Origin of the sequence: Arthrobacter sulfonylureivorans, from assembly GCF_047607445.1 — a bacterium.
GTDB lineage: Bacteria > Actinomycetota > Actinomycetes > Actinomycetales > Micrococcaceae > Crystallibacter > Crystallibacter sulfonylureivorans_A.
Genome location: NZ_JBLKRT010000003.1, coordinates 57672 through 114688 on the forward strand (window position 1 = coordinate 57672; position 57017 = coordinate 114688).

The following is a 57017-nucleotide window of genomic DNA, read 5'->3' on the forward strand; positions in this document are numbered from 1 at the left end:
GTGCCGCAGCGTAGACGGGCCGAAGTGAACGAACAAATCGCACTGAGCGTACAAAATGTCTACAAGGTCTTCGGCAAGCGACCGGCCGAAGCAGTCAAGCGCCTGAAGGCCGGAAAGACTCGGGATGAGGTCTCCGCACTGGGGACCGCCGCAGTGATCGACGCGTCATTCGACGTCCGCGCCGGCGAAATCTTCGTCGTGATGGGGCTCTCCGGCTCCGGTAAGTCGACGTTGATCCGAACCCTCAACGGGCTGCAGCCGCAGACCGCGGGCAAGGTGGTGGTGGGCGGCACGGATATCTCGACCATCTCCGATGCGGAGCTGCGGAAAGTCCGCCAGCAAAAGATCTCGATGGTCTTCCAGCACTTCGCGCTGATGCCGCACCGCACCGTGGCGGACAACGCAGCTTATGCCCTCGAAGTCCAGGGCATGGCCAAGCCAGAGCGGCTGGCGCGTGCCGAGAAAGTCCTGAAGCTGGTGGGGCTGGAGGGCTGGGGCGACAAGTTCCCGGCGGAACTCTCCGGTGGCATGCAGCAGCGCGTCGGTCTGGCCCGGGCGCTGTGCGCCGAAACGGACATCCTGCTCATGGATGAGGCCTTCTCAGCCCTGGACCCGCTGATCCGGCGCGAGATGCAGGAGCAGTTGGTCGCGCTGCAGGCGGATCTGGGCAAGACCATTGTCTTCATCACCCACGACCTGAACGAGGCCATGTTCCTCGGCGACCGGATCGCCGTGATGCGGGACGGCAGGATTGTCCAGATCGGCACACCCGACGAGATCCTGACGCACCCGGCGAATGACTACGTGGCGCAGTTCGTCCAGGATGTGGACCGTACCCGCGTCCTGACCGCAGCATCCGTGATGGAGCCGGCCCGCGCCGTCGTCAATCTCTCCGGCGGTCCGCGGAACGCGCTGCGCACCATGCGCGACCTGCAGACGTCCGCAGCCTTCGTGGTGGACCGGCGCCGCACCTTCTTCGGCACGGTGCGCGACCGCGACGTGATGCATCTGGTCGAATCACGGGCACCTGACCTGGCCGCCGCCGTGCGCAACGGCAACGGGCCGGTCCGTGCCGAAACCCCGCTCTCGGAGCTTTTCGGCCTGGCCGTGGAGAGTCCCATCCCGCTGCCCGTGGTCGACGACGAGGGCCGGCTGGTGGGGGCGATACCCCGGGTGACGCTGCTGGCCGCGCTGGGCAATGTGCCGTCCAGCACCACGGACATCCCCATCGTTGAAAGCGCGCCCGCGCCGATTCCCGAACAGGAAGTCACGCGGACGCTGAACAAGACCTCGATGGGCATCAAGACGTCGGCCGAAGGGGGAACCCGCTAATGGATCTCGAATTCCGCATCCCGCTGGGCGACTGGGTCGACGTCGGCCTTGACTGGCTGCTGGCGACGTTTGCCGCAGTCTTCGCCTTCATCCGCACCATCTTCCTGGCCGCGTACGACAGCCTTGAGTGGGTTCTCACCACGCCACCGTCCTGGGTGATCATCCTGGTGTTCGCTGCCATCGCTTACGCCGCCAAGGGCTGGAAGCTGGCGCTGGGCACCGCCGTCGGCTTCCTGCTGATCGTCGGCGTGAACCAGTGGGACAACGCGATGGAATCGTTCGCGCTGGTCATCGTGGCCACGGTGGTGGCGATCCTGCTCAGCGTCCCAGCCGGAATCCTCGCCGCCAGCTCCTCCACCGCCTCGGCCATCATCCGGCCAATCCTGGACTTCATGCAGACCATGCCCGCCATGGTGTACCTGATTCCCGCCCTGGTCATGTTCCGGGTGGGAGTGGTGCCGGGCATCATCGCGACCATCATCTTCTCGATGGCACCCGGCGTGCGGTTCACCGAGCTGGGTATCCGCGGCGTGGACAAGGAAGTGGTGGAGGCAGGCTACGCCTTCGGCTCCAGCCCGGGCAGCATCCTGCGCAAGATCCAGCTGCCGCTGGCCATGCCCACGATCATGGCCGGCATCAACCAGGTGATCATGCTGGCGCTGTCGATGGTGGTCATCGCCGGGATGGTCGGCGCCGGCGGATTGGGCGGCGAAGTGGTCGCCAGCCTGAACCGGATCGACGCCGGCCTCGGTTTCGAAGCCGGACTGGCGGTGGTCATCCTGGCCATCTTCCTGGACCGGGTGACCGCGAGTGTGGGCAAAACCTCGGAGCCCGGGGGACGCCAGCGCGCCGGCCGCCCGGCCAAGCAAAGCCTGCAGAACGCCTGACCCGCGCGTCTCCTAGACCAATCAACGTGCCCTCGGTGGGCATTACGAAAGGAACAAAATGAAGCACTACAGCAAGCTTGCGGCCCTGGCCGCCGTTGCGGCACTCGGACTGACTGCCTGTGGCAGCGGCGGCGAGACCGATGGCCAGGCAGCCAGCGGGGTGGACAACGGGGATCAGCAGGACGTCACCATCGCGGTTTTCAATGGCTGGGATGAAGGCATCGCCGCGTCGGAACTGTGGAAGGCCATCCTGGAGGAGAAGGGCTACAAGGTCACGCTGGAGTACGCCGACCCGGCACCGGTTTTCTCCGGCCTGTCCACCGGCGACTACGACCTGACGCTGGACACCTGGCTGCCGGTCACGCACGCCAGCTATCTGGAGGAGTACGGCGATAAGATCACCGAGCTGGGCCAGTGGAACGACGAAGCCAAGCTGACCATCGCGGTGAACGAGGACGCTCCGGTGGATTCGCTGAAGGACCTTGCGGCCAATGCCGACCAGTTCGACAACCGCCTGGTGGGCATCGAGCCCGGCGCCGGCCTGACCGAGGCCACCACCAAGAACGTCATCCCCACCTATGGCCTGGAGAAGATGGAGTACTTGACCTCATCTACCCCGGCGATGCTCTCCGAGCTGAAGTCGGCCACTGCCGCCGGCGAGAACATTGCCGTGACGCTGTGGCGCCCGCACTGGGCCTACGACGCCTTCCCGCTCAAGGACCTTGAAGATCCCGAAGGAACCCTGGGTGACGCCGAGGGCATCTACGCCTACTCCAGCAACAGCTTCGCCGAGGACTTCCCGACGCTGGCCGGTTGGCTGAAGGACTTCAAGATGGACTCCGAGACCCTGTACTCGCTGGAGAACGCCATGTTCAACGAGGCAGACACCGACGACTACGGCCCCGTGGTGGAAAAGTGGATCGGCGAAAACCAGGAGTACGTGGACAGCCTGACCGCGCAGTAGGGCGTCTCCGCCAGCATTAACCACATGGCGCCGCCGGGACCCGTCCAGCACGGGATCCGGCGGCGCCTGTTGTTGCCCGGTGCACTGAAATAACGACGACGGTGCCTTGGGGGCCGCGAACCGCCAAGGCGATTCCGCCTAGGCGCGCCGGGTGGTGATGCTCATGTCGCGCAGGATCACGGAGAGTTGGTCCATGAAAAGGCCCAGCTGCGCGTTCTGCCTGTCGTTGATCAGCAAGGCAAAGATATTGCGGGCCAGCCGGATTTCCGGAACATCCAACACCACAATCCCGTCCGGTCCGTTGTGCATGGCCAGCTCCGGTACCAGCGCGGCCCCTAGTCCGGCACCGGCCATGGCCAGACTGGCGTTGAAGTCATCGCAGTACGCCACCACCCGGGGATGAAGGTTACAACTGGCAAAGAGCCGCTCGATCACGGTGGCGTCGGCCGTGCCCGGGTGGTGCATGATCCACGGCATCTCGGCCAGCTGAGAGGCTGTCACCGACGCACCGGGGCGGATGCCCCACGATTCGGGCAGCACCACGCGGAAATTGTCGTCGCCGATCCACTGCCGGCTCACGGTGTTGGGCCAGGCTAAACCGCCCTGGCCCACTTGGAAGACCAGGGCGACGTCGAGTTCACCGCCGGCGCGCAGCCCCTGGATCGTCTGTCCGGGCTCGGCGACAGATACTTTGAGATTGATCCCCAATCCCGGCCATTCGGGCGCCTGCAGCAGGCGCGGGAGCACATACGTGGCGAGGCTGGGGAAGATGCCCAGCCGGACTTCCTGAGTGCTGGTGTCCTGGCTGCGGGCGGTGGCAGCCAGCAGGGCATCAATGTCCGTCAGCACCTTGGCCGCGTGCCGGGACATCACCAGTGCTGTTTCGGTCGGCTGGACGCTGCGGGCAGACCGCTCAAACAGCTTGGCACCCGTTTCGCGCTCCAGCGCGGACATCTGCTGCGAAACCGCCGAGGCGGTGTAGCCCAGGTTGGCGGCTGCCGCCGCGAATGAGCCGCGCCGAGTGACCTCAAGCAGGGTACGCAGGTGCACCGTGTTGACCATCAGCTCTCCTGTTGCATATCGGGGATTGAGCCAAGCCTACCTTGGGCTGATGCCGCGCCGGCGGCCCCCGAAAGATGGTCGGAGGTCCGGGCAGATCCGGGTGCCTTTGATCGTTGACCGGAGGAATGTGCCGGCACCTAGAGTTGTTCTATTAATGGGGAGCAGGAGGGTCCGCAGGAGGAGGGCCCTTTTGGCTGGAACGGCCCCGGAGCCGCGGCTACAACCCCAGCCACCAGCCACCGGCCACCAGGTGCCGGGCGTGCCGGAAGTGTCTGACCGGCCGGCTATCCTCCAATCACCCCTCGAGCGGTGAGGGCGGACACCATCAGGACCAGGGACCACAACATCTAGTGCTGGCCGCACTACGAGCGACACGCCGAGAAAGCTGCGACACGATACTTTCCCAAGCTGTGGGCGGGGAATCCACAGGCTGTGGACGGCGGCCCGGGAAGGCCGGAATATCAACTGTTTAACCACCGAAAGATATCCCCACGGGCTGTGGACGAAGCCGGGAAAGGAATGACATACTTGTAATACATCATCTTGGGGTTCCGATTGGCCGAGTCCACTAGATGTAGTATTGGAGCAGCTGTTGGGCAGCGAGTCCGGGTCCTTCCAGGGGAGGCCGCGCAGCCAAGGAAACAGCAGAAACGTCGTACCGATCAATAGGGGAGAAGGACCATGACTGTAACGGTTTACACCAAGCCAGCATGCGTGCAGTGCAACGCCACGTACCGGGCTCTGGACAAGAAGGGCATCGCTTACCAAAGCGTTGACCTGTCCCAGGATCCGGAAGCGCTGGAGCGTGTCCGTTCCCTTGGTTACATGCAGGCTCCTGTGGTCGTCACCGAGCAGGACCACTGGTCAGGCTTCCGCCCCGACAAGATCGAGGAACTGGCCCAAGCCGCCGCTTCCGTGGCCTGACCCGGACCGAGCGAACCAGAACCGCACGTCATGACCGAGCTGCTGATGAGTGAGGACGCAAGGAAGCAGCAGGCAGATCCGGCGGCCGGCGGGATAGCCGACACGGACCTGATCTACTTCTCGTCCGCCTCCGGCTACACCGACCGCTTCATGCAGAAGCTGGGACTGCCGGCGGCACGGATCCCGCTGCGCACTCAGCAGGAGACGCTGCAAGCGCTCCGGCCGTTCGTGCTGGTGCTGCCCACGTACGGCGGGGAATCCGGCAAGAACTCCATTCCGCCGCAGGTGATTAAATTCCTCAACCTGGAGGAGAACCGGCGCCTGCTGCGCGGAGTGATCGGTGCCGGCAACACGAATTTCGGCACAACCTACTGCTTGGCGGCGGAGAAAATCGCCGCCAAGTGCCAGGTGCCCCTTCTCTATCGATTCGAACTCATGGGCACGTCCGAGGACGTAGACCGGGTCAAGCAAGGATTGGAACTCTTTTGGAAACGACAGTTGCAAACGCGCCCGTAGCCGACGCCAAGGCAGAGCTGCCGGCCGCCTTCAAAGGGCTGGGCTACCACGAGCTCAATGCCATGCTTAACCTCTACGGGCCGGACGGCAAGATCCAGTTCGAAGCCGACCGCGAGGCTGCACACCAGTACTTCCTGCAGCACGTTAACAACAACACGGTCTTCTTCCACGACCTGGAAGAGAAGCTCGACTACCTGATCAAGAACGAGTACTACGAGCGCGAAACGCTTGACCAGTACACGATGAACTTCATCCGCTCGCTCTACGACCGGGCCTACAAGAAGAAGTTCCGCTTCGAAACCTTCCTGGGCGCGTTCAAGTTCTACACCTCCTACACGCTGAAGACGTTTGACGGCAAGCGTTTCCTGGAGCGCTACGAAGACCGTGTCTGCATGGTGGCGCTGCACCTGGCCCGGGGCAACGAAGCCATGGCCACCCAGCTGGTGGACGAGATCATCGACGGCCGCTTCCAGCCGGCCACCCCGACGTTCCTCAACGCGGGCAAGGCCCAGCGCGGCGAGCTGGTCTCCTGCTTCCTGCTGCGCATCGAAGACAATATGGAGTCCATTGCCCGCGGCATCAACTCCGCCCTGCAGCTGTCCAAGCGCGGCGGCGGCGTGGCGCTGTCGCTGACGAACATCCGCGAGCACGGCGCGCCGATCAAGCAGATCGAAAACCAGTCCTCCGGCGTCATCCCGGTCATGAAGCTGCTCGAAGACAGCTTCTCCTACGCCAACCAGCTCGGTGCCCGCCAGGGTGCCGGCGCGGTGTACCTGCACGCCCACCACCCGGACATCTACCGCTTCCTGGACACCAAGCGCGAGAACGCGGACGAGAAGATCCGGATCAAGACGCTCTCGCTCGGCGTGGTGGTCCCGGACATCACCTTCGAACTGGCCAAGAAGAACGAGGACATGTATCTGTTCTCCCCGTACGACGTCGAGCGCGTCTACGGTGTGCCGTTCTCGGACATCTCCGTCACGGAGAAGTACTACGAGATGGTCGACGACAGCCGGATCAAGAAGACCAAGATCAGCTCCCGCGAGTTCTTCCAGACGCTGGCCGAGATCCAGTTCGAATCGGGCTACCCGTACATCATGTTTGAGGACACGGTGAACCGGGCCAACCCGATCGACGGCAAGGTCATCATGTCCAACCTGTGCTCGGAGATCCTGCAGGTTTCCTCGCCGTCGCTGTACAACGAGGACCTGACCTACTCCGAGATCGGCAAGGACATCTCCTGCAACCTCGGGTCGATGAACATCGCCAAGACCATGGACTCGCCCGACTTCGGCACCTCCATCGAGACCGCCATTCGGGCGCTGACCGCCGTGTCGGACATGTCCTACATCAACTCGGTGCCCTCGATCGCCGAAGGCAACCTGCAGTCGCACGCCATCGGCCTGGGCCAGATGAACCTGCACGGCTACCTGGCCCGCGAGCGGGTCCACTACGGTTCCGAAGAGGGCCTGGACTTCACCAACATCTACTTCTACACGGTGCTGTTCCACGCCCTGCGGGCTTCGAACAAGCTGGCGATCGAACACCGCCAGACCTTCGGTGGCTTCGAGAAGTCCAAGTACGCCTCGGGCGAGTTCTTCGACAAGTACACCGATCAGGAATGGCTGCCGAAGACCGAGCGGGTCAAGGAGCTGTTCGCCAACGTGGACATCCCCAGCCAGGAAGACTGGCGGGAGCTGAAGGCTTCGGTGATGGAGCACGGCATCTACAACCAGAACCTGCAGGCCGTCCCGCCGACCGGCTCGATCTCCTACATCAACAACTCCACCTCCTCGATCCACCCGGTGGCGTCCAAGATCGAAATCCGCAAGGAAGGCAAGCTGGGCCGCGTGTACTACCCGGCCCCGTACCTGACCAACGACAACCTGGAGTACTACCAGGACGCGTACGAGATCGGCTACGAGAAGATCATCGACACCTACGCGGCCGCTACCCAGCACGTGGACCAGGGCCTGTCGCTGACGCTGTTCTTCAAGGACACCGCCACCACCCGCGACATCAACAAGGCGCAAATCTACGCGTGGCGCAAGGGCATTAAGACCATCTACTACATCCGCCTCCGCCAGCTCGCGCTGGAAGGAACCGAAGTGGAAGGCTGCGTCAGCTGCATGCTGTAGCAGTCCCCAACAACTGAAAAGTACGACGGCGGGTGCCCGCCCGCCGTCGTACCTGCACCGACGAGGCGCCGGCAATCCGGTCCGCGCGGGCGACCGCCGGCCGCACTGCGGCCGGCATTCGGGCACCATGAACAACACAGACTTTGGGAAGAAGGGGACGCGATGTCAGCCGAGAAGGTCAAGCTTCTGCACCACGTGGATGCGATCAACTGGAACCGGATCGAGGACGAGAAGGACGTTGAGGTCTGGAACCGGCTCTGCAACAACTTCTGGCTGCCCGAGAAGGTCCCGCTGTCCAACGACGTGCAGTCGTGGAACACGCTGACCCCGGACGAGCAGACGCTGACCATGCGCGTCTTCACCGGCTTGACCCTCCTGGACACCATCCAGGGCACCGTGGGCGCGGTCAGCCTGATCCCGGACGCGCTGACCCCGCACGAGGAAGCCGTCTACACGAACATCGCGTTCATGGAATCGGTGCACGCCAAGAGCTACTCGTCGATCTTCTCCACCCTGTGCTCCACCAAGGAGATTGACGAAGCCTTCCGCTGGTCCACCGAGAATGAGAATCTGCAGAAGAAGGCGCAGATCATCATGGACTACTACCAGGGCGACGATCCGCTCAAGCGCAAGGTTGCGTCCACGCTGCTGGAGTCCTTCCTGTTCTACTCCGGCTTCTACCTGCCGATGTACTGGTCTTCGCGCGCCAAGTTGACGAACACCGCGGACCTGATCCGGCTGATCATCCGCGACGAGGCCGTGCACGGCTACTACATCGGCTACAAGTTCCAGCGCAACCTGGAGAAGGTCAGCGAAGAGCGCCGCACAGAGCTGAAGGACTACACCTTCGAACTGCTCTATGAACTCTACGAGAACGAAGTCCAGTACACCCACGACCTGTACGACTCCGTTGGCCTGGCCGAGGACGTCAAGAAGTTCCTGAACTACAACGCCAACAAGGCGCTGATGAACCTCGGCTACGAGGCCATGTTCCCGTCCACCGTCACGGACGTGAACCCGGCCATCCTCTCCGCCCTGAGCCCCAACGCCGACGAGAACCACGACTTCTTCTCCGGCTCCGGCTCCTCCTACGTGATCGGCAAGGCCGTCAACACCGAAGACGAGGACTGGGACTTCTAAGTCGTCGGTCGTCGGTGCCGCGTCGTTGTCGTCGGTCGTGACTAGCCTCAGCCTTCGTCTCCTCCCGGCGGTCTAGAGCCGTCGGGAGGTCCGGCAGTCGTCGGGGCGGCAGCGGCGACGTCAGCGCGCGGCGCCGTCGACGAAGAACGGCATTAACCCCCTTTCGGCCACCCGTCCGCTTCAGCGGCGGGCGGGGAGGATCGTCGTCGTGACGGCCACGGCCTGCGGCGTGCGGGGGACGGAACTGAAGCCGAAGTGCACGGGCGGATCCACTGGCGTGAGGGGCCCGAGGCCGGAGCCGTTCCAGCTCGCCGCGGCGCGCTCGACGCGACGGATGGAGCGCACGCCATAGTACTCCCGACGTCCGCTTCCGGCGGATCCGGCGGTGGCCACCCCCGGGAGCAGGATGCCCGCCGCGCGGTTCACGGCTGTCAGCCACGCCGGGTGGACGGCGATCCGGACGGGGATCAGTTGCAGCATCCGGCCCAGCGCTGTTACGGGGCCCAGATCAGCGCGCAGTTCCAGCGGGCCGCCAGCTACGCGGAGGAGCAGGGCGGCGGTCCCGGGTTCGTTCCCCGGTTCCGCGCTCCGTTCCCCGGCGCGGCTCAGACTGGCGTCGAGCGGCGCGACCACCACGTCATCGAAGTGGTAGGTCGCGGACACATAGTCGGCGACCGCCTCGTCGGGGGCCAGCAGCGTCCGCAGCCCGCCGCGGTCCTCGGTCATGACGTCCGTAAAGGCGCCGAGCGGCGAGTCCATCCAATGCCCAACCACCAGCCGGCGACCCGCGCTGGTGCCCAGGCCCGCGATGAACCCTGTAAAGCGTTCCATCCGGCTACCGTACGGCTCCGGCCGGCTCTCCGCACGTCGTTGCGCAAAATCGAGATCGCCGCTGACGAAACATATCCAACGGCCGAGAAACCGACTCACCCATCGTGCTGCGCCAGCACCACCAGTTATCCCGAGCGACCGAAAGGCGGTCTCTGCGAGGCCGGGGTGGCGGTTTCCACCGGACTAAGACAGCCTTCTAGGCCAAGCTGCGGATGAGGGTCTGCACGCGGTTCTTGATGTCGTCACGGACCCGGCGGACCATATCGATGCCCTGGCCCGCCGGGTCGTCGAGGACCCAGTCCTCGTAACGCTTGCCGGGGAAGTAGGGGCAGGTGTCGCCGCAGCCCATGGTGATGACGACGTCGGATTCCTGGACGGCGCCGGTGGTGAGGATTTTGGGTACGGCCTGGCTGATGTCGATGCCTTCCTCGGCCATGGCCTGCACGGCGACAGGGTTGATCTGGTTGCCGGGTTCGGAGCCTGCCGAGAGGACGGTAATGTGGTCGCCGGCCAGGTGCTGCAGATAACCGGCGGCCATTTGCGAGCGTCCCGCGTTGTGCACGCAGACGAAGAGGACGGTGGGTTTGCTGGTCATCGGGTCTGTCCTTCGATGGTGGTGAATTCGGCCGCTGCCCGTTCGGCGCGGGGGTATAAGAGGTGGATCAGCCCGGTTGCGAGGGCGCCGCCGATCAGCTGCATGGCGATGAACGGCAGGACCGAGGTCGGAGCGATTCCGGCGAAAGTGTCGGAGAACATGCGCGCCACCGTTACGGCGGGGTTGGCGAAGCTGGTGGAACTGGTGAACCAGTAAGCGGCGGTGATGTAGCCGCCAACAGCCACGGCAACCATGTCCTTGCGTCCGGACCGGGCGGCGCCGAAGATCACCAGCAGCAGCCCGGCCGTCGCGACGACTTCGGCCAGCCACAGCCCGGACCCGGTGCGCTCCTTGGCAGCGATGGTGACGGCGGGCAGTTCAAACATCAGGTTCGCCAAGACACTGCCCGCGATGCCGCCGGCCATTTGGGCTGCAATGAGGGCCGCGGCCTCGCGCCAGCCGATGACGCCGAGCCATCGTTCAACCAAGGTCACCACAGGGTTGAAGGCCGCGGAAACCGGTTGTAGGGCGATGATCAGGGCGACCAGGACCGCCCCGGTGGCCAAGGAGTTTTCCAACAGCTGCAAACCGACGTCGTCCGGAGACAGGCGGGTGGCCGCGATGCCCGAGCCCACCACCGTGGCTACCAGCAGTGCAGTCCCGACCAGTTCAGCCAGTGCCCGCCGGGCCAGTGCGCTCATGCCCCCGCGCTGGAGATCAGTTTCCCCAGCGAATCCAGTACGTCTGCCTGTGCCTTGTAGTAGACCCACACGCCCCGCTTGCTGCGCTCCAACAGCCCGCTCCGGTGCAGCACCTTCAGGTGGTGGCTGATCGTGGGCTGGGACAGATCGAAGGCTTCTGTCAGGTCGCACACGCAGGCCTCACCGCCTTCGTGGGACGCGACCAGGGAGAGCAGCTGCAGACGGACCGGATCCGCCAAGGCCTTCATTAGCCCGGAGACTCGCTCGGCCTGATCGCTCGTCATCGGTTCACGGGTCATTGGCGTGCAGCATTCAACCGCCTCAACGGGGGTCAGTTCAAGAAGAGAATTAGACACCCATCAATATTGACAGATATCTATATCTGGTGGCAATCTGCCAGATATAGACATTAATCTATCTCTAGGAGACGCCATGTCCCGCCTGCAGCTTGCCCTCAACGTCAATGACCTCGATGAGTCCGTCGCTTTCTACTCCCGGCTCTTCGGTGCCGAACCGGCCAAGCGGCGGCCCGGCTACGCCAACTTCGCAGTGGCCCAACCGCCGCTGAAACTCGTGCTCATCGAGAACCCCGGCCAGGGAGGATCGCTCAACCATCTGGGTGTGGAAGTGCCCGACACCGACGCTGTCAATGCCGAGCAGAATCGGTTGGCAGCACACGGTTTCGCCACCGCCGATGAGCGAGAAAGCACCTGCTGCTACGCTAAGCAGGACAAGTTCTGGGTCCAGAACACCCCGAACGGCGAACAGTGGGAGATTTACACCGTCCTGGCCGACAGCCAAACATTCTCCGCGGTTCCCCGAGGTGAAGCAGTGGGATGCTGCAGCAGCACTCCAACATCAAGTTCTCAGGCGGTCACCGATAGCTGTTGCTGACCCTTCAGGTCGGGGCCGGTGGCGTCGGGACATTTCCGCTCTTTTACCGTTGCAGAAGGGCGATTTGGGCTTACTATCGACCTAATTTCAGTTGCGGGCTGAAATGAGGCCGGCAGCGGTGACCCAGTGTCAGGAGTGAAGCCATGATGGATTCCTACGGCTGGTCGGGAATGGGCTGGATGTGGATCTTCTGGGTCTTGCTCATCGTTGGTCTGGTCTTGCTCATCATCCTGTTGGTCCGGCTGATTGGGGGCGGAATGCCGGGTCGCGGCGCCGGAATGCCGGACCGCGGAGCCGGCGGCGGCAGGACTGCTGGCGACACCCGGGCCCGAGAAATACTGGCAGAGCGCTACGCGCGCGGAGAACTCACGGCAGAGGAGTACCGTGAGGCACTCCGGACACTCGGTGAGACCGGGGGATGAAGACTCTCAACCGCAGGCAAGCCCTGGTCCTCGGCGTCGCCGGCACTGCGGCTGTCGCCGTCGGAGGCGGAGGTCTGCTCTGGGCCCAAGCACCGTTCCGTGCCGAAACCGGTGACCGGCTGAAAGAACCTGTGAATCTCAGCAGCCAGGAAGGAATGCTGACGGAGCGTCTCGAGGCGGCACCGGCGCGGATCATGGTCGCTGGCAGGCCGGCGTCCGTGGCCGCCTACAACAGCTCCCTTCCCGGACCGACGCTTCGACTGCGACCGGGGGACCGGCTCCGGATCACCCTGGTCAACAGGCTCGACATGGCTACGAACCTGCACGTGCATGGACTGCATGTCTCACCGGCGGGGAACGGTGATAACTCCTTTGTCAGTATCGAGCCGGGAGAATCCTTCGACTATGAGTACGACCTTCCGGCCAACCACCCATCTGGCACCTTCTGGTACCACCCGCATCATCACGGGAGCGTGGCGGATCAGCTTGCGGCTGGCTTGTACGGGGCGATTGTCGTGGAAGACCCGGAGCGGCTTCCGGTCACGCGGGAGCGGCTCCTCGTCGTCTCCGACATCAGCCTGACCAGCTCCGGCAGTCTTCGGCCACCCTCGGCAGCAGAGCAGGTGATGGGCCGCGAGGGGGAGACCGTGCTGGTGAACGGGCAGGTCCGGCCGATGCTGTCTGCAACCGCCGGTGACCGCGAGCGTTGGCGCGTCATCAACGCCTGTCCTGCCCGCTACCTTCGGCTTCAGCTGGCGGAAAGCCAGCTTCAGGTACTGGCTTTTGATGGCCGTTCGCTGGCGGCTCCTGCACAGGTGGACGAGGTCGTATTGGCGCCGGGAAACCGGGCGGATCTGCTGGTCGAGGCGGTCAACGGACTGACGATCCTGCGGGCTGCTTCCTTTGACCGCGGAAGAATGACCGGAATGATGGGCAGCGGCCAAGGCCCTCGTACCGAACCCGTGGACCTGCTGTCGTTGGATACGAGCGGAGCACAACGGAGCGGCCTGCCTCCGGTCACCGGTACCGGACATCCGAGGGATCTTCGGAAGGAAGCAGTGGCAGCGCGCCGCAGGCTCGACTTTTCGATGGGAATGGGAATGGGCATAAGGTCCGGGATGGGCCCGGGCGGCATGAGCTTCACCATCAACGGCAAGGTTTTCGATGGAGGGCGTATCGACGAGATAGTCAGTGTGGGCAGCGTGGAGGAATGGACTCTCACCAACAGCAGTCCGATGGACCATCCCATGCATCTGCACGTTTGGCCGATGCAGGTCATTGAGCAGGACGGCCAAAGCATTCCCGGCCCCAGGTGGCAGGACGTCGTCAACATCCCGGCTCGCAGCGAAGTGAAAGTCCTCGTCTCCTTCGATGATTTTCCGGGGCGCTCGGTTTTCCACTGCCACATTCTGGACCATGAAGACAGGGGCATGATGGGGGTCCTTGAAGCCCGCTAGCAATACCTCGCGAAGCATCCCCCGGGCAGTTCCCGCCCGCATGAGGCGCAAGGACCGGCTGCTACTCTGTTGGCATGTGCCCGGTGGCCCGCCGGCTCGCGGCGGTCGATGAGGCGAATTTGGTGCTTGACCATGCCGGCCAGGTCAATGTGTTTCTGGTTGCCGGGCTCATGATGCCGGGTGGCTTCGTGGCGTCCGATGGCAGCCCTGACCTGAGGGCGCTGCGCGCCTGCCTTCTGGAGCGGATCAAGACGTTGCCGCAGCTCCGGATGATACCGGTGCCCACGGGCCGCCGGCACCGCTGGGTCGAAGTCCAGCCCGACCTGGACTATCACATCCGGCTCGTCGGGGCCGTCGACGGACTCACTGGCTTGGAACGCACGTGCGGAGAGCTGATGAATGTTCCGATGGGACTGGAGCGTCCGCTCTGGGAAATTCTGGTGGTGCCGGGTGCAGCGGCCGGGGCACTCGGGATCGTGCTGCGCATTCACCATGCGGTCGCCGATGGGATGGCGGCGGCCGCGATCGTGCAGCGGCTCTTCGATCCCGCGGAAGCCCTGTCCACAGCTTCTTACATGCCACTTATCCGACCAACGGCGAAGGCTGGGCGCCGCCACGTACGGCATGAGCTCGCGAGGCTTCGGTACGGTCTGCGCCGCACCAGAATGACCGTCAGTGGTCGTGAGGTTGGCCCTACCGTGCTGCTAGGTGCGCTGAGTCCGCATCGCGGGGTCGTTTTCCTGGACGTCGACCTCGCAGCGCTCGAGGCACATGTTCGGCCGCTCGGGGCCACAGTCAACGATGGCCTGCTGGCTGCCGTGTCGGCGGGGTACCGAGCGATGCTGTTTGCCGCTGGCGAGCGGATCCCCGCCCGGCTGCCCGTCTCGGTGCCGGTGGCGCTGCAGCGCCATGGGACAGCGGGGAATCAGGTCGGGGTCATGCTCGTGCGGCTGCCCCTCGGCGAAATCGATCCAGACGTTCGCGTCCGGGTCCTTGCTGGACAGACTCGGGAGGAGAAGGTGCTGGCCAGAGAGCAGGGGACTCTGGAGTTCATGCGTGGCCCGGTCGGCGCGCGCATCATGGACCGTATCGGCAGGCGGCAGCATCTTGTCGCCGGGTTCGTCACTAATGTGCCGGGCCGGACGGACATTTTTCGCCTCGCAGGCGCTCCAGTTGTCGCGATCTGGCCGCTGGCCGTGCTCGCCGCCAACGTCCGGCTCGGAGTCGCCGCCGTCTCCTACGGCGGACGGCTCCGCTGCGGCATCCATTTCGACGCGGATAACGTGCCCGGAAGAATTTTTGCTGCGGCCATGGGCGACGAGCTGGCGCGCTTGGCCACCTGACGTTCCGCCAGTCCGCCGTTGCCAGTCCTGGATCAGAAGGGACAGGCAGTATTGCCCCTCTAGGCACGTCCGTCAGTTCGGGCCAGAATCTAACCATGGCTGAAGTGGAGCCGTGGTCAAGAAAGCGGAAAGCCAAGCCCGGTAAGAATCAGCGCCGATTCGGCTACACGGTCGCGGTGATCGTCAACGCGGCCCTATTCGGTGCAGTCAACGGTTGGCCAGGGTGGCAGTCCGTGCCCATCCTGACCGATGAGACGCCCCAAGTCTTGCCGATCTTCAATGCCGCGCTCGTCGTCGGAGTCGTCAGCAATGTCCTCAACTGGGTCTTCGACTCGGAGAAGCTCAAGACCGTCGGTGAACTCGTGTCTTCCGCGCTCGGAGCAGCCGTCATTCTGCGTACCTGGGCAGTGTTTCCGTTCGACTTCGGTGGTTCTACCGTGCCCTGGGACCTGGTGACCCGGGTCCTACTCGGGTTCGCGTTAGCCGGATGCTGCATCAGCATCATCGTTCAAGTGGTCTTTCTGGCTCGCTTATCGCGACGGGTCTCTCCTCTCAACTGACGCTTCGATCTGCACGGCCGGACCGCGCTGGTTACTGATTCACCCGAATTGCCCTGAGAAAGGAAGAGAAAGTGAAAGCACTGGTATTCAACGGTCCCGGACAGAAATCCTGGACCGACGTTCCTGATCCCTCCATCCAAAACCCGACCGATGCCATTGTCCGGGTGGACACCACCACCATCTGCGGAACGGATCTTCACATCCTCAAAGGCGATGTCCCCGCCGTTCAGAGCGGCAGAATACTGGGGCACGAAGGAGTAGGAACAGTCGTAGCGACCGGGTCCTCCGTTACGGGCCTCCGCGCCGGCGACCGTGTCATCATCTCCTGTATCAAATCCTGCGGCCACTGCAGCAGTTGCAAGACCGGGCTCTATTCTCACTGTCAGGGTGAAGAAGGGGCGCCCGGTATCGGATGGATCTTCGGTCATTTGATCGACGGTACACAGGCCGAGTATGTCCGCGTCCCTTACGCCGACAACTCGCTGCACAAGCTCCCCGAGGGAGTGCCGGACGAACAAGCGGTCATGCTGTCGGATATCCTGCCCACCGGGTTCGAAATCGGAGTCCAATATGGTCGGGTCAAGCCGGGAGACACGGTCGTGGTGGTCGGAGCAGGCCCGGTCGGTTTGGCTGCAATTGCCACAGCAGGCTTATACGGAGCAGCGTCGGTCATTGCCATCGACTTGGACGAGCACCGTCTACAACAAGCACGGGACTTCGGTGCCACCAGCGCCATCTCGTCGCGGGCGTCGGACTGGAAAGAGGAAGTCTTCGCGCTGACCGAGGGGCATGGGGCCGACGTCGCCATAGAAGCCGTCGGAATCCCCGAAACCTTCGACATGGCCGTGGAGCTAGTGCGCCCGGGCGGAAACGTAGCAAACGTTGGCGTTCACGGACGATCAGTAGAACTTCATTTGGAGAATCTGTGGATCCAGAACATCAACATCAGCATGGGGTTAGTTAATGCCAACACCACTCCCATGCTGCTGAAACTAGTTGCCCAACATCGGATTCCAGCGGAAAAGTTCGCGACGCATCATTTCCAGCTCACGGAAATAGTGGATGCTTACGACACCTTCTCGCGTGCTGCGGAAACGAAAGCCCTCAAAGTAGTCCTCACCCAGTGAGCATGATGAGCAACGCAGAGCTCCGTGACCCACTGCGCAATCCACGCGGACAAGTGCCTGTCAGAAGCCTGCCAAAGACCACGCCTCATGACCGCCACGGGTGCAGTTTGCCGGCGTGCGTTTGTGGACGGTACGGGAATGAGCCAAGGCCTCACCCCTGACGTATGAATCGGGAAGCCGGGCGATTCAGCGCCGGCCCACTGGAAGCGCTAGATGATCCCGCGGGCTGCGGCAATTTTGAGCACGTCCCGCCGGCTTGCCGCACCGAGTTTGCGGTAAATAGATCGTTGGTGCGTCTTGACGGTGTTCACCGAGATGAACAGTGCCTTCCCAATATCTGCCGCGGTCATCATCGAGCGCATGTACGCGAGGACTTCGAGTTCACGTTCCGTGAGACGCCAGTAGAGAAAGGTTGTCAGGTTGTCGCTGTGCGTATTCTCCTTCAACTGTGCCGCCACAAACGCCTCATGGGCTGTTCCCCACACCGCGTGCTGCATGAGGAGTCCAGCAAGTTCGTCCCTGCGTTCTGCGAATGGACGGATGATGTGTTGTGGTTCCGCGAGGGCGACCGCGTATTCAACCCGTTCGTGCGCTGCGGACATGTCACCGTCTTTGGAGGCCAATAGCGCCTCCGTCAGAGCGAGACTTGTACCCGTGTAAGAATCACGCTGCCGCTCCGTCACGGCCTTGGTGCGGTTCAGCGCTTCGGTGAACTTTCCGCCGCGCCTAAGTAACTCAGCCAGCAGCGCATCCACCAAAGCAGGATTTTCGCGGTCCTCAAGAGGCTTTACGATCGCCAACGCACCAGTCATGTCTCCTTCGGCTTCAGCAATTTTTGCGTTTGCCATCGTCGACAGCGCACTCCACGAAGGTCCGTGCAGTCCAGTGTCTCGGAGGGAGGTCAGGACGTGCGCTGTATCGGGGATCTGGGCCGGTTCACCCCGCGCGCAATCGACCAGGACACGATAGACAGCGCATAATTTGTCGATCGACGTTTCCCGGCCTCCCGCGGGCAAAACCTTGTCCAAGTGGGCTCGGGCGGCCTCCAAGTCGTTGATCCAGTAACTCGAGATACCCTGCGCCAGCCAAAGGCAGGGCATCTGGCCGTCCGGGCGCCACCCGAGTTCATCGGCGCCGTTTATAGCTTCCACCACGCGCTCATCCGCCGCCACAAAATCGCCCGCTAATACGTACGCCAATGCGATCTCCGAGGTAATGATGACCTCATCAGCCACAACCTGATGGTCTTGGTCGGCAGCGTCTGCGGTCGGGGAGGCCAGAAGGGTGAGGGGCTCTTCTTCCTGGTCGCCGAATCCGGGGCCTCCTCGAAGCGGCCGGCTGCTGTGCAGCGCGGTCGGCTGGCGCCCTGCAGCTTGTGGGTCTGCCGGGGTGCGCCCGGAATTTCCGTACACGTCAAAACTGCCATCGTTGGGCATCAGACCCAGCAGGTCCACATACAGCTCGAACCGCCTCCGACGAGCGGACTCCAGTGCAGACAGCCCGGTGAACGAGCGGTGCGCCAGGTCCACTGCTGAAGGGGCATCGCCTGAAAGGGCACGGCAGATGGATCTGATCAAGAGGACGCCGGCGTGATCAGACCACGGGGCCGGCAAGTCGAGACACAGCTGTTCGAGGGAGGAAAGGCCGTTACGCAGCAGATAGTCCAGCCAATGGGCTACAAGGGAGGTCACAGCCTGCTGAGGTTCACGTCCTTGCAGCGCCTGGCTGACGCTCTCGGTAACGTCGCAGTCCTGGTAGAAACGTGCAGCAACGCGGTGGAGATGCTCTGCTAGAACCCGATTGCGCTCCTCTAGGATCTCCCGGCACTGGGCCGCAAACAGGGCCTGCCATTGATAGACGGGCCCGTCTCCGTGGACGTCTTTCTCCTCAATGAATAGGCCCTTTCTAATGCATTCCTGGAGGAGGAAACCGCCACTTTGGACCCCGGACAGTGCAATAGCGAGTTCGTGCTCGAGCCAGTCGCAAGTAGTGGCTCGCAGGACAAAGTCGGCGAGAGATGGTTCAAGTTGGCCGAGAACTTCTTCGGCAATGTATTCGGTGAAGGCTCTCCCCGGCGTGACACCGCCGGAAGCTCGTTCCTGCTCTTTGTAGACGGACGGACCAACGAAGCCGGCGTGAAGGGCCACTGGCCACCCGTCGGCGGCCCTCCAGACTGCTTCAACGTCCACTTCGGCTGATGGTGCAAGGTTGGCCGCCAGCTCCATGGCCTCCGGCAACGTGAAGGCTAAATCTGACGTGCGAAATTCCTTCAACCCATCGCCATATCGGAGTTTCTCCAGGCGCAGCGAAGAATGGTCTCGGCCGGAGAGAACTAGCCGTAATGCCGGAGGCGCAGAGCCGGTGAGGATCCCCACAATTCCGTCGGCAAGTCCAGATCCGGCCAATTGCACGTCATCGATGACCAGGGCAAGCGGTTCCTCAAGCAGGTCGAGCGCCGCGAGCAGATGGTCATAGGAAGCGATTTGGTCTTGGGTCTGAGTTCGATCCGCGGCGCGCAGGACTTCGTCCACGGTGGAGGACATTCCTGCGGCGGCCGACTGTATGGCGGCTAGTACCCCGTGGAACAACCGCTCGGGTCGTGCGTCAAAACGGTCGAGGGTGAGCCATGCTGAACGCATGGTTCCACTCTGAGCCCAGTCGCTCAAGATGGTGGACTTCCCGCAACCAGCCGGGGCCTCGACGAGGATGAGCCTGTGGGAATCGGCGGCAAGCGAGAGGGCCTCGCACAAACGTGGACGTTCGATGGCCAACTCCACGCGCCGCGGAGGCTTGATCTTGAACTGGGGACTGGGTGAGATATGTCCCACGTCGCTCATGGTAGGCGCAGTCCCCGAGATACAACAAGGGCTTACGGTGTATCCAAAATGTGTGATCCAACCGGTCGGGGGAAGCGGAGGACCGCAACGCTGCGTAGTCAACAGATCATCCGGGGCGGGTGAGGTCGGACGGGGTCGGTACGGGGAATATTTATAGGACCTGCAGTTCCGGCAAACAGGAGTAACAGATGAAAGTCGGACCAGTTGAAGTGATGATTTGTGCGTTTCGGCGATCGGAGGTCGACGCTCGAGTCATCGATGCCCTGCGGGAAGCGGTCCGGCCCGGTGCGGTGGTCATCATCGATCTGGTATTGCTATCGAGAGACCAGCATGGAGTTGTGCATGTTCGTGATCTGGAAGACCACCTTCAGGAGGCTTGGTCCGGTCTCGTGGATTATCCGCAGCTGCTGACGCTCCTCAGCGACGCCGACCTCGAAGTCGCAGCCGAATCAATAGGAAATGACGAAACAGCTTTGGTGTTGGCTTTGGAACATCGTTGGGCGCAGCACCTTTCTGATGCGGTACAGGATTCAGGAGGAGTGACGACCCTATACGCGAGAATTCCCCACGAAACAGTGGTCGCCGCCGTCGAAGCCGCCGGCATCTCAGCGACCTGAACAGACATCGACCCCGAGAATTTCTGATGACTTTTGCTAGAAGCGGCCTCCCCGGGCTGCTCGGAACCATTGCGAGATCTGCTGCGATCTCGGGTGCCGCGCGCGTAGCGGCAGGTTCGCTCGATGAGCGGGTGCGTTCCCGTCGGGCTGCAGAACAACGCGCACCGGGAGTCCCGTCAGCATCACCTGCCGGCAAAGAGTGGCTGGCCGATCAGCTCGAAATTCTTGCGGAGCTTCATGCCGCCCACGTGCTGACGGATAGGGAATTCGCCGCTGCGAAAGCGCGCCTTCTGTCCTGACGGCCCAGGACGATGTCATTCGCTGGGCAAGACGGCCTGAATCTAGGGTGGCTCTCTGCGCCGGTGCGTTTGATTCCTTGCACCAGTGCCTCGCCCTGAAGCGGGGCACTGGTGCAAGTCCTGGCCTGTCTAGCCACGGAATCGCCGGCCTTTCTGCGCGGCGTCCAGGCGCTCGTTGAGAGCGATAGCGGCGTCGATCAGTGCCAGATGAGTGAACGCCTGCGGAAAGTTGCCAATCTGTTCCCCGGTGGCAGCGATCTCCTCCGAGTACAGCCCGACATGGTTCGCGTACGTGAGCATTTTGTCGAAGGTCAATCGTGCCTCATCGAGCCGGTTCGATCGGGCCAAGGCATCGACATAAAGGAACGTGCAGAGTGAGAACGTCCCCTCCGACCCGCGCAGCCCGTCGGGGGAGGCGCTGGGGTCGTAGCGGTAGACCAAGCTATCCGAGACCAGCTCTTTATCCATCGCCCGGAGCGTCGACTGCCACATGGGATCGTGCGGGGACACGAAGCCAACCTGGGGCATTTTCAGCAATGCGGCATCGAGGACATTGTCTCCGTACTGCTGGACAAAGGCTTGGCGTTCGCTGCTCCACCCCTTGTCCATGATCTGCTGGTAAATGCCGTCCCGTGCGGCGATCCACCGATCGAGTGGCGCCGGCCGCCCATGCGACGTCGCGAGCCGGATGCCCCGGTCAAACGCGACCCAACACATGAGTCTGCCGTACGTGAAGTCTTTCCGGCCGCCCCGGGTCTCCCAGATCCCTTCTTCCGGCTGGTCCCAGTTATCCGCCAGCCAATTGAGCAATTCGGAGATGTTGAGCCATCCGGCTTGCCCGATTCCGACACCCGCGCCGTCGAGGTAGTACATCGCATCGAGTGCTTCGCCGTAGATGTCCAGTTGGAGTTGGTCGGCCGCTCCGTTTCCAATCCGCACCGGGTAGGAGCCGCGATAGCCCTTCCAATCCGTCAGGACTTCCTCGTGCAGCTCGGTGCTGCCATCAACGCGGTACATGATGTCCAGCGGGTAGGAGCCTTCCGCGCGGGGCTCATTGACGCGGTCGCGCAGCCACTGGCTGAAGGCGACAGCCTCATCTATGAAGCCCATGCGGAGCAGCGCGTGAACTGAGAAGGAGCCATCGCGGATCCAGGTGAATCTGTAGTCCCAGTTACGTTCCCCGCCGATCTCCTCCGGAAGTCCGGCTGTGGGAGCAGCCACCAGGCTTCCGCTGGGGGCATAGGTCAGCAGCTTCAACGTGATGGCCGACCGCTCCAGGACGGCGCGCCACCGTCCCGTATAGGTGGATTGGCTGAGCCAGTCGTGCCAAAAGTGTGCTGTGTCATCGGCCAGTTGTTGAGCCTCGGCAGGCCGCATCATCTTGGGGGCTACATCCGGACCTGTCTCCAGCACGACGCCGCGCATCTGACCTTCCTCCAAAGTGAGGACAGCCCGGAGCGAACCTTCGTCGGTGGTGGAGATGTCACGGCCTAGCTGTTCGTCGCCTTCCTCCCGGATGAGGCTGAGGCTCAGACGCGTGTCGCCCGCGTCGAAGACGGCGCCTGCTTCGGAGATCGTCAGATCATGCCTCTTCCGCCCGTAGTCAAACCGGGGCGCAACCTCAACGTCGAATGAAATCCTTCCCCGAACGCATCTCATCATTCGCACCAAGTCGTGCTTTTGGCTGGGGTCGGTGCCGGTCGTTGGCATAAAATCCATGAGTTCCCCGACCCCTGCTTCCGTCAAAAAACGCGTAATCAGGATCGCTGTGTCGGGGAAGTAGAGCTGCTTTGTCTCGAAGGCCGCTTCGCGGGGTCGCGTGGAGAAGTAGCCCCCACGCTCCGGGTCAAGCAGGGAGGCGAAAATGCTCGGGGAATCGAAGCGCGGGCTGCAGAACCAATCAAGCGTGCCGTCGGTTGCAACCAGCGCTGTCGTTTGCAGGTCGCCGATAAGCCCATGGTCGGCGATCAGTGGGTGTGTGTTCATCACGAAGACCTTTTCGTCAGTTAACTGAGGCTGTCTTGACGTCGGATGCTGGATGGGAGGAAAAGCTTGGCGGCATCGTGACGTCAGGCGGGAATCTTGGCGACTCTTGTTAATGTTCTGGGCGTCCGCGGCCGGTGTCATCATCCCCTGAGGATGAGCAAGCACTTGACGCGCCACTGAAGTTTCCTCGGAAACCGGAGGCCGATAATCGCGGCCAACCGGAGCCGCTCGGCTTCAACAGTTTCAGCGCCAACAACTACAGCGCGTCGCCTGCGCGTGGGGATCGCCGCCCGCGCGCGGGGATCCCGTGCATCAGGAACCACCGGTGGCCGCTGGGCATGACTGGCGATGGATCGGATACCGGACCGATGGATGGCGGAAGATGGGCGCACTTGTTCGGGCCGCCGGGGAGGGGCAGCCTGTCTTAGGGAGTCGTCCGGAAGCGGTCGGAGAAGGAATTCAGTCGCGTCGCTTGGCGTAGTCGGCGTAGCCGGCCCAGTCGATGACGACGCATTGCTCGTCGCCGATGACCCATGCGTCGTGGCCTGGCGGGACCGACATGTAATCACCAGCGGAGAATTCGCTTTCTTCCCCGTCGTCCATGACGATCTTCATCCGTCCGGACAACACGTAGCCGGCATGGTTTGCCTGGCAACTGTCGGTCTTGGCGATTGGCTTCACGTGCTTGGACCATTGCCAGCCGGGTTCGAAAACGGCCCGCCCGACGCCGCCGGCCTCAAGATGGACCAGGTCCAATTTTCCTTTGCCATCCTCGAAGGGCCGAGTTTCTTCGGGTTCGTTCAGGCTCTTGCGGATCATGCCAGCCATGAGGATCTCCTTTGAACCAAAAGGGTGATGGTCAAAGTGTGGCAGCCTCCAAGGAGGGGGTCAATGCACCGGGAAGGGCTTCAGATGAAGGGCGGGTCGGCCTGCACAACCGGTTTTGTGCCGGTCAGCGAAGCGCACTATTCGAGGGGAGAAACCGTCGTCCGACCGCACTAAACAGCCCCCGTCCTGGGGGACGGGGAGCACGCGTTGCCGAGACGGGGAACACCAGCAACCTATTCGAATCCCGCCCTGGTGGCGTTGTCCAGGGTGATTTCCCATGTCTGCGGGGGAGCGATGGTGAAGCGGCGGCCAGTGATGGCGTCAGGGGTGATACGAACGAAATGGTCCTTGGTACCCGGACTCCAGGGAAACAGGAGTTGGGCGACGTTGTTCCGGAATTCTTCGGTCTGTTCCACCTCCGCCGCATGTCCCTTGACGACGACACTCCACGCCACATTGGTATGGCCGTTGATGTGGTCGGCTTCCAATGCCACCGGTTTTCCCTCCAATGCCGCGGACAGTTTCGTGCCGGGTGCAGTGCGAAAAACGATGGTCTCTTTGTCGATCCGGAAGTTAAGCGGAAACAGTTCCGGGTGGTCGTTGACCCAGACAGCAAGACGGCCCAACGCAACACCTCGAAGCAGCCGCCAGCAGTCCTCTGCTTCCAAAACTTCAACTGTGGGAGGTGCGGACTTGTTCTCCATGGCGGCGAGCCTACTCCGAACCCAAGGGGCGAGCCAGTGCCGGACTGGACGGTTATCGCGATGGAGCCTGGCCTGTCAGGAGCCATCCCTCCGGCGTTCGGCAGCGGCGATAACCGGGATGGTCTTGAGCACGGTGTCGGGATTGAGGGAAACTGAGTCGATTCCCAGCTCAATGAGGAACTCGGCGAAATCGGTGTGGTTGCTCGGTCCTTGTCCGCAAATTCCAATCTTGATTCCGGCGTGGTGGGCCTGGGCAATGACGTCCCGGATCATGTGTTTGACCGCTTCATCCCGTTCGTCGAACAGCGGCGCCAGCAACTCGGAGTCGCGGTCAACCCCGAGGACAAGCTGCGTCAAGTCGTTGGAGCCGATGGAAAAGCCATCGAACCGGGTGGCGAATTCAGACGCCAGAATGACGTTGGAGGGTATCTCGCACATCATGTAGACCTGCAATCCGGCTTCCCCGCGCGCCAAGCCGTTCTCGGTCATGGCTGCCAAAACCCGGTCTGCTTCGGCTACCGTTCGGCAAAACGGGACCATGATGATGACGTTCCGAAAGCCCAGGTGTTCCCTGACACGTTTCAGCGCCCGGCATTCCAGGTCGAAGCCCTGACGGTAGCGATCGTTGTAGTAGCGGGAGGCTCCGCGGAACCCGAGCATGGGGTTTTCCTCTGCCTCCTCAAAAGCGCTGCCGCCCAGCAGGCGCGCGTACTCGTTGCTTTTGAAGTCGCTGAGCCGCACGATGACCGGGTCCGGGTAGAAGGGGGCGCTGATCTTGGCCAGGCCTGATGCCAGCGTGTCGACGAAGTAGTCGCGCGGGTCGGAGAAGGACCTCGTGCGGGACCGGATTTGCGCTGCTTCGTCTGGATTACTGACACGTTGGGGTTCGGCCAGCGCCATGGGGTGGATCCGGATCAGTTCGTTGATGATGAATTCCATCCGCGCCAGACCGACGCCGGCCACGGGCAGCCGCCACCATTTGAAGGCGGAGGACGGACTGGCGAGGTTGGTCATCACCCTGGTGGTCGTTGGAGGAAGCGACTTCAAATCGACCTGTTCGGTGTGGAACTCGAGGGCTCCTTGAAAGACATGCCCCTCATCGCCTTCGGCGCAGGAGATGGTGAGCATCTCTGAGTCCTGAATGCTTTCCGTCGCATTACCGGTGCCCACGACGGCAGGCACGCCCAATTCCCTGCTGATGATGGCCGCGTGGCTCGTGGGTCCGCCGTGCTCGGTGACGATTCCGGCCGCGCGCCGCATGATGGGAACCCAGTCCGGGTCGGTCATCTCCGTCACCAAGATGGAGCCGTCACGAAACCGATCGATCTCAGCTGTCGCGCGGATGACGCAGGCAGGACCAGTGGCAATCGAGTCGCCGATGGCGGCTCCGGCGGCGAGAACCGGACCGCGTCCGATGAGACGATGCGTGGTAAAGACAGTATTGCTACGGCTTGCCTGCACCGTCTCCGGGCGGGCCTGGACGACGAACAGTTCGCTGGTCAGGCCATCCTTGGCCCACTCCATGTCCATCGGACGGCCATAGTGCTCCTCGATGACCGCGGCCCATCGAGCCAATTGCAGGATGTCGTCGTCGGAGAGGACCAGCGAGGTCCGCTCCCGTTCCGTGGTTTGGACCATGCGGGTTCGGGCCGTGCCGCCTCGCCCATAAACGAGTTTCTGCTCTTTGGCGCCGCACGTTTTTTCGATGATCGGGAAGCATCCTGCCGTGTTGAGCAGGGGTTTGAAGACCACATACTTGTCCGGGTTCACCGTTCCCTGGACAACCGTTTCGCCGAGTCCCCAGGTCGCGCTGATCACCGCCACGTCAGGGAAACCGGTTTCCGTGTCCAGCGAGAACATGACGCCCGAGGCACCTTTGTCGGCACGGACCATCCGCTGGACGCCGATCGAGAGTGCCACGTCAAGGTCGGAAAACCCTTTCATGGCGCGGTAGCTGATCGCCCGGTCAGTAAACAAGGACGCGAAACAATGCCTGCAGGCATCCAGCAGGGCGTCGTTCCCGCTGACGTTGAGGAAGGTTTCCTGCTGTCCGGCGAAGCTGGCATCGGGAAGGTCCTCGGCGGTCGCGCTGCTGCGGACGGCCACGGGAAGGTTACCGCTTCCGGCGCGTGTCCCGAGTTGACCGTAGAACTCCAGGATGGAGTCGGACATGCTGTCCGGAAACTTGCCGGCGAGAAAGAGGCGGCGGATTGTTTCGCCGACCGTGCTTAGCGGTTTTTCGCCGTGTCTGTACAGATCGAGGTGTTCCTTGATCGCCGTCTCGAGACCGTTGGCGGTAACGAATTCGCGATACGCCGCCGAGGTGGTGGCGAATCCGTCGGGCACCCGGACGCCTTGGCCGGCCAAGGCACGCTGCATTTCGCCGAGTGACGCGTTTTTCCCGCCGACTATCCCAATGTCCTGAATTCCGGTCTCTTCGAACCACACTGCGTAGCGCTGTTCCATGCTGTCTCCAGACAAGCTTCGGCTTCTGTCGGTCGCTCACGTGCAGATCCGGTGTGGGCTGCGCCAGTCCGCTTTACCGCGGTAGTGGGCCCAACAGGCCGGTATGCGCTCATAATCTACTCGCCGTGCCGCAGCGGCACCAGAGAATCTGGCGAACCGCTGCAGGATCGGATGTAGGTGACGCTGCGCGCCTAGGCAGAGTGTTGGGGGGCCTAGCATCATCGGACCGGAAGTGGATACTGGAGGGAGATGTGCCGGCTGTCCTGGGGCCGGGCGGAGCGGAGCACGCCAACGCGCCGTGTCCGTTCGCTTCGGGGCCGCCGAACCGATCCAGGAAGGCTGTTGCTGCCGGTGAGAGGCGCTGGGCCGACTGGCAGAATGCCTTGGTCATAGTGGAGGCAGCAATGGGGTTCGCTCGCCGGTACCCGCTGGTTTTGGCAACGCTGCTGTGTTTGCTGGCGGTGCTTGTGCTGCTGGTGGGCGGGGCTGCGGCCGCGGCTCAGTGGTTGGCCACCGTTTTCGCCTTACTCGTGGCGGCTTGGTTGGCTGTGGGAATGGTGCGTGCGGCTGCGCGCGGGCGCCGGGGGATGGATCTGCTGGCCTTGATGGCCGTCGTCAGCACGGTAGCCGTTGGCGAGTACCTGGCCTCGATGATCATCGTGTTGATGCTGTCGGGCGGCAGGGCACTGGAAGATTACGCGCAGGGCCGTGCGCAGCGTGAATTGACCGCTCTCTTGGAATTGGCCCCACAGACCGCGCATCGTGAGACGGACGGTACACCGGAAGACGTGGGCGTGGATGAGATTCGCGTGGGGGACGTGGTTCTGGTCCGACCGGCTGAGGTTGTGCCCGTGGACGGTTTGCTGATCTCGGATTTTGCCTCTTTCGACGAGTCGGCACTGACCGGCGAGAGCTTACCGGTCGAAAAGTCCGCCGGGGACGCGGTGATGAGCGGGTCGGTCAATGGCGAGGCGGCAGTTCGTGTCCAAGCCACGGCCTCAGCTGCCGAATCACAGTACAGCCGAATAGTGACGCTTGTTCAAGAAGCGTCCGCGAGCCGGGCTCCGGTGGTCCGATTGGCGGACCGTTTCGCCGTTCCATTCACCATTTTTGCGCTGTCCCTGGCCGCTGGAGCGTGGTGGGTCAGCAGTGATCCCGTGCGGTTCGCCGAAGTTCTTGTGGTGGCCACCCCCTGCCCGCTCCTGATTGCCGCGCCGGTGGCCCTTGTCGCCGGAATGGGCCGCGCCTCCCGATCGGGCATCATCATCAAGAATGGTGGGACGCTGGAGAAGCTGAGCCGGGTGAAGTCGGCAGCTTTCGATAAGACGGGCACGCTTACCGGCGGCAAGCCGGTACTCCTGGAAATCCGGCCCGCCGGAAACCCTCCCCGGATCCGGAGCGAAGAACTGTTGCTGCTCGCCGCATCGGCAGAACAGTACTCCTCCCATGTCCTTGCCGGGTCTGTCATGGCGGCTGCTACAGATCGGGGCCTGGTCCTGATGCCGGCTGACCAAGCAGCCGAATACGCGACGCAGGGCGTCCACGCTGTCTTCGCCAGCCGGGAGGTGAGCGTGGGAAAGTACACTTTCGTGTCGCAACACGCCGCTTCCGTGGAAAAGACGGAACTTTCCGGCGGACAAATGGCTGTTTACATAGCAGTCGACGGCGATTATGCCGGCTCGTTGATCATGAGCGACGCCGCCCGGCCGGAGGCAGGAACGACCCTTCACCAGTTGCGGCGACTGGGCGTCGGCGAAACCCTGATGCTCACCGGCGACGCCCGCGAGACCGCCGAACATATCGGCAGGGAACTGGGAATCGAGCAGGTTCAGGCCGAATGCACGCCATCGGACAAAGTGGAACTTGTCAAAGCCCTGCCGTACCGGCCGGTGATGATGGTCGGCGACGGGGTCAACGACGCGCCCGTGTTGACTGTAGCCGACATCGGAGTGGCGATGGGTGCCAAGGGGTCGACGGCGGCCAGCGAGTCTGCGGACGTGGTCGTCATGCTCGATGACCTGTCCAAGGTGGCCGAGGCCGTCGCCATCGGCCAGCGGACAGTGCGGGTGGCGCTCCAGAGCATCTGGGTGGGCGTGGCATTCAGCGTCGCGTTGATGATTGCCGCCGCTTTCGGTCATATTCCCGCCGGGGCCGGGGCTCTTTCGCAGGAACTGGTCGACCTCGCCACCATCCTCAATTCCCTTCGCGCCCTATCGCCGACGCACCGCGCGACAGCCGGCGCCCCGGCACGTCCCGAGCGCGTCATTCCACGGTCGGCGCGGTGACGTGATGACGACGGTGGCGACTGGACTCAGCACAGCTGATGCTGCCCGGCAGCTGTCGACGGATGGGCCCAACCTCCTGCCGCTGATGAACGCGGTCCCGAAGTGGCGCCAAGTCTCGGCGCAGTTCACTCATTTCTTTGCCCTGATGCTGTGGGTCGCCGCTGCGCTGGCTTTTCTCGCCGGAATGGCCCAGCTGGGTACTGCGGTCGTCGTCGTCGTTGTCATCAATGGAACGTTCTCCTACGTGCAGGAAGCGCGGGCCGCTCAGGCGGCGTCCAAGCTACGTGCCATGCTGCCCGCACAGGTTTTGGTCAAACGGGATGGCCAGGCGGTGCAAGTGGCGGCCGCTGAGATTGTGCGCGGCGACGTTGTGCTGCTGACCGCGGGGGACCGGATTCCGGGGGATGTTGAGTTCGCCGTCGCCGAATCCTGCACCGTTGACGAGTCAATGCTCTCCGGCGAGAGCGAACCGGTGGCCAAGAACCGTGGTGATGGCGGTTATGGCGGCACGTTCCTCGTGAATGGGAACGCCGAGGCGCTGGTCACTGCCACCGGCTCGCGGACAAGATTGGCTTCCATCGCGTCGTTGACGGCAACCGCGCAGCCGCCGCAAAGTCCGCTCAACAAAGAGCTGCGACGGGTTGTCCGGTTGATCTCGGTCGTGGCGCTGAGTTTCGGCGGCGTGTTTTTTGCCGTTTCCCTGCTGACCGGCCTTTCGTGGCGGGACGCATTTCTGTTTGCCATCGGTGTTGCGGTCGCCTTGATACCGGAGGGGCTGCTGCCCACCGTGACGCTTTCGCTGGCCATGGGCGCCCAGCGGATGGCGCGACGTAATGCCCTGGTTCGGCATCTGCAGGCAGTCGAAACGTTGGGGTCCACCACATTCATCTGCACCGACAAAACGGGAACGTTGACGCAGAACCGCATGAGCGCCGTCGAAACGTGGACACAAGCGGGGACCGTGAGGCTTAACGGCGAGGGGTATTCCCCGACGGCGGAGATCACCGGCAGCGCGCTCGCAGTGCAGCAAGCGCGCCGCCTGGCACGCGCGGCGCGAGCAGCTTCACGGGGGCGCATCGTCCGGCGTCAGGAGCGCTGGACCGCGGACGGGGACCCGATGGAGGCAGCTTTGGACGCTCTGGCCCACCGGTTGGCAAGCGGCGCGGCCATCGAGGAGGTTCCGGTCGACTTCCGCTGGAGTTTTGACCCGGTGCGCAAACGAGAATCCGTGGTCGCCGGCGCTGAGCTCCTGGTCAAAGGAGCCCCCGAGAGCGTTTTGCCGCTCTGCGTGGCATCCACGGATTCTGCGGCCTGTCACCAGGCCTTGGAAGACATGGCGGCGCGCGGACTTCGTGTCCTCGCGGTCGCGGAGCGAGCGCTCGCGGATCTTCACGCGGGGGAGGATCTTCACGCGGGGGCGGAGCAGTTGTATTCCGGCGAAGCCGCGACGTATGAGAATCAGCTGACGCTGCTGGGGCTTGTCGGCTTGCACGACCCGCCCCGGGATTCGGTGCCGGCAGCGCTCAGGGCGGCACGGACGGCTGGCGTGAAAGTCGCTATGGTCACCGGCGACCACCCCTCGACGGCGGCTGCCATCGCTGCAGAGATCGGGCTTCTCGGCCCCGAGAAGAGGGTCGTTGAGGGGAAAGATCTTCCCGACGACGACCATGTGCTCGGGGCGCTGCTGGACCGGGATGGGGTGGTGGTCAGCAGAGTTTCGCCTGAGCAAAAGCTGCGGGTGGCCCGGGCCCTGCAGATGCGCGGACACGTGCTGGCCATGACCGGCGACGGGGTCAACGACGGCCCGGCGCTGCAGGAAGCGGACATCGGCGTCGCGATGGGCGCCAGCGGCACAGATGTCGCGAGGGAAGCGGCGGATCTGGTCCTGCTGGACGACGATTTCGCCACGATCATCGCCGCGGTCGAGCAAGGCAGGGCTACCTACGCGAACATCCGCAGATTCCTCACCTACCACCTCACGGACAACGTTGCGGAACTCACCCCGTTTGTGGTCTGGGCACTTTCCGGCGGCAGCTTCCCGCTGGCGCTGGGCGTGCTGCAAATCCTGTTCTTGGACATCGGGACGGACCTGCTGCCGGCATTGGCACTGGGCAGCGAACGTGCCGGCAAGGGCGTTTTGCAGCGGCCGCCGGAGCGCCGCCACCTGATGGACTCGGCACTTCTGGTTCGGGTGTTCGCGGTCCTGGGGCCGGTTGAAGCGGTCTGCGAAATGACGGCATTCACCCTGACCATCTGGCTGGCCGGCTGGCGGCCCGGATCGGCCATACCGGGTTGGGAGGTGCTGGCTGCCGCGTCCGGGGCGGCGTTTACCACCGTCGTGCTGGCGCAGTTGGCCAACGCCTTTGCCTGCCGAAGCGAATCAGTTCCGCCATGGCGCTTGGGGTGGGGGACAAACCGGATGCTGCTGTGGGCTGTGGTCGTGGAGCTTGCCGCCTTGGTGGCGTTCCTTGTGATCCCGCCGATAGCGGCCATGCTGGGGCAAGCGCCACCGACCACAGCCGGGTTGCTGGCCGCGGTACTCTCCATGCCGGCCGTGCTCGCCGCCGACTATTTGTACAAGAAGTTCAGGCCCCGGCATGCCGCGGAGCCTGTTTAGGCACGCGCATTGCGATGGTCCCTCCCGGGGCCAGCAAGGAGGCATTTTTTCCCACTTTGATGCGAATGGGGGCCGCAGTGCCTTCGGCCGACTCCACCTGCAGGACGGATTCTTCCAAGCTGACGTCGAGCAAGTGTCCCCGGTATCTGATGCAGAAGGAGACCTTTTTCAGCTCGGCTGGCAGACGCGGGTGAAAGACGAGAGTGTCAGAACTCATCCTGAGCCCCGCGAAACTGCGCTGTACGACGTCGATGGTTCCGGCCATGGCCCCCAAGTGGATGCCGGTGCGCGTGGTGCCGCCCTGCGTGTCGTCGAGATCGGCGTCCAGGGCGTCCCGGAAGGTGGCCCAGGCTTGCTCCGGATCGGATGCGGCCAGCACCGAGGCGTTGGTCACCCGGCTCAGGGTGGAGCCGTGTACCGTCCGCGCCAAGTAGTAATCGACGGTCCGGGCCAGCTGCGAGGCGGTTGCGCTGTAGCCCATTCTGCGCAGGCGCTGCAGCAATTGGTCCTCGCCGAGGACGTAAAAAAGCATCAAGACGTCGGCCTGCTTGGACAGTTTGTACCGATTCGTGCTGTCGCCTTCTGCGGCCAGGATCAAGTCCAGCCGTTCGATATTGCCGTAGGTCCGCCGGTAACGTTCCCAATCAAGGTCCTGCAACCGGTCGAATCCTTCGAACTGGCTGATGATTCCATCGTGGAAGGGGACGTGCAGGAACCGCCCCAGCGAATCCCAGTGTCCAAGCTCGGCGCTGGATATTCCGAGGCTCTTGCGCAGGTCCCGCCGGTCTTGGCCCCGCAGGGCGGCCAGGATTTTGGCGGGACGGGAACACACCCAGGCCGCCATCACGTTCGTGTAAGCGTTGTCGTCGAGCCCCTGGCCGGGGCGCTCCGGGTAGCCGTCGTGATACTCGTCCGGACCCATCACACCGCGGAGATGGAACCGCCCCTCCGGGCCGCGCTCCGCCATGGCAGCGAACAGCCGTGCAACTTCAACGATGATTTCCGTGCCGCGGGCCATCATCCAGTCGCGGTCCGCCGTTGCCTCGAAGTACTGCCATACGTTGTACGCAACCGCCAGACCGCCATGGCGCTGGAGGCGGGAGTGGTCTGCCATCCATTGGCCGGAGAAGCGGTTGTACAGCCATCTGGGTGTTTCCTCGGTCCCGTCACTGCCGCTCCGCCACGGGAACATCGCTCCGGGCAACCCGGCAGTGCGCGCCGCGTCCCGGGCGGCCTCGAGACGGTGCCAGCGGTAATCGAGCAGCGAACGGGTGACCGAAGGCGTGCGAGAGGTGACCAGCGGCAACACGAAAAGGTCATCCCAGAAGATGTGTCCCCGGTAGCCTTCGCCGTGTAGCCCGCGCGCCGGCACCCCAGCGTCAAGGCCCTCCGTGTTTGGCGTAATCGTCTGCAGCAGGTGGAACACATGCAGATTCAGCACCAGTTGCGTCTCCCGGTCCGCGTGCAGATCGAAAGTGAACAAGTCCAGCAGCCGCCGCCAGGTGGCTTCATGGCTGACGAATAGCGCGCCAAAACTGGCAGGAGTCCGATCCAGTACCGCGCGGGCACCGTCCTTGGCGGAGGACACGCCCCTGTCCCGGGAGCTGACGATCGCCGCGGTTTTGCAGACCACCAGCGGTACCCCGTCGACCACGTCAGCCTCGTGCACTTGAAGCCAGCAGGAGCCGCCGGCCGCGGCCTCTGCCGGCGTGGGGGAGGGCCGGCTGCGCGCAGTGCCGGCGGTGGGCCCGGCGAAGGACGTCCTGACCGCCACGGCTACGCGGATCTGGCTTTGCTTCGTCTCGACGTCGACAATTTCCACCCTGTCCTGGACAGCGGCGTTATGGACGGTCAGGTGGCGGCTTCCGCACGCCGGATCTTCCACTACGTTTGCGTTGATGATGTCCCGCTCGATGCCGGTCCTCAGATGCACGGAGCCGCTCCAGCCTCGGGCGGTGAGGGTGGTTTCCAACACTGCCAGCCGGGGCTGGGCCATGGAAACAATCCTGCGCTGCGACACCTCAAGCTGTAGACCGTGCCCGTCGTCTAACTGGACGAGGCGGGAAAGAACAGCACCCTCCATGTCCAGTTCCCGGCGTTCGCTCAGAGTCTTAGGTCCTCCGTCGGACCACCACCCGGCTGCGCCGAAGCGGAGATCGAGTGGAAGCCAATTGGGCAGATTGACCATGTGCTCTGACTCGGTGGTTTCACCGTTCACTACCTGGGGAACCCTGTTGTAGAGACCCGCAAGATACGTGCCGGGGTAGTGCACGCCGTCGTCCCTTGACTCCGGGGAAGCACCTCGGGTGGCCATCCGGCCATTGCCGAGTGTGGTCAGGGCCTCGCGGTGGCCTTCGTGCCACGGATCGTAGCCGTTGTAGACCAGCCTCCATGGGTGGGTGATGACCAGCCCGATGTCGAGGTCGCCCACATCGTGGAGGACTATGTCAGCCCCAGCCTCTTCCAAATTGGTGCGCTGGGAGGACCTGTCGATCCCCACGACGAGTCCGAAACCACCCCGGCGGGCGGCTGCCACGCCTGCCGTTGCGTCTTCCACCACTGCGATTCGGGCGGGCCGTACCTTCAGCCTTCGGGCCGCCTCAAGAAAGGCCGCCGGGGCGGGTTTGCCGGGCAGCTGGAGTTGTGAGGCCACAGTTCCATCGACGACGACGGTGAACATGTTCTCCAGATCAGCAGCAGCCAACACCGCTGAGGTGTTGCGGCTCGAACTCACCAGGGCGGTTGGCACCTGGCTCGCCCGCAACCGGGTGATGAGGTCCACGGTTCCCGGAAAGGTTTGCACGCCGTGCCGTCCCAGTTCTTCAAGGAACAATGCGTTTTTGCTTTTCCCCAGCCCAACCGCGGTCCAAGCGCCTGGCGGATCGGACGGCTCGCCCGGCGGCAGGTCGATGCTGCGGGACCGCATGAACTCGAGTATTCCTTGTTCCCGGGGCCGGCCGTCCAGAAAAGTGAAGTAGTCACTCTCGTTCAACGGGGCAGTGTGCGCCGAAGCAGGAACCCGGGCGTCCGAGAGGACACGGTCGAACAACCTCTTCCACGCTGCACGGTGCACCGAGGCAGTATCCGTGACGACACCGTCAAGGTCGAAAATCACGGCGTCGAAAGGTGAGACGGCACCCGCCACGGTAGGGGAGCCGGTGTAGCGGGCGGCATCCGCCGGCCGTCCTTCGCCTTGCGGTTCGCGTGCCCCCGAGGGCAACTCAGGCCGTATCATCATCGGCCGCGATGTGGAGGACGGCTGCCCCGTTGACCCGGTCCGCTGCCAGATCTGACAGTGCCATGTCCGCTTGGGCAAAGGGGTAGGCCGTCGTGGTTGGCCGAAGCGGAATTCTGGCCGCGAGAGCGAGGAATTCTCGGCCATCCTGACGGGTATTGGCGGTCACGCTCAGCAGCTGGCGTTCTTGAAACAGCTCGGCGCCGTAGTTCAGTTGCGGAATATCGGTCAGGTAAATTCCTGCCACCGCCAGCGTTCCGCCGCGGTCCAAGGCACGCAGGGCACTGGGGACCAGTTCCCCGGCTGGAGCGAAAAGAATTGCTGCATCCAGCAGCTCAGGAGGTTCCGCCGCGGCGTCTCCGACGAACGTGGCACCGAGGCCTCTGGCCAGGCTGCGGGCGTCCGCGGACCGCGTCATGACGTAAACCTCGGCACCCTCAAACATTGCCACCTGCGCGGCGAGGTGGGCGGACGCCCCGAAGCCGTAGATGCCCAGCCTCCCGCCGGGCTTCAACCGGGATCTGCGAAGCGACCGGTAACCGATGATGCCTGCGCATAGCAGTGGGGCTGCTTGATCGTCGGAAAAGACGTCCGGTATGGAATAAGCGAACGCTTCCGGGACCGTAGCTAGTTCCGCATATCCGCCGTCTTCATCCCAGCCGGTAAACCGTGGCTCAAGGCAGAGGTTTTCGTCCCCCCGCAAGCAGAAACGACAGCTGCCACACGTCCCGCGGAGCCAAGCGATCCCAACTCGTTCGCCGATCTCAAAGCGGGCACAGCCGGGCCCCATGCCGACCACCTCGCCAACGACCTCGTGGCCCGGCACCACATGCTCTCTCTTCGCGGGCAGATCGCCTTCGGCAAGATGCAGATCGGTCCGGCAGACGCCGCACACCCGGACCTTGATGAGCAGCTCGCCGGCACCGGCAACAGGATCTGGGCGGGTGCCAAAAACCAGCGAGGCTCCGTTGCCGACACTGGACGAGGGGGCTGGGCGATCGACCCACCAAGCACGCATGCCTCCCCCTCACGGGCTGCTGGCCTGACATCGTCGAGTGGCTGGTCGGCCAGTCTCAGACCTTCAGTTTAGCCAGAATGCGGATTGCAGGGCAGGCACTCGTGAAGCGGGTGCACGGTCCGGCGGCTTGCGACCAAGGCACCTGGCCTGCGAGTTCTCGAGGGGCCCTTCACGCGAGGCGGGAGCAGGGATAAACTCCATGCTTATCTGAGGGGGCAAGACAAAACGATAGCGGTTACGGCCGTGAGTTTTTCAGCTTTTCACGGCCGCACCATGGACCGAGATCTGAGCGCAGGCGCTCTGTCTGCGCCTGGTGCCGGAGGAGTGAAGAGAATGAGTGATTTGCTGAGGTGGTCGCCGTTTGAGCGCCGTTCGCCCTTTGAACTGATGGAGCCGTTCCGCCGATTCTTTGAAGGCGACGCGGAGAAATCCATGATTCGCGTCGAGGAAGAAGTCAAGGACGATACTTTGACGGTTCGCGCCGAGCTGCCGGGTGTTGATCCGGCGAAGGACGTCCAAGTCACTCTTTCCGAAGGACAGCTCCAGATTCGCGCGGAACGGCAGGAACGGACGGAGCAGAAGGACAAAGGAAACTACCGATCCGAATTCCGCTACGGCTCCTTCTTCCGCAGCGTGCCGCTGCCACCGGGGGTCAAGGGGGAGGACATCACCGCGACCTACAAGGACGGCGTACTTGAAATCCGGGCACCTATTCCGCGGACCGGCGAGGAGCCCCCGCACCAGCGGATCCCGATTAACTAATCGAACCCCGAAGTGAAGCATCATGGCGGAAATTGACATCATTGGCAGCGGCCAAATGGCCCGCGGTATTGCCACTCGACTGCTCCACGGCCGAAACAACGTGCGAATCATTGGCCGGAACGACAACCAGATGCGCGACCTGATCGAGTCGCTGGGAGCGGGCGTTACCGGCGCCTATATGGGGAGCCCGTTGACCAGCAACGTGGTGATCCTGGCGGTTCCCCACGGCGCGGCCAGGGAAGTGATTCTGGAATACAGCGACGGCCTGGACGGGAAGGTGGTTGTCGACATCAGCAACCCGGTTGACTACGCCACCATGGACCGGCTCACTACGGCACCGGGGTCTTCGGCGGCCGAGGAAACCGCGGCTATGCTGGCCGGTCGTGCGGAGGTGGTGAAGGCGTTCAACACCACCTTTGCCAAGACCCTGTTGGCTGGCAACGTGGCCGGCCAACCCCTTGACGTCTTCATTGCGGGTGATTCCGAAGAGGCGAAGGAGAAAGTCAGTGCTCTCGTCGCTGGCTCGGGCATGCGGCCGATTGACACCGGACCGCTGCGGTGGGCCCGGGAATTGGAGGCGTTCATGCTCCTGGTCATGGCGCTGCAGACGAATCCTGAGCATCAGCACTTCAATTGGGATACGGCGCTGAAGATCCTTCCCTAGGCAGGCGGACGGGTCCGGCTGCCGCGAGGATAATGGCGGGCATGACGGACCGTGCGGCCGCCGATGTGCCGAGGCAACACGAGGAGCGGCAGGAGTTGCGCCAGGAGGCGCTGAGTACTGCGCTCTACGTCGCTATCTGCCTGTTGGCGGCGCTGATCGCGTTGCCGAATGCGGCCGCGGACCGTCTCCCTCTGCTCGGAGTGGTCTGGGGCGTGACCATCGGGCTTGCGCTGGCGCACTGGTTTGCCTTCCGCGTCTCCGCCAGGCTGTTCGGGGCCGGGAAGATTCGTCAGCACGATCTTGAGTTCGGCGCAGTCCAGTTGGCAGGCGCCGCCGCAGTCGCAGTGCTGGGCTCGATCCCGGCACTGCTGCTGCCGCAGTTTTTGGCGGCGCGCGGCGTGGCGCTGACACTCGCTGCGCTCATCGCTGCCGTCGGGTTTTTCGTGGCCCGGGGCGGCGGGGCCACCCGGTTCCGTTCAACCTGCTACGCCGGCATCATCCTGGTCATCGCCCTTGGGGTCGCCGAACTCAAGAACCTCCTCGCCGGCCACTGAGCGCGGACTACTGGTCCGGGTCCTCCGGATCGAATTCGTCCAGCGGTGCTCCCGGGCGCTCGTCCGGCACTCCACCATCGAGCGGGTCGGACAGGGCCTCGTCCACCGGCCGCTCGGAGTCCGAATCCACTCCGGCGTTGACCAGATCCGGCGGCACCGCATCGACGCCTTCATCGGGAATCACCGGGTCTTCGCCTTGAACGGTCAACGACGGATCCGGAAGGTTCTGCTCGTCCTCCGGACGGTTCTGCTCGCTCATCTATGCCTCCACAATCGCTAAGCATGTCGGGTTAGTGTGCCAACATAGCCCGACCACGTGTCAGGGGAAATAGGCGGGTGGCCTGGAGGCGGTCCCGACGGGTGAAGTGAACGGACGGCGGGAACGGCCCTGGCGCTGAGGTGCAGGTGGCGACAACAGCAGCTCCGCGGGCACATGTTTAGGTTGCGGCAGACTCCCGGCGCTTCGGAAAGGGGATCACGTCCAAATCCTGCGCCATGACGACGGCGGTGTTCCCGGCACGGGCGACGGCCTGCTCCGCCAGCGGGGACACATCGGCATAGCGCGAGGAGAAGTGCGTGAGCACCAGCAAGCCCACACCGCCGCCGGCCGCGAGCTCGCCTGCCTGTCCCGCCGTGAGGTGACGGAATCGCGACGCCAGCGCGCCGTCGTCGTCGCTGAAGGTGCACTCGGCCACCAACAGGTCAGCTCCATCCGCGAGTTCCTCGGCACCAGGACAGACAGCTGTGTCCATGACGAAGGCGAACCTCTGGCCCGGCCGCGGTACGCTCACATCTTCCAGCCGCACACCGTTCAGGGACCGCTGGTACTGCAGGCGTCCGACGTCGGGGCCTGCAATCCCGGCGGCAGCGAGCCGTTCGGGCACCAAGCTGCGGCCGTCGGGCTCCGTCAACCGGTAACCGTAGGCCTCGATCCGGTGGTCCAGCGGCTGTACGTCCAGTCCTTCGGCAACGGCGCCGGCCGCGCCGTGCGGGTGCAGGTAGAGGTCCAATCCCGGGGTAGCCAGCGATACCAGCGCCCGAACCACCTCCTCGCCCGAGGCCGGGTAGTGCAAATGGACCGGATGCTCAACCCCATCCAGAACCATCCGGGAAAGCACGCCCGGCAGGCCGTAGCAGTGGTCGCCGTGCACATGCGTGATGCAGATCCGGGTAATGCGGCTGGCCGAGACCCCGGCCAGGATCATTTGCCGCTGTGTTCCCTCGCCCGGATCGAACAAGAGCCCCTCGCTGTCCCAGCGCAACAGGTAGCCGTTGTGATTGCGGGTGCGGGTGGGGGCCTGTGAGGCGGTGCCGAGGACAACGAGGGTGCGCATGGCTCCGAGTCTGCCACCGCGCATTGCCGCGTGTGGACCGGGCTGGGAAAATATCAGCAATCGATCGGTGACCGAGCAACCGGGCAGAGGCTCTAAGGAGGCGGTGAGGAGAGATGGGCAGGGCTGCGGAGGACAACAGCCGGCGATGGGAACGGGCCGCCGAGTTGCGCGCCGCACGGGAACACCGCCCGGCCAGCCCGGAGGATGAAGAACAGACCGCTGCGGACGAGGAGAAGCAGCGGAAGATCCGCGAGATGGACACCTCCCGGCGCGCCGATTACCTGGTCCGGGAGGCCATGGCGCGGGGCGAGTTCGACGACCTGAAATATGCGGGAAAACCGATCCCGAACCTGGGCAACGGATACGACCCCGACTGGTGGCTCAAGGGGCTGATCGAGCGCGAACACCTCACCGGGCTGGGACCCGAAGCCTTGCTGTTGCGAACCGAGGACGCAGAGCTGGATGGCCGGCTGGACCAACAGGTCGCGGAACGGCAGGTGCGCGAGATCTTGGAGGATTTTAACGCCCGCGTGGTCAACGCGCGGCGCCAATTGCAGGGCGGCCCGCCGGTCATCACCAAGACCCGCGACCTGGAATATGAAGTAGAACGCTGGCGCGAACGCCGGGCTGTCAGGGCCGAAGCGGAGGCAGAAGAGACGCCGGAGCCCGAGCCGAAGCGCCCCTGGTGGCGCCGCATGTGGGACGTCACCGAGTAGTTCCGTTAGCTCACTTCCGCCCGCCGACCGACAGCGGCTGCAAGGCGGCCAATTCCTTCTTTACCTGCCGCTTGGCGACGGCACGGAAGCCTGCTTCCAGGTAGCGTTCCCGTACGCCCCGTTCGGAGCGGAAGAGGGCCCAGCCGCGCTTGAGCAGGAACGGCAGCGGTTTGCGGTGCTCGCGCAGGTCGCGGGCCAGCCGGCGCACCGCCGTCGTGATGGGAGGGACCTTGATAAAGATGGCGTCCACCTCTACACCGAGGCCGCGCAACGGGGCCAGGACGGAATCGGCGAAAATGCCCTCCGCGATCACCGGGCCAGCGGCAAGACCCACCGTGCGGTATCCGCTGTAGCTGGAAGTGGCGATGGAGTAGTTGGGGATCTCGGTGCGCCCGGTCTGCAGCAACTGCACCATGGCGCGGGCCGCGGCGTCGCTGTTCCAGGTACCGGGATGGTCCCAGTCGATCTCCCCGTAAGGTGTTTGCGGCAGCGGCGACGCCGCGGTGTGCTCGCCGATCTCCCGGTAGAACCCGTCGAGCTCTACGTGTGGGCTGCCGAACCGGGCCGCCAGATAGGACTTGCCGGAACCAGAGGCGCCGCCGAGCAAAATGAGCGGGGTTTGGGGAGAAGGCACATGGCTATTATTCCGTGTCCGCCGCCCCGGACCGCTCCACGCGCGCCGGACGCGCGCAGGAGGGCGCGGGCGGCCGGCCGGGCCGTAAGATGGCAAGGGTATTCCGCCCCGCCCGGCACGCGGATGAGCACGTTGAGGAAGCAGGCATGACGTTGGAGCAGGCAGCGCAGGCCGCTGGCGGACTGGAATGGGTCCACCAGCCGGAATCGTTTGGTGCGGAAGCGGACCTGCAGTACGGGCTGGAACTGCTGGCCGCCGCAAAGCAGGGACGGCTTGGCCCCACGCTTCGCGTCTACCGTCCGGCGCCGACGGTGGCGTTTGGTCAGCGTGACGCACACCTGCCCGGTTTTCAGGAGGCAGCACGGCGCTGCCGCGAACTCGGTTTCGAGCCGCTGGTTCGCAAAGCAGGCGGCCGTGCCGCGGCGTACCACGAGGGCTGCCTGGTGCTGGACCATGTGGAACCGCTGGCGGACGCCATTGCCGGCGCGAAGCGGCGCTTCAGCCAGTTCGGCGAGCTCATCGCCGGTGGCTTGCGCGACGCGGGGGTGCTTGCCGCCGTCGGTGAAATCCCGGGGGAGTACTGCCCCGGCGAGTTCAGCATTCACGGCGCTTACACGCTCGATCCGCTGCGACGGGTCAAGCTGGTGGGGACCGCCCAACGGGTAGTTGCCGGTGCATGGCTGTTTTCCTCGGTGGTGGTGGTGCAGGATTCGGCTCCGCTGCGGGAAGTGCTCACGGCCAGTTACGACGCGCTCGGACTGGACTGGGACCCGGCGACCGCCGGCTCGGCCGAGGACCTGGTACCCGGGCTGACCGTCGCCACGGTGGAACAGTCGCTGCGTGATGCTTACTCCGGCCACGCCGAGGTGCGGGACGGGGCGTTCGGCGAGCTGGTCGAACGGGTACCGGCGCCCGTTGTAGTCCGGGTGCAGCCCGCCTAGTCTGGAAGGACTTCAAGTCCCGGCACGGTGGAGGCGCACCATGGACGGGCCAGCGCAGCACGGTCCGAACATACTGAACGACGCATTGGGCCGGCCGCTGCGGGATCTGCGGATCTCCGTGACCGACCGGTGCAACTTCCGCTGCGTCTACTGCATGCCTAAGGAAATCTTTGGCCGCGACTTCGTCTTCTTGCCGAAGGACCAGCTGCTCAGTTTTGAGGAGATCACCCGGGTAGCCCGGATAGCGGCCGCACTTGGCGTGGAAAAGATCCGGCTGACCGGCGGCGAACCATTGCTGCGGCGTGGCATCGAGCAGCTGGTGGCCGAGCTGGCCGAACTGCGCACGCCCGAAGGCCGCCCCCTGGACCTCGCGATGACCACGAATGGTTCGGTGCTGGCACGCAAGGCAGATGCACTGAAAGCCGCAGGGCTTTCCCGGGTGACGGTCTCGCTGGACTCCGTCGATGACGCCACCTTCCGCCAGATGAACGACGTCGATTACCCCGTGGCCACGGTGCTGGAGGCCATCGAGGCCGCGTCCGCCGCCGGGCTTGGCCCGGTCAAGGTGAACATGGTGGTCAAGCGCGGAATGAACGACGACGGCATCCTCGCCATGGCGCAGCACTTCCGCGGCACGGGGCATGTGGTGCGGTTCATCGAATACATGGACGTGGGTTCCACCAACGGCTGGGACCTGGACCAAGTGCTTCCTTCGGCGGATGTGGTGCGCCGGATCGACGCCGAGTTCCCGCTGGAACCGCTGGCCCCCCGCTACGCAGGCGAGACCGCAGCACGGTTCAGGTACCGCGACGGCGCCGGCGAGATCGGGACGATTTCCAGTGTCACGCAGGCATTCTGCCACGGCTGCACCCGGGCACGGCTGAGTACCGACGGGAAGCTGTTCACCTGCCTGTTCGGCGTCGGCGGCACGGACCTCAGGGCCCTGCTGCGCGGTGGCACCGACGACGCCGAACTGGCCGGCGTGCTTGCCGGTGTGTGGCGCCGCCGGTCGGACCGCTATTCGGAGCTGCGCAGCGCAGAGACACCGGGTGTTGGCGCCCCACACGGAGGCGCGTCGGTCCAGAGGGGTGTGCCGCCGGCTGCCGGCTGGCCGGGGCGGAAAGTTGAGATGCACTATATCGGCGGCTAGGGCTGGCTTATTCACATCGGCGCAATCGGCGGTGCCACCGGGGTGGATCCGGCCGCAGACTGAGGTTAGTTGCCGGTAGGGAAGTAGCGCTGCCGCCGCGGACGTCCCGGACGTGCTGACCCAGCCCGTATATGGGACACCGCCCGTGCTCAAGCCGAAGTCGGGTTGAACACGGGCGGTGCGTCAAGGTTTTGCGGTCTGATCAGTGACCGCGGGCAATCCACTCGTCCAGCTGCGGTGCTTCGGCGCCGATGCTGGTGGCATCGCCATGGCCGGTGTTCACCGTAGTGTCGGCCGGCAGCGTCAGCAGCCTGTCCTTGATCGACTCGATGATCGTCTCAAAGCTGGAGTAGCTGCGGCCGGTAGCGCCGGGGCCGCCGTTGAACAGCGTGTCGCCGCTGAACAGCACGCCAGCCGATTCCAGATGGAAGCAGACCGAGCCGGGGGAGTGGCCGGGGGTGTGGATGGCCTTCAGCTGTGTTCCCGCGACCTCGAACGTGTCGCCGTCCTTGATCGAGTGGTCCGGTGTGCTGTCCGGGAAGACCGCGTCCCAGAGCATCCGGTCGTCGTCGTGCAGGTAGACCGGGGCCTTCACCAGGTTACGGAATTCGCCGACGGCCCGGATGTGGTCATCGTGGCCGTGGGTCAGCAGGATGGCCTTCACGGTCCGGGAACCGACCGCGGCGGCGATGGCCTGCGGGTCGTGTGCCGGGTCGATGACGAACACCTCGGCGTCGTCCCCGACGATCCACACATTGTTGTCCACATCCCAGGTGCCGCCGTCCAGCGAGAAGGTGCCCGAGGTGACCAGGTTTTCGATGGTGGCGCTCATGCGACCTCCACCACCGAACGCAGGACCTTGCCCTCGTGCATCTTGTCGAACGCGGCTTCCACATCCTCCAGCTTGATCCGCTCGGTGACGAAGGCGTCCAGGTCCAGGTTGCCCTGCTTGTAGTGGCTGACCAGCATGGGGAAGTCCCGGGAAGGCAGGCAGTCGCCGTACCAGGAGGACTTTAGCGAGCCGCCGCGGCCGAACACGTCCAGCAGCGGCAGTTCGAGCTTCATCTCCGGGGTGGGAACGCCAACCAGCACGACGCGGCCGGCCAGGTCGCGGGCGTAGAAGGCCTGCTTGTAGGTTTCCGGGCGGCCCACGGCTTCAATCACGACGTCGGCGCCGTTGCCGCCGGTCAGCGCCTGGATGGCCTCCACCGGGTCCTGTTCCTTGGAGTTGATGCCGTGCGTGGCACCCAGCGACTTGGCCAGCTCCACCTTGTTGTCGTCGATGTCGACGGCGATGATCGTGGTGGCACCGGCCAGTTTGGCGCCGGCGATGGCGGCGATGCCCACTCCGCCGCAGCCAATCACGGCGACGGATTCGCCGCGCTTGACCTCACCGGTGTTGATGGCCGCGCCGATGCCCGCCATGACTCCGCAGCCGAGCAGGCCGACGGCGGCCGGATCGACGTCGTCGTCCACCTTGGTGCACTGGCCCGCGGCCACCAGGGTCTTCTCGGCGAAGGCGCCGATGCCCAGGGCGGGTGAGAGCTCGGTGCCGTCCTCCAGCGTCATCTTCTGGGTGGCGTTGTGGGTGTTGAAGCAGTACTGAGCCTGGCCGCGCTGGCAGGCCCGGCACTCGCCGCAGACCGCGCGCCAGTTCAGGATCACACGGTCGCCGGGCGCCAGGTTGGTGACATCGGGGCCGACGGCGCTGACCACGCCGGTGGCTTCGTGGCCGAGCAGGAACGGGAAGTCATCGTTGATGCCGCCCTGCTTGTAGTGCAGGTCCGTATGGCAAACGCCGCAGGTGAGGATGTTCACCAGTGCCTCGCCGGGGCCCGGGTCCGGCACCAGGATGGTTTCGATGGAGACCGGCGCATTCTTTTCCAGGGCCACTACTGCCCGTACCTTGTGAACCATGCGGGAGTGATTCCTTCCTAGCGAAGTCTGGCGAGGCCGTCGTCGGCCACCTTGCCCATCCTAGGAAGAAAACAGGGGCGCCACAATTTCCAAAACGATTGTTATGAAAACTGTGGCGCCCCTGTTGCCTGCACGGCGGATTCCGCCGGAGAACCTGCGGCTATTAGACGCCCAGGCGCTCCTTGACCAGCGAGAGCGGCGGATTCGTAGCACTGCTGCCATCCGGGAAGAGCAGGGTGGGAACCGTCTGGTTTCCGTCGTTGAGCTTCTCGACCAGCTCGGCAGTGCCCGGGACCTCTTCGATGTTGATCTCGGTGTAGCCGATGCCCTGCGCATCGAACTGGGTCTTCAGGCGACGGCAGTATCCGCACCACGTGGTGGAGAACATGGTGACGGTTCCGGCAGCAGGCGTGTAATCCAAGGTGGCTCCTTCTGTGTGAAAGCTTGTGTACATGTCAACGCTGCCCCGGCCGCGGCCATTCCCGGTGCTGGATGGCGGGGGCCGGCGCCCGGGGTTTGGAGCCGGGGCCCGATTGTTTGGTGCCGGGGTCCTTCCCCGTCCGGATCCACTGACTGGACCATAATGGAGGCATGTGTGGCAGATACGTGATGGCGCGGGGAACCGGCGACCTGGTGGCGTCGTTCGACGTCGATGAGTCCTATGTCGAAGAGATCCAGCCTTCGTACAACATCGCGCCGACCGACGAAGTTCCCCTCATCATCGACCGCAGAGCGGCCAGCGGTGACGGGGTGTCCAGAAAACTCATCATGGCCCGCTGGGGCCTGGTGCCTCCGTGGGCCAAGGATCCCCGGTCCGGCGCACGCCTGATCAATGCACGCATGGAGACCGTCACGGAAAAACCCTCGTTCCGTAAGGCAGCGGCAAGAAAGCGCGGATTGCTCGTTGCCGATGGGTACTTCGAGTGGCAAAAAACCACGGACGGCAAGATACCGACCTACCTGCACGGCGAACACGAAGAGATGTTGGCCTTCGCAGCTCTCTTTGAGAACTGGCCGGATCCTGCGTTGCCTGAGGATCATCCGGACAAGTGGCTGCGGACCTGTACCATCATCACCACCCAGGCTTCCGATTCACTGGGGCATATCCACGACCGGACGCCACTGATCGTCCCGGGTGACCTTTATTCGGACTGGCTGGATCCGGAAACAACATCAGAGGCCGATGTTCAGCAGCTGCTGGCCGCCATGCCCGAGCCGCACCTTGTTCCGCGGCGGGTCAGCTCCAAGGTCAACAATGTGCGCAATAACGGACCCGACCTTATCGACGAGGCAGCATGAGTGCGCTCTTGTCGGTTCGGAGGAGCGGCTTCCTGGCCGACCTCGCGCTGTTGGCCTGATCGCGCGATCCGACATCGGCGGGATCGTTGGCGGTGTTCCGATTCTCGTGCGCTGCCCCGGCTGTCAGCCGCCCTTTCTCAGCGTTGGCCCGCAGCAATTGCGCCGGACTTATTGTGCACCAGCCGCCTCTGCTGAAAGCTGGGGGAATAGCCGGAAGCACTGCTTCGGCGCTGTCTGCGGGGAGGAAACCCATGACGGGAAAATTTGTCGCCAGTTCGACGACGACCATCGCGGCGCCGCGCGATCGCGTCTGGTCGGTGATTACCGACCCCGAAGCCATCAAGGGTTTTATGTTCGGTACCGAGGTCCAGACCGACTGGAGTGTCGGCGGGCCCATCCGCTGGCGGGGTGAATGGGAAGGCAAGGCCTACGAAGACAAGGGCCAGGTGGTGGAATTCGAACCCGGCAGACGGCTGGTCGTCACCCACTTCAGCCCGCTGACCGGTTTGGAGGACGTGCCGGAGAACTACCACCGCCTCGTCTGGACGCTGGAAGAGGTTCCGGGCGGGACCGAGTTCACCTTGTCACAGGACAACAATGCAACTGCCGAAGCGGCCGAACATTCCAAGCTGATGTGGGACAAGCTGGTGGGCGATGTGAAGTACCTGGCCGAACAAGGCTAGGGAAGGGCCGGCAGCGTCCGTCCACGGCGCGGGAAGGGTCGGCGGTGTCTATCCAAGGGTAGGGAGGGGGGCCCCGGCTAGGGAAGGCCCCACTGCGTCCATCCACAGGGCTTCTTCCCGCTCTGATTTTGTCAGTGCCTGACCCTACGCTTGATCTTGGATTCGAACACATATTCGAATAGAATAAGAGGGTCAAGTTTTTCGGCAGGCGTGTTGGTGCAGGGGCGCGTGCTGCAAGCTCTGACCCGTTGTCCAGATGAAAGGTGACTGTGACATGGGTGTTTTCAGTGAAGCTGTCGAAGTTGTTTGTTCCCCTGCCGGACAGCCGCTGCGGCTGCGGTGGCAGGGCAGGAGCTACCGGATTGTCGCTGAGCCTGTGCGTTGGTATGAACGCCGCAAATGGTGGGCGGAAGAGTTGCGTGCAGAGCGGGGCAGGGGAGCCGGGTTGGTGGACCATGAAATCTGGCGTGTTCAGGCACGGCTGAACGGCAGATCCCAGATCCGCACCTTGGATCTTTCCCATCAGGTGGATGCTGACCGCTGGCGACTGATCCGTGTCCATGATGCGGTCCGGGAACTGAGCGCCTGAGCGCAAACACGCTGGGGCCTAACAGTATGTACTCGTCAGGTTTCGGCATTCTGCCGGATAACGATCCTGAGCCTTGAATGAGGCGTTTGGAATGACCAATGAGCTTTACCCATCTGCATGTCTCCACGGCGTTCAGCGCCCACTACGGTGTTTCCTGGCCTGATGAGCTGGCCAATGCAGCCGCTTCCTTCGGGGCGGATGCATTGGCCTGCACAGACCGTGACGGGCTCTACGGAACGGTCAAGCACCTCAAGGCCTGCCTGGCGGTGGGGATTGATCCGATAGTCGGCGTGGATCTGGCAGTCCAGGACGACGGCGGCCGGGACACCGGGCGCGTTGTGGTGCTGGCACATGGGGGGAACCAAGGCAGTGGCTACCATGCCCTCTGCCGCCTGATTTCGGCAGCGCATGACGGTACGGCGGGCAGCGGACGGGGGAGCAGGCACCGGACGCCCGGGGTGACGCTGGAACAACTCGCCCGGCATGCCGGTACCCCGGACGGCGGAACTGCCCTTACGGTGCTGCTGGGTCCGATGTCCGAGGTCGGTCAGGCACTGCGCCGTCGCAGCTACACCGAAGCCCGCAGATTGGCCGGACACTGGCGCACCGTACTGCCAGCAGGATCGCTGGCCATGGAGATCGTCTCCCATCTCAGTGCCCCCGGTGAGAACCTGAGCACCGCCCATGCCGTGCGGATGCTCAACCTTGCCGGCGAGCTGAAGATTCCAGCAGTTTTGACCAATGCCGTGCGCTACTGCGAAGAAGACGGAGCAGCCACCGCAGATGTGCTGGACTCGGCCAGGACGTTGACCGCCTTGTCCAAACTGCCCGACCTGCAGCCCAGTGCCCAGGGCTGGCTGAAATCACCTGCCCAGATGCAGTCGCTGGCCCGGGAGATCGTTCAGGCAGCCGGGGGCGGTAGTCGGGACGTGCACCGCCTGCTGTCCACGACCGAAGCCGTGGCGGACCGGTGCCGGATGGACCCTTATCAAGACATGGGCTTCAAACATCCCGTAGTCCCGGAAGCCTCGGTGATCGGAATCGACGGGGAGCCAATGGCCGAGCTGCTCCAGCGCTGTGAAACCGGCATCGCAGAGCGCTTTGGCGGAATGTCCGGACGGGCTGAACAGGAACTGCGGGATCGCCTGACACATGAGCTGGGCATCATCTCCCGGCTGGGCTTTGCCTCGTACTTCCTGACGGTGGCCGAAGTGTCGCGAATGATTACCGGCATGGGCGTGCGGGCTTCGGCCCGGGGCTCCGGCGCCTCCAGCCTGGTGAACTACCTGCTCTATGTCAGTCACGTAAACCCGCTGGACCACGGGCTGATCTTCGAACGCTTCCTCTCCCAGGACCGCTCAACCCTGCCGGACATAGACATTGATGTGGAAAGCGCAGAACGGCACAACGTCTACCAGAAGATCTTCGACCGATTCGGCAGCGAGCGGGTCACGCTGATGAGTATGCAAAACGGCTACCGCGCCCGCGGAGCAGTCCGTGACGCCGGCCTTGCACTTGGCCTGCCGGAAGATGAAATCTCCGGCATCGCCAAGCAGCTCTGGCGGTTCTCCGCGCGCAAATTCCGTGAAGCGATGGCAGAGAAGCCTGAACTGCGCGAGTTCTCGGCCCAGGTTGAACAGAATCAGCAACTGGATCTGCTGGTGGACCTGACCGAACGGCTGGACCGGCTGCCCCGGCATATCTCCATGCACCCTTGCGGGGTGATCCTGGGAGACACCTCGCTGCTGGACCGTACCCCAACGCAGCCCAGCGGACTGGGACTGCCGATGAGTCAGTTCGACAAACACGACATGGATCCGATGGGCATGCTCAAACTGGATGTGCTGGGTGTGCGGATGCAGAGCTCGATGGCTTACGCGCTCGCCGAAATCGCCCGCATCCACCCCACCAAGGAAGCGGTGACAGCAGCCGGAAAACATCCGGTGGACGAGGACGGGGAAGGGCCCGGCTACATTGCCGCGAACGGGACAATCAGCCTCGAACAGGTCCCGCTGGACGACGAACCGACCTACGAACTGATCCGCAGCACCCACACTCTGGGATGCTTCCAGATCGAATCCCCGGGCCAACGCGAACTGGTGGGCAAGATGGCGCCGCGGGACTTTAACGACCTGATCATCGACATTTCGCTGTTCCGGCCCGGACCCATGCAATCTGACATGGTCCGGCCGTTCCTGGAGCAGCGCCACGGATGGGCTCCGGAGCGCTTCCCTCATCCGGACCTGATCCCGGTTTTGAAGGAAACCCATGGCGTGACTGTTTTCCACGAACAAGTCCTGCGAACCTTTGATGTCTTTACCGGATGCGGGCTGGCCAAGGCGGACGAATTCCGCCGACTGCTGGGCAACGAGGAAGCGGAACCGGCGGTGGAGGATTATTTCCGCAAAGCTTCGCTGGACCGGGGGTACCCGCCGGACGTAGTGGATACGGTCTGGACCACCTTGAAGTCCTTCGGCAGCTTCGGCTTCTGCAAAGCCCACGGTGCCGCCTTCGCCGTCCCCACCTACCAGACCGCGTGGTTGAAAGCACACCATCCGGAGGCCTTCTTGGCCGGGCTCTGGGAGCACGACCCGGGGATGTATCCGCGGCGCCTGTTGGTGGCCGAGGCACGACGGCTCGGCATCCCGATTCTGCCGTTGGACATCAACCGCAGCACTGACCGCTACCGGGTGGAACGTGTTTCGTCCGCCGCCGGAGAGAAGCTGGGCATCCGGCTCAGCCTTGCCGGCATCTACGGGCTCTCAGCTGCAGAGCTCGGGCGTATTGTCGCCGGACAGCCGTACGAATCACTGGCCGACCTGCGGACCCGTGGCAAGGTCAGCAAACCCGCGCTGAAACGCCTGGCCCAGCTGGGAGCCTTCGACGAACTGAACCGGGCCACCGGCCAACCCGGCGGACGAGCTGCCAGCCGGACGGACCTGGTTTATCACCTGGATCAGCCAGCCGCACGCCCGGTGCCCAAGCGCTACCAGCCCACCGAAGGCCAGCTGTCCTTGCCGCTGGGTGATCTGGAGCTGCGCAACCTGGTCCCGGTCTTCCCGGAGCCGACGGCGGTGGACATGGTGCGCACCGAACTCGATTTGCTCTCGATCGACGCCAGCTCCCATTTGATGGAGAGCTACGCTCCGCTGCTGGCAAAACTAGGAGTCACACCGGCCAAGGACCTGCTGGGCTTGCGCAACGGAAGCGAAGTGATGGTGGCCGGCATCCGGGTCGCCACCCAGACCCCGCCTATGCGCGGCGGCCGCCGAGTGGTTTTCATCAGTGTGGACGACGGCACCGGCTGTGTAGACGCCACGTTTTTCCAGGAGGCACAGGAACGCTCCGGCCCACTGCTGTTCGGGACCGAGCTGCTGCTCATCCGCGGGCTCACCCGCCGGACCGGCCCCAAGGGACTCGGGTTGCAGGCACTTGAGGCCTGGGACCTATCTGATACTGCCCGTCTGCCGCTTCCGGGAAACACGGTCCGTCCCGAACCGTCGCGCGTTCGGACCCCTGCCGCATCGCTGGCAGCACATCCCGCCGGACCACTGGGTACCGCCGAGCTCGCCCGCCGCATGGCCGAGGAAGGCCTGGACAACCGCGGCCCGGCAGAACCCTGGCTGGCCGGAAGCCGTCCATCCCGGGCCGGGTGAAGGCGGCCGGACGGAGTCTGGCGGGGCAGGTGGCCGGGTAAAGGCCGGGCCGATGATGGGTGCCGCGTGGGGTCCGGCGGTACTGCTCCAAGGCGCGGCGCCGCGCCCCTCTTATTGCTGCGCCGTGATGTTGCCAGAGGTTGGCGTGACTGTTGCTGCTGTTCGTCTTTACCCTGACCATCAGGATCGATCCCGTGGAGCGGACTCCCCACACCACCGGTAGCTCGAACCGCGCCCACCCTACCTACACATCCGCCTTCTTGCTGCAGCTCGTCCACATCAGTGCTCGCGCCACTGCTGCCGCTTTCCAGCGCTTCCTAAGCTGGATTTATGGCGATCGAAGTGCTGGAAGCGGCTCCGGGAGCAGGGCAGGATGATTCCGCTCTGTTGGTCCGACTGCGTGCCGAGGTCGCCGGTGTTAATGATCGGCTCCGTGCTGACGGCCTGACCCGCAGCACCAAATGGGTGGCCAGCACAGCAGCGCAGGTGGAAGAGCTGGCCAATACAGTGGCCCAGACCCAGCTGATCCTGGCCAGGATCATCAAAGCGCAGAACATCGCGGCTGTCGGAGAAACAGATCAGCCACATGACCCGGACGACCAGCACCCGCCGAAGCGTGGCGCCTTCAAGTCGAATGAGGATTGTCTGCGGCCGAAGCTCGGCATTGGCCGGCAGGAGGCCGCGCGCAGGTTTCAGCTGGCTGAAGCTACGGAACCGCGGCCGGTTCCCGAAGGCACACCGGCCCCGCCGCCCCGTTTGCCGGTCTTGGCCCGTGCGCTGGATGAAGGGCAGGTGTCCGGCCAAGCCGCGAACCTGATCCGGAGGGCCGTGGACGGGCTGCGTCGGATCGCTGCACCCGACCAGCTGCGCCAGATGGAAGAGGCACTGGTCAAGCACGCGGCCGATTACGATGTCGACTCCCTGAGGCTCTTGATCCGGCAGTGGGAGGGAGGCCTACATCCCGGCGGCACCGATCTGACGGCAGCGGAGCTGAAGGCGCGTCAGGGCTTGTTCTACCGAGGCCGACGCAACGGCCTGCACTGCTACGAAATCAACGCCACCGATGAACAGAACGAGGTGCTGGCGACCGTGTACAACACGGCCACCAATCCCCGCTTGCGGGAAGGCACTGCCACCGGCGGCACCATCGGCTTCGGTGGAACCGGGGCTAGCCCTAGTACCGGTGAAGACGCAGTCGGCGAAGACGCTTGCGTCGGAAACGCGCCCGCGCTCCTGCCGACAGCCGCCGATCCGCGCGGCCCCATCGCGGACGCGAACCAACCGGACGATACTGATCCCGCCGCCGCATCCGGCGAGGAGCTGGACGGGCGGACCCGACAGCAGCGGCACCTCGACGGGTTGATCGGTGCCTGCAAGGTGGCCCTGACCACAGACCTGTTGCCGGCGGCCGGCGGACTCCGTCCGCAGCTGCTGGTTACCATTGACTACCAGGACCTGGCCTCCGACCTCGGGAGGCCGGGAACCAGCACTTTCTCCGGCCCGCTCACCGCCAAAACCATCCGCCGCATGGCCTGCGATGCGGACATCATCCCCGTGGTCCTCTCCGGCATGGGCGTGATCCTCGACGTCGGCCAGTCCCAGCGGCTGTTTCCGAAGCACATGCGGCTGGCAATCATCGCCAGGGACGGAGGCTGTGCCTTCCCCGGCTGCACCGCACCCTCGACGTGGACAGAAGTGCACCACATCCGATGGTTCGAAAAGGGCGGCCCGACATCCACTGACAACGGCGTCCTGCTGTGCAGTCACCACCACCACCTCATCCACGAAGGGAACTGGCGGATCGAAGTCATCAGCGGCGTCGCGTGGTTCTTGCCGCCGCCCGATGTGGATCCGGAGCAGAAACCACTACGCAATCACGTCTGGCTCAAGCACGCCCAACTGCCTGAACGCCAGCCGGGACCGGCCACGGTTGGGCAGAGGGCCGGCCACTTCGGCGGTCCTTTGCCAGGAAGCGAGTCAACTCCGCATCCGAAGGCCCCGGATCCCTCGGCTCACAGAGCCAGTGCGCCGCAGGTCCCGAGGCAGGAAGAACTCGACGTCAGCATGCGGGACCCTGCCGAATCCGCTAGCCCGGACAGGGCGTCGAGTCCCTTTGAAGGTTGGCCGGCTCAGCCGCAGACACCGCCCTTCTAGGGCCCGCATGGCCTCGTTGCTGCGATGAATCGACCCTGCAACGAACCGGCCTCGTGGTTCGGAGCGGAGTTCGGGCGGAATGTCTGACAGGGTCCACGTCTGTGACCGGCGCGCGGCGGACTCGGCCACCCGGTCGGCGGAATCGCCACCCAGCCGGTCGACGGCCTCGCCTCGGTCGAGGGCAACGCACGCGAATCGGCAGGCAGACTACGCGACGGTTGTCCCCGGTCTGGCCGCGCCGATGTTGGTCCGGCAACTCGTCAGCGGATACGATCGTAGAGGCTTGCAGCGCCCACGTACGTCGCTGCAGTAACGGCCACAGCCAAACAATTAGGAGACCTCTGTGTCAGCGCCCCAGAACATCACCCTCATCGTCGACGGCGAAGAGAACCAGGTGACCGAGGGCACGACGGGAGCCGACCTTTTCGGCACCCGGCGGGAGGTCGTCGTCGTCCGCGTTGACGGCGAGCTGAAAGACCTGGACCAGCCCATTCCGGCCGGTGCCAAGGTGGAAGCCGTGACCATCGATTCGCCTGACGGGCTGAACGTGCTGCGCCATTCCACCGCCCACGTCATGGCCCAGGCCGTGCAGCAGTTGCGCAAAGACTCCAAGCTTGGCATCGGGCCGTACATCACCGACGGCTTCTACTTCGATTTCGACGTCGACGAGCCCTTCACCCCGGAAGACCTGAAGCAGCTGGAAAAGATGATGCTCAAGATCGTCAATTCCAACCAGCGGTTCGTCCGTCGCAGCGTCTCCGAGACCGAGGCCTTGGCCGAGATGGCCGGGGAGCCGTACAAGGAAGAGCTGATCGGGCTCAAGGGCCATTCCGATGAGGCCGGCGAAGGAGCCAGCATCGAAGTTGGCGCCGGCGAGCTGACTATCTACGACAACGTGGATGCCAAGAGCGGCGATGTGGTCTGGAAGGACCTCTGCCGGGGCCCGCACCTTCCCAACACCAAGCTGATCTCCAACGCGTACGCGCTGACCCGTTCGGCCGCCGCGTACTGGCGCGGCAACGAGAAGAACAAGCAGTTGCAGCGCATCTACGGCACCGCTTGGCCCACCAAGGACGACCTGAAGGCCTACCAGGAGCGGCTGGCGGAGGCCGAGCGCCGCGACCACCGCCGGCTGGGCGCCGAACTGGACCTGTTCTCCTTCCCGGACGAACTGGGTTCCGGGCTGCCCGTTTTCCATCCCAAGGGCGGGATTGTCCGCAAGTCGATGGAAGACTACTCGCGGCAGCGGCACACCGAGGCCGGCTACGAGTTCGTCTACACCCCGCACATCACCAAGAGCAATCTGTATGAGGTGTCCGGCCACCTTGACTGGTACCGGGACGGCATGTTCCCTCCGATGCACGTGGATGAAACCCGGGACCCGGAGACCGGCGAGGTAGTCAAGCCCGGCCAGGACTACTACCTGAAGCCGATGAACTGCCCCATGCACAACCTGATCTTCCGCTCGCGCGGACGGTCCTACCGTGAACTGCCGTTGCGGTTGTTCGAGTTCGGTTCGGTCTACCGGTACGAGAAATCCGGTGTGATCCACGGGCTGACCCGGGTGCGCGGCATGACCCAGGACGACGCCCACATCTACTGCACCCGCGAGCAGATGAAGGACGAGCTGACCACCACGCTGAATTTCGTGCTGGACCTGCTCAAGGACTACGGGCTGGACGATTTCTTCCTGGAGCTGTCCACCAAGGACCCCGAAAAGTTCGTCGGCTCCGACGAGGTCTGGGACGAAGCCACCCGTACCCTGGCCGAGGTGGCCGAAGCATCCGGCTTGGAACTGGTGCCGGATCCGGGCGGAGCCGCCTTCTACGGACCGAAGATCTCCGTGCAGGCGCGGGACGCGATCGGCCGGACCTGGCAGATGTCCACCATCCAGCTGGACTTTAACCTGCCCGAGCGCTTCGAACTGGAGTACCAGGCCGCCGATGGATCCCGGCAGCGGCCGGTCATGATCCACCGTGCGCTGTTCGGTTCTGTGGAGCGGTTCATGGGTCTGCTGATCGAGCACTACGCCGGAGCCTTCCCGGCCTGGCTGGCTCCCGTGCAGGTGGTCGGCATTCCGGTGGCGGAGACCTTCAACGACTACATGCTGGAGATCGTGGCCAAGCTGCGGGCCCAGGGCATCCGCGCCGAGGCCGACCTGGGGTCTGACCGCTTCCCAAAGAAGATCCGCACCGCCAGCAAGGACAAGGTGCCGTTCGTGCTGATCGCCGGCGGCGAGGACGCCGAAGCCGGAGCGGTCTCGTTCCGCTTCCGCGACGGCAGCCAGGACAACGGCATTCCGGTGGACGAGGCAGTGTCGCGCATCGTGCAGGCTGTCGCCAAGCGCGGCAACTGACCATGGCCGGGACGACCAGGGAAGCCGAGATGGACCGCACGGATGACGAGACAACGGACGGCTTCGAGCTGCCCGGAGTCCCGGATGCATTCCAGCGGCTCTGGACGCCGCACCGGATGGCCTACGTCAAGGGCGGCCAGGGGCAGTTCAAGAACAAGGACGAGTGCCCGTTCTGCGTCGCGCCGGCCCGGCCGGATGAGGAATCGCTGATTGTCCATCGCGGCGAGACCGCTTACGTGGTGCTGAACCTGTTCCCGTACAACCCCGGCCACTTGCTGGTCTGCCCGTACCGCCATGTGCCCGACTACACGGACATCACCGCGGAGGAGACCGCGGAGTTCGCCGAGCTGACCCAGACAGCCATGCGCGTACTGCGGAAGGTAGCGAACCCCAGCGGCTTCAACCTGGGCATGAACCAAGGCGAAGCCGGGGGAGCTGGCGTTGCGGCGCATCTGCACCAGCACGTGGTGCCGCGGTGGGGCGGAGACGGGAATTTCTTCCCGATCATCGCGCAGACCAAAGCGATCACCCAGACCCTGGACGAGGTCCGCAAGCAGGTAGCCGACGCCTGGCCTGCACGGTAGCGCGGCGATGCTGAACAAGTACGCGCGCGGATTCTTCGGCAAGCTCTTCACCCCGCTGGCCCGCGTCCTGATCCGGATGGGAGTCTCACCGGACGCCGTCACGATCATCGGCACGCTCGGAGTCTGCGTCGGGGCGCTGGTTTTCTACCCGCTGGGAGAGCTGTTCTGGGGCACCGTCTTCATTACCGCGTTCGTTTTCTCCGACATGGTGGACGGCCTGATGGCCCGCATGCTGGAGCGCAGCAGCCGCTGGGGCAATTTCCTGGACTCCACGCTTGACCGGCTGGCCGACGGCGCAGTGTTCGCCGGCGTGGCGATCTGGTTCTTTACCGGGGGAGAGAACCCGGCGATCGCCGTCTTCGCACTCGTGTGCCTGTTGCTGGGCTCTCTGGTCTCCTACGCGCGGGCCAAGGCCGAATCGCTCGGATGCACCGCCGCCGTCGGCTTCGCCGAACGGTCCGAGCGGCTCGTGGCCGTCCTGGTCTTCACCGGATTCACCGGACTGGGCTTGCCGGAAGTGGTGCTGCTGGTGGTCCTGGTGCTGCTTGCCGCGGCTAGCCTGCTGACCGTGATCCAGCGGATCATGACCGTCTACCGGCAAACCCGGCTGGCTGCCTGAACGGCGGGACGACGACGGAAGGCAGGACGCCGCCGTCGGGCGTTGAAGAACGTTACGTCACCGGTGAGCCGGTCCGCGGGGCCGGACGTATGATGAGATGTACGATTTCGACCGACTCCTAGGGGCTCTTAGTGTCCAGCAGTGAAGCAACGTCAACTCACGCCCCCGTGACCGGCAGCAGCCGGGTAAAGCGGGGCATGGCCGAGATGTTGAAGGGCGGCGTCATCATGGACGTCGTAACGCCCGAACAGGCCCGCATCGCCGAAGACGCCGGTGCCGTGGCGGTGATGGCCCTCGAGCGGGTGCCGGCGGATATCCGCGCACAGGGCGGTGTGTCCCGGATGAGCGATCCGGACATGGTGGACGGCATCATCGAAGCAGTCTCCATCCCGGTAATGGCCAAGGCCCGCATCGGCCACTTCGTCGAGGCGCAGGTGCTGCAGTCCCTCGGCGTGGACTACATCGACGAGTCGGAGGTGCTGACCCCGGCCGACTACGTCAACCACATCGACAAGTGGAACTTCACCGTTCCGTTCGTTTGCGGTGCCACCAATCTGGGCGAAGCGCTGCGCCGGATCAATGAAGGCGCAGCGATGATCCGTTCCAAGGGCGAAGCCGGC

50 protein-coding genes (1 of these 50 only partly in view) are annotated in these 57017 nt (G+C 64.1%); 32 read left to right on the forward strand and 18 right to left on the reverse strand.

Annotated elements, in window-relative coordinates:
- The first annotated feature begins 24 nt into the window (after positions 1-24).
- The 3 genes from ACMX2H_RS02305 to ACMX2H_RS02315 are packed head-to-tail and all read left to right on the forward strand — an operon-like array spanning position 25 to position 3183.
- On the forward strand, positions 25-1332 hold the full coding sequence (locus tag ACMX2H_RS02305) for a quaternary amine ABC transporter ATP-binding protein (RefSeq protein ID WP_414958783.1): 1308 nt from the start codon (positions 25-27) through the stop codon (positions 1330-1332).
- Positions 1332-2219 (forward strand): ABC transporter permease, encoded by an 888-nt coding sequence (locus tag ACMX2H_RS02310; protein WP_414958784.1) that lies wholly within the window; start codon positions 1332-1334, stop codon positions 2217-2219. Before ACMX2H_RS02305 ends, ACMX2H_RS02310 begins: the two co-directional genes overlap by 1 nt.
- 58 nt (positions 2220-2277) lie before the next feature.
- Positions 2278-3183, forward strand: coding sequence for a glycine betaine ABC transporter substrate-binding protein (locus ACMX2H_RS02315; protein WP_414958785.1), 906 nt, complete (start codon positions 2278-2280; stop codon positions 3181-3183).
- Positions 3184-3321: 138 nt separating this feature from the next.
- Here ACMX2H_RS02315 and ACMX2H_RS02320 read toward each other — a convergent pair whose 3' ends face one another.
- Positions 3322-4245 carry a LysR family transcriptional regulator gene (locus tag ACMX2H_RS02320; protein ID WP_136785441.1) on the reverse strand — a complete coding sequence of 308 codons (924 nt, stop codon included), beginning with the start codon at positions 4243-4245 and terminating at the stop codon, positions 3322-3324.
- 681 nt (positions 4246-4926) lie between these two features.
- Here ACMX2H_RS02320 and nrdH point away from each other — a divergent pair.
- The 4 genes from nrdH (at position 4927) to nrdF (ending at position 8963) form a co-directional block, all read left to right on the forward strand.
- The gene (gene nrdH, locus ACMX2H_RS02325; protein WP_127513743.1) at positions 4927-5169 is read left to right on the forward strand and encodes a glutaredoxin-like protein NrdH; all 243 of its coding nucleotides are present in this window, start codon (positions 4927-4929) and stop codon (positions 5167-5169) included.
- Positions 5170-5199: 30 nt separating this feature from the next.
- Positions 5200-5685, forward strand: coding sequence for a class Ib ribonucleoside-diphosphate reductase assembly flavoprotein NrdI (nrdI, locus tag ACMX2H_RS02330; protein ID WP_414958786.1), 486 nt, complete (start codon positions 5200-5202; stop codon positions 5683-5685).
- 17 nt (positions 5686-5702) lie between these two features.
- A complete protein-coding gene (gene nrdE, locus ACMX2H_RS02335; RefSeq protein ID WP_414958858.1) occupies positions 5703-7823 on the forward strand; it encodes a class 1b ribonucleoside-diphosphate reductase subunit alpha in 2121 nt (706 codons plus the stop codon).
- A 162-nt stretch (positions 7824-7985) separates the two neighbouring features.
- Positions 7986-8963, forward strand: coding sequence for a class 1b ribonucleoside-diphosphate reductase subunit beta (gene nrdF / locus ACMX2H_RS02340; RefSeq protein WP_414958787.1), 978 nt, complete (start codon positions 7986-7988; stop codon positions 8961-8963).
- Positions 8964-9143: 180 nt separating this feature from the next.
- Here nrdF and ACMX2H_RS02345 read toward each other — a convergent pair whose 3' ends face one another.
- The 4 genes from ACMX2H_RS02345 to ACMX2H_RS02360 all read right to left on the reverse strand — a co-directional run bounded on the left by ACMX2H_RS02345 (position 9144) and on the right by ACMX2H_RS02360 (position 11389).
- The gene (locus tag ACMX2H_RS02345; protein ID WP_414958788.1) at positions 9144-9794 is read right to left on the reverse strand and encodes a hypothetical protein; all 651 of its coding nucleotides are present in this window, start codon (positions 9792-9794) and stop codon (positions 9144-9146) included.
- Between the two features lie 196 nt (positions 9795-9990).
- Positions 9991-10389 (reverse strand): arsenate reductase ArsC, encoded by a 399-nt coding sequence (locus ACMX2H_RS02350; protein WP_414958789.1) that lies wholly within the window; start codon positions 10387-10389, stop codon positions 9991-9993.
- Positions 10386-11090 carry an aquaporin gene (locus tag ACMX2H_RS02355; RefSeq protein WP_414958790.1) on the reverse strand — a complete coding sequence of 235 codons (705 nt, stop codon included), beginning with the start codon at positions 11088-11090 and terminating at the stop codon, positions 10386-10388. Before ACMX2H_RS02355 ends, ACMX2H_RS02350 begins: the two co-directional genes overlap by 4 nt.
- Positions 11087-11389, reverse strand: a complete 303-nt coding sequence (locus tag ACMX2H_RS02360) for an ArsR/SmtB family transcription factor (protein ID WP_414958859.1) — start codon at positions 11387-11389, stop codon at positions 11087-11089. The genes ACMX2H_RS02355 and ACMX2H_RS02360 overlap by 4 nt, the downstream gene beginning before the upstream one ends.
- Positions 11390-11522: 133 nt before the next feature.
- On the opposite strand from ACMX2H_RS02360, the gene ACMX2H_RS02365 reads away from it, so the two are divergent.
- From ACMX2H_RS02365 to ACMX2H_RS02390, 6 genes are all read left to right on the forward strand, one after another.
- Positions 11523-11984: an ArsI/CadI family heavy metal resistance metalloenzyme gene (locus tag ACMX2H_RS02365; protein WP_414958791.1), complete on the forward strand. Its 462-nt coding sequence runs from the start codon at positions 11523-11525 to the stop codon at positions 11982-11984.
- A gap of 143 nt (positions 11985-12127) precedes the next feature.
- Complete coding sequence (locus ACMX2H_RS02370) at positions 12128-12406, forward strand: SHOCT domain-containing protein (protein WP_414958792.1); 279 nt, start codon at positions 12128-12130, stop codon at positions 12404-12406.
- Positions 12403-13863, forward strand: a complete 1461-nt coding sequence (locus ACMX2H_RS02375; RefSeq protein WP_414958793.1) for a multicopper oxidase family protein — start codon at positions 12403-12405, stop codon at positions 13861-13863. Before ACMX2H_RS02370 ends, ACMX2H_RS02375 begins: the two co-directional genes overlap by 4 nt.
- A gap of 74 nt (positions 13864-13937) precedes the next feature.
- On the forward strand, positions 13938-15206 hold the full coding sequence (locus ACMX2H_RS02380) for a wax ester/triacylglycerol synthase domain-containing protein (RefSeq protein ID WP_414958794.1): 1269 nt from the start codon (positions 13938-13940) through the stop codon (positions 15204-15206).
- A 95-nt stretch (positions 15207-15301) separates the two neighbouring features.
- Positions 15302-15766 (forward strand): hypothetical protein, encoded by a 465-nt coding sequence (locus ACMX2H_RS02385; RefSeq protein WP_414958795.1) that lies wholly within the window; start codon positions 15302-15304, stop codon positions 15764-15766.
- A 71-nt stretch (positions 15767-15837) separates the two neighbouring features.
- Positions 15838-16893, forward strand: a complete 1056-nt coding sequence (locus ACMX2H_RS02390) for a zinc-dependent alcohol dehydrogenase family protein (RefSeq protein WP_414958796.1) — start codon at positions 15838-15840, stop codon at positions 16891-16893.
- Between the two features lie 209 nt (positions 16894-17102).
- Here the strand turns inward: ACMX2H_RS02390 and ACMX2H_RS02395 are convergent, their stop codons facing one another.
- Positions 17103-19424 (reverse strand): helix-turn-helix transcriptional regulator, encoded by a 2322-nt coding sequence (locus ACMX2H_RS02395; protein ID WP_414958797.1) that lies wholly within the window; start codon positions 19422-19424, stop codon positions 17103-17105.
- A 494-nt stretch (positions 19425-19918) separates the two neighbouring features.
- Between ACMX2H_RS02395 and ACMX2H_RS02400 the strand changes: the two genes are divergently transcribed.
- On the forward strand, positions 19919-20347 hold the full coding sequence (locus ACMX2H_RS02400) for a DUF6325 family protein (protein ID WP_414958798.1): 429 nt from the start codon (positions 19919-19921) through the stop codon (positions 20345-20347).
- Positions 20348-20373: 26 nt separating this feature from the next.
- On the forward strand, positions 20374-20646 hold the full coding sequence (locus ACMX2H_RS02405; RefSeq protein ID WP_136785415.1) for an SHOCT domain-containing protein: 273 nt from the start codon (positions 20374-20376) through the stop codon (positions 20644-20646).
- Between the two features lie 129 nt (positions 20647-20775).
- Here ACMX2H_RS02405 and ACMX2H_RS02410 read toward each other — a convergent pair whose 3' ends face one another.
- The 4 genes from ACMX2H_RS02410 to ppsA form a co-directional block, all read right to left on the reverse strand.
- Positions 20776-22776, reverse strand: coding sequence for a glycoside hydrolase family 15 protein (locus ACMX2H_RS02410; protein ID WP_414958799.1), 2001 nt, complete (start codon positions 22774-22776; stop codon positions 20776-20778).
- Positions 22777-23091: 315 nt separating this feature from the next.
- Positions 23092-23460 carry a cupin domain-containing protein gene (locus tag ACMX2H_RS02415; protein WP_136785413.1) on the reverse strand — a complete coding sequence of 123 codons (369 nt, stop codon included), beginning with the start codon at positions 23458-23460 and terminating at the stop codon, positions 23092-23094.
- A gap of 233 nt (positions 23461-23693) precedes the next feature.
- Positions 23694-24164 (reverse strand): pyridoxamine 5'-phosphate oxidase family protein, encoded by a 471-nt coding sequence (locus tag ACMX2H_RS02420; RefSeq protein WP_414958800.1) that lies wholly within the window; start codon positions 24162-24164, stop codon positions 23694-23696.
- A gap of 75 nt (positions 24165-24239) precedes the next feature.
- The gene (ppsA, locus tag ACMX2H_RS02425) at positions 24240-26630 is read right to left on the reverse strand and encodes a phosphoenolpyruvate synthase (RefSeq protein WP_414958801.1); all 2391 of its coding nucleotides are present in this window, start codon (positions 26628-26630) and stop codon (positions 24240-24242) included.
- A gap of 404 nt (positions 26631-27034) precedes the next feature.
- Here ppsA and ACMX2H_RS02430 point away from each other — a divergent pair, with 404 nt between their 5' ends.
- Entirely contained in the window at positions 27035-28915 is a 1881-nt protein-coding gene (locus tag ACMX2H_RS02430) for a heavy metal translocating P-type ATPase (protein WP_414958802.1), read from the forward strand.
- A 4-nt stretch (positions 28916-28919) separates the two neighbouring features.
- Positions 28920-31532 carry a cation-translocating P-type ATPase gene (locus tag ACMX2H_RS02435; protein ID WP_414958803.1) on the forward strand — a complete coding sequence of 871 codons (2613 nt, stop codon included), beginning with the start codon at positions 28920-28922 and terminating at the stop codon, positions 31530-31532.
- Here the strand turns inward: ACMX2H_RS02435 and ACMX2H_RS02440 are convergent.
- Together ACMX2H_RS02440 and ACMX2H_RS02445 are read right to left on the reverse strand one after the other, a co-directional pair.
- A complete protein-coding gene (locus ACMX2H_RS02440; RefSeq protein WP_414958804.1) occupies positions 31501-34770 on the reverse strand; it encodes an HAD-IA family hydrolase in 3270 nt (1089 codons plus the stop codon). The genes ACMX2H_RS02435 and ACMX2H_RS02440 overlap by 32 nt on opposite strands.
- The gene (locus ACMX2H_RS02445; RefSeq protein ID WP_414958805.1) at positions 34754-35785 is read right to left on the reverse strand and encodes a zinc-dependent alcohol dehydrogenase family protein; all 1032 of its coding nucleotides are present in this window, start codon (positions 35783-35785) and stop codon (positions 34754-34756) included. The genes ACMX2H_RS02440 and ACMX2H_RS02445 overlap by 17 nt, the downstream gene beginning before the upstream one ends.
- 243 nt (positions 35786-36028) lie before the next feature.
- On the opposite strand from ACMX2H_RS02445, the gene ACMX2H_RS02450 reads away from it, so the two are divergent.
- The 3 genes from ACMX2H_RS02450 to ACMX2H_RS02460 are packed head-to-tail and all read left to right on the forward strand — an operon-like array spanning position 36029 to position 37765.
- Complete coding sequence (locus ACMX2H_RS02450; protein ID WP_414958806.1) at positions 36029-36547, forward strand: Hsp20/alpha crystallin family protein; 519 nt, start codon at positions 36029-36031, stop codon at positions 36545-36547.
- A gap of 22 nt (positions 36548-36569) precedes the next feature.
- Positions 36570-37211, forward strand: coding sequence for an NADPH-dependent F420 reductase (locus ACMX2H_RS02455; RefSeq protein WP_414958807.1), 642 nt, complete (start codon positions 36570-36572; stop codon positions 37209-37211).
- 41 nt (positions 37212-37252) lie between these two features.
- The gene (locus ACMX2H_RS02460; RefSeq protein ID WP_414958808.1) at positions 37253-37765 is read left to right on the forward strand and encodes a hypothetical protein; all 513 of its coding nucleotides are present in this window, start codon (positions 37253-37255) and stop codon (positions 37763-37765) included.
- Positions 37766-37772: 7 nt separating this feature from the next.
- Here ACMX2H_RS02460 and ACMX2H_RS02465 read toward each other — a convergent pair whose 3' ends face one another.
- Positions 37773-38024, reverse strand: a complete 252-nt coding sequence (locus tag ACMX2H_RS02465) for a hypothetical protein (RefSeq protein WP_414958809.1) — start codon at positions 38022-38024, stop codon at positions 37773-37775.
- A 178-nt stretch (positions 38025-38202) separates the two neighbouring features.
- Complete coding sequence (locus tag ACMX2H_RS02470; protein WP_414958810.1) at positions 38203-39099, reverse strand: ribonuclease Z; 897 nt, start codon at positions 39097-39099, stop codon at positions 38203-38205.
- 113 nt (positions 39100-39212) lie between these two features.
- On the opposite strand from ACMX2H_RS02470, the gene ACMX2H_RS02475 reads away from it, so the two are divergent.
- Positions 39213-39815: a DnaJ family domain-containing protein gene (locus ACMX2H_RS02475; protein WP_414958811.1), complete on the forward strand. Its 603-nt coding sequence runs from the start codon at positions 39213-39215 to the stop codon at positions 39813-39815.
- A 10-nt stretch (positions 39816-39825) separates the two neighbouring features.
- Here ACMX2H_RS02475 and ACMX2H_RS02480 read toward each other — a convergent pair whose 3' ends face one another.
- Entirely contained in the window at positions 39826-40449 is a 624-nt protein-coding gene (locus tag ACMX2H_RS02480) for a uridine kinase family protein (protein ID WP_414958812.1), read from the reverse strand.
- Positions 40450-40595: 146 nt separating this feature from the next.
- Between ACMX2H_RS02480 and ACMX2H_RS02485 the strand changes: the two genes are divergently transcribed.
- Entirely contained in the window at positions 40596-41390 is a 795-nt protein-coding gene (locus ACMX2H_RS02485; RefSeq protein ID WP_414958813.1) for a lipoate--protein ligase family protein, read from the forward strand.
- 40 nt (positions 41391-41430) lie between these two features.
- Positions 41431-42540, forward strand: a complete 1110-nt coding sequence (gene moaA, locus ACMX2H_RS02490) for a GTP 3',8-cyclase MoaA (protein WP_414958814.1) — start codon at positions 41431-41433, stop codon at positions 42538-42540.
- Positions 42541-42742: 202 nt separating this feature from the next.
- Here moaA and ACMX2H_RS02495 read toward each other — a convergent pair whose 3' ends face one another.
- The 3 genes from ACMX2H_RS02495 to ACMX2H_RS02505 form a co-directional block, all read right to left on the reverse strand.
- Complete coding sequence (locus tag ACMX2H_RS02495; RefSeq protein WP_414958815.1) at positions 42743-43372, reverse strand: MBL fold metallo-hydrolase; 630 nt, start codon at positions 43370-43372, stop codon at positions 42743-42745.
- Positions 43369-44457 (reverse strand): S-(hydroxymethyl)mycothiol dehydrogenase, encoded by a 1089-nt coding sequence (locus tag ACMX2H_RS02500; RefSeq protein ID WP_414958816.1) that lies wholly within the window; start codon positions 44455-44457, stop codon positions 43369-43371. The genes ACMX2H_RS02495 and ACMX2H_RS02500 overlap by 4 nt, the downstream gene beginning before the upstream one ends.
- Positions 44458-44620: 163 nt before the next feature.
- Positions 44621-44878 (reverse strand): glutaredoxin domain-containing protein, encoded by a 258-nt coding sequence (locus tag ACMX2H_RS02505; RefSeq protein WP_127512700.1) that lies wholly within the window; start codon positions 44876-44878, stop codon positions 44621-44623.
- A 170-nt stretch (positions 44879-45048) separates the two neighbouring features.
- Here ACMX2H_RS02505 and ACMX2H_RS02510 point away from each other — a divergent pair, with 170 nt between their 5' ends.
- The 9 genes from ACMX2H_RS02510 to pdxS form a co-directional block, all read left to right on the forward strand.
- The gene (locus tag ACMX2H_RS02510) at positions 45049-45756 is read left to right on the forward strand and encodes an SOS response-associated peptidase (protein ID WP_414958817.1); all 708 of its coding nucleotides are present in this window, start codon (positions 45049-45051) and stop codon (positions 45754-45756) included.
- A gap of 251 nt (positions 45757-46007) precedes the next feature.
- On the forward strand, positions 46008-46439 hold the full coding sequence (locus tag ACMX2H_RS02515; RefSeq protein WP_414958818.1) for an SRPBCC family protein: 432 nt from the start codon (positions 46008-46010) through the stop codon (positions 46437-46439).
- 274 nt (positions 46440-46713) lie between these two features.
- Positions 46714-47028, forward strand: a complete 315-nt coding sequence (locus ACMX2H_RS02520; protein ID WP_136785395.1) for a DUF6504 family protein — start codon at positions 46714-46716, stop codon at positions 47026-47028.
- Between the two features lie 98 nt (positions 47029-47126).
- Positions 47127-50684 (forward strand): DNA polymerase III subunit alpha, encoded by a 3558-nt coding sequence (locus tag ACMX2H_RS02525; RefSeq protein ID WP_414958819.1) that lies wholly within the window; start codon positions 47127-47129, stop codon positions 50682-50684.
- Positions 50685-51014: 330 nt separating this feature from the next.
- Positions 51015-52838 carry a DUF222 domain-containing protein gene (locus ACMX2H_RS02530; RefSeq protein WP_414958820.1) on the forward strand — a complete coding sequence of 608 codons (1824 nt, stop codon included), beginning with the start codon at positions 51015-51017 and terminating at the stop codon, positions 52836-52838.
- 343 nt (positions 52839-53181) lie between these two features.
- The gene (thrS, locus tag ACMX2H_RS02535; RefSeq protein WP_414958821.1) at positions 53182-55194 is read left to right on the forward strand and encodes a threonine--tRNA ligase; all 2013 of its coding nucleotides are present in this window, start codon (positions 53182-53184) and stop codon (positions 55192-55194) included.
- 29 nt (positions 55195-55223) lie between these two features.
- Entirely contained in the window at positions 55224-55778 is a 555-nt protein-coding gene (locus ACMX2H_RS02540; protein WP_414958822.1) for an HIT family protein, read from the forward strand.
- 7 nt (positions 55779-55785) lie between these two features.
- Positions 55786-56397 (forward strand): phosphatidylinositol phosphate synthase, encoded by a 612-nt coding sequence (gene pgsA / locus ACMX2H_RS02545; protein ID WP_414958823.1) that lies wholly within the window; start codon positions 55786-55788, stop codon positions 56395-56397.
- A 131-nt stretch (positions 56398-56528) separates the two neighbouring features.
- Positions 56529-57017: the 5' portion of a pyridoxal 5'-phosphate synthase lyase subunit PdxS gene (pdxS, locus tag ACMX2H_RS02550; protein WP_136785389.1), read on the forward strand. Its footprint extends 426 nt past the window's final position; 489 of the gene's 915 nt are visible here — the first part of the coding sequence; it begins with the start codon at positions 56529-56531; the stop codon falls past the right edge of the window.

Excerpts from the sequence above, each read along its gene's own strand:
- ACMX2H_RS02355 (WP_414958790.1), bottom strand. The coding sequence starts at position 11,090 with ATGAGCGCACTGGCCCGGCGGGCACTGGCTGAACTGGTCGGGACTGCA.
- nrdH (WP_127513743.1), top strand. The coding sequence starts at position 4,927 with ATGACTGTAACGGTTTACACCAAGCCAGCATGCGTGCAGTGCAACGCC.
- ACMX2H_RS02500 (WP_414958816.1), bottom strand. The coding sequence starts at position 44,457 with ATGGTTCACAAGGTACGGGCAGTAGTGGCCCTGGAAAAGAATGCGCCG.
- ACMX2H_RS02350 (WP_414958789.1), bottom strand. The coding sequence starts at position 10,389 with ATGACCAGCAAACCCACCGTCCTCTTCGTCTGCGTGCACAACGCGGGA.
- ACMX2H_RS02520 (WP_136785395.1), top strand. The coding sequence starts at position 46,714 with ATGGGTGTTTTCAGTGAAGCTGTCGAAGTTGTTTGTTCCCCTGCCGGA.
- ACMX2H_RS02475 (WP_414958811.1), top strand. The coding sequence starts at position 39,213 with ATGGGCAGGGCTGCGGAGGACAACAGCCGGCGATGGGAACGGGCCGCC.
- ACMX2H_RS02310 (WP_414958784.1), top strand. The coding sequence starts at position 1,332 with ATGGATCTCGAATTCCGCATCCCGCTGGGCGACTGGGTCGACGTCGGC.
- ACMX2H_RS02370 (WP_414958792.1), top strand. The coding sequence starts at position 12,128 with ATGATGGATTCCTACGGCTGGTCGGGAATGGGCTGGATGTGGATCTTC.
- ACMX2H_RS02360 (WP_414958859.1), bottom strand. The coding sequence starts at position 11,389 with ATGACCCGTGAACCGATGACGAGCGATCAGGCCGAGCGAGTCTCCGGG.
- ACMX2H_RS02530 (WP_414958820.1), top strand. The coding sequence starts at position 51,015 with ATGGCGATCGAAGTGCTGGAAGCGGCTCCGGGAGCAGGGCAGGATGAT.
- ppsA (WP_414958801.1), bottom strand. The coding sequence starts at position 26,630 with ATGGAACAGCGCTACGCAGTGTGGTTCGAAGAGACCGGAATTCAGGAC.
- ACMX2H_RS02435 (WP_414958803.1), top strand. The coding sequence starts at position 28,920 with ATGACGACGGTGGCGACTGGACTCAGCACAGCTGATGCTGCCCGGCAG.
- ACMX2H_RS02365 (WP_414958791.1), top strand. The coding sequence starts at position 11,523 with ATGTCCCGCCTGCAGCTTGCCCTCAACGTCAATGACCTCGATGAGTCC.
- ACMX2H_RS02470 (WP_414958810.1), bottom strand. The coding sequence starts at position 39,099 with ATGCGCACCCTCGTTGTCCTCGGCACCGCCTCACAGGCCCCCACCCGC.
- ACMX2H_RS02400 (WP_414958798.1), top strand. The coding sequence starts at position 19,919 with ATGAAAGTCGGACCAGTTGAAGTGATGATTTGTGCGTTTCGGCGATCG.
- ACMX2H_RS02380 (WP_414958794.1), top strand. The coding sequence starts at position 13,938 with ATGTGCCCGGTGGCCCGCCGGCTCGCGGCGGTCGATGAGGCGAATTTG.
- ACMX2H_RS02465 (WP_414958809.1), bottom strand. The coding sequence starts at position 38,024 with ATGAGCGAGCAGAACCGTCCGGAGGACGAGCAGAACCTTCCGGATCCG.
- pgsA (WP_414958823.1), top strand. The coding sequence starts at position 55,786 with ATGCTGAACAAGTACGCGCGCGGATTCTTCGGCAAGCTCTTCACCCCG.
- ACMX2H_RS02320 (WP_136785441.1), bottom strand. The coding sequence starts at position 4,245 with ATGGTCAACACGGTGCACCTGCGTACCCTGCTTGAGGTCACTCGGCGC.
- ACMX2H_RS02420 (WP_414958800.1), bottom strand. The coding sequence starts at position 24,164 with ATGGAGAACAAGTCCGCACCTCCCACAGTTGAAGTTTTGGAAGCAGAG.
- ACMX2H_RS02345 (WP_414958788.1), bottom strand. The coding sequence starts at position 9,794 with ATGGAACGCTTTACAGGGTTCATCGCGGGCCTGGGCACCAGCGCGGGT.
- ACMX2H_RS02540 (WP_414958822.1), top strand. The coding sequence starts at position 55,224 with ATGGACCGCACGGATGACGAGACAACGGACGGCTTCGAGCTGCCCGGA.
- ACMX2H_RS02510 (WP_414958817.1), top strand. The coding sequence starts at position 45,049 with ATGTGTGGCAGATACGTGATGGCGCGGGGAACCGGCGACCTGGTGGCG.
- ACMX2H_RS02455 (WP_414958807.1), top strand. The coding sequence starts at position 36,570 with ATGGCGGAAATTGACATCATTGGCAGCGGCCAAATGGCCCGCGGTATT.
- ACMX2H_RS02515 (WP_414958818.1), top strand. The coding sequence starts at position 46,008 with ATGACGGGAAAATTTGTCGCCAGTTCGACGACGACCATCGCGGCGCCG.
- ACMX2H_RS02415 (WP_136785413.1), bottom strand. The coding sequence starts at position 23,460 with ATGGCTGGCATGATCCGCAAGAGCCTGAACGAACCCGAAGAAACTCGG.
- ACMX2H_RS02385 (WP_414958795.1), top strand. The coding sequence starts at position 15,302 with ATGGCTGAAGTGGAGCCGTGGTCAAGAAAGCGGAAAGCCAAGCCCGGT.
- ACMX2H_RS02495 (WP_414958815.1), bottom strand. The coding sequence starts at position 43,372 with ATGAGCGCCACCATCGAAAACCTGGTCACCTCGGGCACCTTCTCGCTG.
- moaA (WP_414958814.1), top strand. The coding sequence starts at position 41,431 with ATGGACGGGCCAGCGCAGCACGGTCCGAACATACTGAACGACGCATTG.
- ACMX2H_RS02485 (WP_414958813.1), top strand. The coding sequence starts at position 40,596 with ATGACGTTGGAGCAGGCAGCGCAGGCCGCTGGCGGACTGGAATGGGTC.
- ACMX2H_RS02525 (WP_414958819.1), top strand. The coding sequence starts at position 47,127 with ATGAGCTTTACCCATCTGCATGTCTCCACGGCGTTCAGCGCCCACTAC.
- ACMX2H_RS02430 (WP_414958802.1), top strand. The coding sequence starts at position 27,035 with ATGGGGTTCGCTCGCCGGTACCCGCTGGTTTTGGCAACGCTGCTGTGT.
- ACMX2H_RS02460 (WP_414958808.1), top strand. The coding sequence starts at position 37,253 with ATGACGGACCGTGCGGCCGCCGATGTGCCGAGGCAACACGAGGAGCGG.
- ACMX2H_RS02410 (WP_414958799.1), bottom strand. The coding sequence starts at position 22,776 with ATGATGACACCGGCCGCGGACGCCCAGAACATTAACAAGAGTCGCCAA.
- ACMX2H_RS02445 (WP_414958805.1), bottom strand. The coding sequence starts at position 35,785 with ATGCGTGCTTGGTGGGTCGATCGCCCAGCCCCCTCGTCCAGTGTCGGC.
- ACMX2H_RS02315 (WP_414958785.1), top strand. The coding sequence starts at position 2,278 with ATGAAGCACTACAGCAAGCTTGCGGCCCTGGCCGCCGTTGCGGCACTC.
- ACMX2H_RS02440 (WP_414958804.1), bottom strand. The coding sequence starts at position 34,770 with ATGATGATACGGCCTGAGTTGCCCTCGGGGGCACGCGAACCGCAAGGC.
- ACMX2H_RS02375 (WP_414958793.1), top strand. The coding sequence starts at position 12,403 with ATGAAGACTCTCAACCGCAGGCAAGCCCTGGTCCTCGGCGTCGCCGGC.
- nrdF (WP_414958787.1), top strand. The coding sequence starts at position 7,986 with ATGTCAGCCGAGAAGGTCAAGCTTCTGCACCACGTGGATGCGATCAAC.
- ACMX2H_RS02405 (WP_136785415.1), top strand. The coding sequence starts at position 20,374 with ATGACTTTTGCTAGAAGCGGCCTCCCCGGGCTGCTCGGAACCATTGCG.
- nrdI (WP_414958786.1), top strand. The coding sequence starts at position 5,200 with ATGACCGAGCTGCTGATGAGTGAGGACGCAAGGAAGCAGCAGGCAGAT.